Origin of the sequence: Pseudomonas sp. IT-P218 (assembly GCF_949767605.1) — a bacterium.
GTDB lineage: Bacteria > Pseudomonadota > Gammaproteobacteria > Pseudomonadales > Pseudomonadaceae > Aquipseudomonas > Aquipseudomonas putida_AE.
The window spans coordinates 1-55,942 of the sequence record NZ_CATKQQ010000008.1 but is presented as its reverse complement, the minus strand read 5'-3'; the positions used below and the strand labels follow the sequence as shown (position 1 = coordinate 55,942).

The following is a 55,942-nucleotide window of genomic DNA, read 5'->3' as shown; positions in this document are numbered from 1 at the left end:
TGCACCTACAACGAAAATCTTGCTCATTGAAAAACTCCATGAAAACTGCCGCCTATCCTAGGCGTGGAAATGTATCGACGCCAGATACACAGGAGATAAGACGCCTTTTTCAGGTAAAGCTCTCACCAACACAGGAAAAATTAACCCGGAGTAAGACACTCCGGCCCATTGAGCTTCGGGTCATTGACCATGTTGGCCAGCACCCGCTCGCGCAACGCCGCGGGCTCGCTGGCGAGCAGGGCTTGCAGGGCATGCAGCGGCGTCTCGGGGTCGAGCCACGCGGCCTGCCCCGCCTCATCGAGAATCAACGGCCGGCGCTGACTGGCCGCCGGTTGCGTGATCACCGCCGTGCTCAGCCACACCTGCTCCTGCACCGGGTACGCCTCCCAGATGGCGGCGAAAAACAGCGACGAACCCTCACCCGGCGTCAGCCAGTACGGACGCTTGCGCGTGGTGCCGCGCCATTCATAGAAACCGTTGGCCGGCAGCAGGCAGCGGCGCTGACGCAGGGCCTCGCGAAACATGGGTTGCTCGGCAACGGTTTCGGCCCGGGCATGGGCCGGGGTGCGGGACAGGTCGGTCAGCCATGGTGGTGTCAGGCCCCAGCGGGCACGGGCCAGCTCACGCTGGCCGTCCTGGCCTGCGCGCAGCATCAGCACCGAATCGTTGGGTGAAATGTTCCACTGGGCCTGTTGATCGGCCGGAAAACCTGGCAGGGTCGCGAAGTCGCGATTCCAGCGAAACAGGGCATAACGTCCACACATGGGGTAGCACGACTCTTGATCAAACGAACGCCAGCCTAACAGACCAGCGTGCCGGGAAAGCTCTCCGGTTCATCGCCGGACAGCGGCAGCGCAGCATTGTACGCGGTGATCAGCTCACGGGCGTATTCGGCCTGGTCATTCTCCACCGCCAGGCCCAGCAGGCCGAAGATCGGCAATTCCCCCGTGGCGCCCACCAGGTCGCGGCCCACCAGATGCGCCTCGACGCCCTCGCTGGCGAGCATGCCTTGCAACAACTCGCCTTCCATCAGGTTTTCCGGTTCGTAGATGCGCTGCATGGGTGCCCCTCACTCGTTTTCGCTGAAGACTTCCAGAAACCAGTCCTCTCCATGAACCTGCAACACGAACGTGATCGGCCGACAACAGACCTGGCAGTCCTCGATATAGGTCTGATCGCCAGCGGACAAGTCCACAGTCGTCTCGACTGTTTCACCACAATACGGGCATTCATACTGCGCAGTTTCCAGCATCGCGGTCTCCCAGGTGACTTGTGCGTATAATCGCCGGTCTATTTGCAGGGCTATTTTTGTCTGGACTACTTTTTCAGACCGTACCCTGCTGGTTTTCGATCAAAACCTTTACTTACCCTAGCCGTTTCTAACAAGAGAGCATGATGGGCGAATTCGATGCCATCCGACCTTACGACGATAGCGAAGTCCCAGCGGTGCTGGCGCGACTGCTCGGCGACAAGGCGTTTCTAGATATCCTCACCCACTTCCGCTTCCCGCGTTTCGCCGGCGCCTTGGGCTGGGCGCTCAAACCTCTTATAGCTCATCGGCTGCGCCGCGAGTTCGCTGGCATCACGTCGGTGGCCACCTTGCAGGACAAGGTCGAGTACTACGTCGACCACACCATCGAGCGAGCCACGGACGGTGTGACGTACACCGGCGTGGAGCAGTTCAAGTCCGGCAGCGCCTATCTGTTCATCGCCAACCACCGTGACATCGTGATGGACCCGGCCTTCGTCAATTACGCCGTGTACCACGCCGGCCTGCCGACCCCGCGCATCGCCATCGGCGACAATCTGCTGCAAAAGCCCTTTGTCAGCGACCTGATGCGCCTGAACAAGAGCTTTATCGTGCACCGCTCGATCACCGGTCGGCGCGAGAAGATGGCGGCGTACCAACTGCTGTCGGCGTACATCAACCATTCGATCCGCAACGATTGCGCCTCGATCTGGATCGCCCAGGCCGAAGGCCGGGCCAAGGATGGTGACGACCGCACCGAGTCGGCGATCCTCAAGATGTTCCACATGAGCCGCAAGGACGAGCCGTTCGGTGAAGTCATCCGCTCGCTGAACCTGACCCCCGTGTCGATCAGCTACGAGTACGATCCATGCGACCAGGCCAAGGCCCGCGAACTCTACATCCGCGCCACCACCGGCAGCTACACCAAGGCTCCGGGCGAGGATGACGTGAGCATCGCCAAGGGCATCACCGGCTACAAGGGTCGGGTGCACGTGAACTTTGCGGCGCCCATCACCGAGCTGTTCGAAGACACCAAGCAATTGGCGGTCGAGATGGACAAGCAGATCCTCGGCGGTTACCGCCTGTTCCCGGTGCACTACCTGGCCTACGCCCAATGGCAGGATGCCGACCCGCAACTGCAGGTGCCAAGGGCCAGCGAGATATTCCCGGCCGAGGAACTGGCCAAGGCCCAGGAACAATGGCAGCAACGTCTGGACGCCTGCCCCGAGGAACATCGCCCGTTCCTGGTGCTGCAATACGCGACGCCGGTGCGCAATCAGTATCGGGTCAAGGCTGGATTGCCGCTTTAACGGCGGATACGACAACGGCGCCTTCGGGCGCCGTTTTTTATTGCTTTGACCTGTAGGAGCTGCCGCAGGCTGCGATCTTTTGCTTCTAGACCTGGGTGCTGATCCACGACACCAGCAACGCCAGCCCCATGCAGGCAAAGCCGAAGCGGTAGAAAAACCTGTTCATGCGCAGGGTGGCCCAATCCAGCGTCGGCTCCTGGTTTGGACTGCTCTGGCGCTGCGACTGCAGACTGGCCATCGCGCGCTGTTCGCGGCGGCGGGTGGCGTGCAGCAACCAACTGCCCGGAAAGGCCAGCAGCAAGGCCAACAGATTGATCAATTTGGCGGGATGGGCGGTAAACAGCGTCATCAAATGCAGCGACATCACAAACCTCAAACGTAACCGGGGCGGCAGGCACCGGACAGGTGACCGCGGGCGAATTCTACCGAAAGCCTGGGCGCCTGCCCCTGCCTTTGCGACAAATAACGAATCAAATGACCAATGGCCATGAAAAAGCCCGGGACCATTGCTGGCGCCGGGCTTTCGGCATCAGGCGAACCTTTACTCGCCGAGCACCTGACCCACGGTCGGGTCCTTGAACAAGCGGGTCAAGGCATCGCTCAACACGTCGCTGACCAGCTTGGTGTTGGTTTCCTGGTTCGGCGCCATGCCGAAACGCTGGTCCAGGGAGGCGCCATAACGGCCGCTGTAGCGACGGTTGGCATTTTGCACATCGGAGCGGAAGGTCGCGCCAATGGTTGCCTCGGTCACGTACATGCCTTCTTTGGGCGACTGGTACTTCAACTCGGCCAGGGTCACGGTGATCTGTGGCGCGTTCGCCGCATTGGCGGTCGGGGTGAAGCCCAGCAAGCGCACGGCCGCTTCGGCCTGCGCCTGCAGTTTCGGCAGGATCTGCGCGCCCTGCACGGTAATCGCGCTGGTTTCCGGGTACAGGCCGCCACGGGTACCCAGGGTTGGCGACGGACGTCCGTCGACCACGCGCACCACCACCGGCTGGCCGTGGCCGACCGGCGCCAGTTGCGCCGTCAGCTTGGGTTCCGGGTTCAGTTGTTGCGGGCTGTGGGCGCAGCCGACCAACGTCAAGCTGGTCACAGTGATCAAACCGAACAACAGGCGTTGCAACATACTCTTCTCTCCAGAATCAGGCACTAACAGGCCCGCAGTATAGCGGTGCGCCGCTGCAGCGAACCAGCGCAACCATTGAGGAAAGTTCTGACAAATCTTTCAGAATCGGCTGCCTGTCACGCATCTGTCATCGCCCATACACTTGCGCGTCACGGCTCACTGCCATTCTCCACCGCAGTCACCCACAAGGTACTTCGCCATGCGCTTTCTCGTTTCGCTGTTCGCCCCACGCCCACGGCACCGCAGCTTTGCCCTGCTCGACAGCAACGGCCATTGCCAGGCATTCAAGCAGTGCAGCCTACAGCCCATGGGCGATGGTTGGGTCGAAATCGAGGAAATTCGCCTCAACTGGCTGCAGCAACCCCTGCCCGCCAGTGCCCGCGTCAGCCAGCATCCACCTCGCTCACGGGTGCAACAGTTGCTGGCGACCTGACCAGACGCCTAATAAAAGTCATTAAACACGACCAATTCCCTGCGTTTCTTCGCTACAATCTCCCCCCGATTATAAGGACGTCTCCTGATCGGGCCTCGCAGTATCGTCAATGCTTCGGTTTTGGCACCCCGCACCGCCCACAGAGAGCCGCCCACACAGATCGAGTGAAGCTGGCGCGCTTGCTGTTCCTCAAGCACAACCACCGCTTTTCGCGAATCTGCAGAGCTGTCATTACGCTCGGTCACTGAGCTGTTTGCCCGTATTGCCCGCCATGAATGTCCTGGCGGCAGACGTTCCGGGCACGGTGCCAGGCTGGGACAGCCCTTTTTTGAGGTTCACGTCTTCAAAAGAGCGTGAAAAAAACGGGTTTTCACAACTTCACAAGAGTGTGGCGAGCAAATGAATAGTTTTGCGTCTGAATATGCACCATTAGCGTCCAGTACAGCCCAACGACACAGGACCGAGTACACCTCGAATACCGGAGCCTGAAGCCTGTCCGCTACGGATTTGGTTGCACAAGCGGATGTATCGACCATAAGTCGAATTGCCAGTCGCCCGTTGAAATGAGTTCATAGGACTCTTAGTAGACCCGGCCGGTAGCATCCGTCGAAGTTGCGAAAAATTGCGAAGATTCGGACATGGCGATACTGCCATGAGTTTGAGGGGCATCACTGACTCGCCCCGGAACGCCTGGCAGCCATGCCGACAATTTGGTGCTGCAGATTTTGGAGACGCGTTAAATGGCGCATAACGAAGCAGTCGACGTAGTACTGGTTGGGGCCGGCATCATGAGTGCCACCCTTGCAGTACTGCTCAAAGAGCTCGACCCCGCGATCAAGCTGGAAGTCGTCGAGCTGATGGATTCCGGTGCCGCGGAGAGTTCCAACCCGTGGAACAACGCCGGTACCGGTCACGCCGGCCTGTGCGAGCTGAACTACACGCCGCAGGCTGCCGATGGCACCGTCGACATCAAGAAAGCCGTGCACATCAACACCCAGTTCGAGGTGTCGAAGCAGTTCTGGTCGTACCTGACCAAGAAAGGCACGTTCGGCTCGTGCAAATCGTTTATCAGCCCGGTGCCACACCTGAGTTTCGTGCAGGGCGAGAGCGGCGTGTCCTTCCTCAAGGAACGCTTCAACGTGCTGCATAAGCACCACGCCTTCGCTGACATGGAATACACCGAAGACAAGGCGACAATGGCAGAGTGGATGCCATTGATGATGCCTGGGCGCGACCCTGGCGAAACCCTCGCCGCCACCCGCGTGATCAACGGTACCGACGTCAACTTCGGCGCCCTGACCAACCAGTTGCTCAAGCACCTGACCAGCGCCCCCGATGCCCAGGTCAAGTACTGCAAGCGCGTGACCGGCCTCAAGCGCAACAACGGCGGCTGGACTGTCAGCATCAAGGACGTCAACAGCGGCAACAGCCGTGAAGTCGACGCCAAGTTCGTCTTCCTCGGCGCCGGTGGTGCGGCATTGCCGCTGCTGCAGGCTTCGGGCATCGAAGAGAGCAAAGGCTTCGGCGGTTTCCCGATCAGTGGCCAATGGCTGCGCTGCGACAACCCGGAAGTGGTCAAGCACCACCAGGCCAAGGTCTACAGCCAGGCGGCCGTAGGCTCGCCACCGATGTCCGTACCGCACCTGGACACCCGTGTCGTCGATGGCAAGAAATCCCTGCTGTTCGGACCTTACGCCGGCTTCACCACCAAGTTCCTCAAGCACGGCTCCTTCATGGACCTGCCGCTGTCGGTTCGCGCCGGCAACATCGGCCCGATGCTGGCGGTGGCGAAAAACAACATGGACCTGACCAAGTACCTGGTCAGCGAAGTGATGCAGTCGATGGAGCAGCGCCTGGAGTCCCTGCGTCGCTTCTACCCTGAAGCGAAAGCCGAAGACTGGCGCCTGGAAGTGGCCGGCCAACGGGTACAGATCATCAAGAAAGACCCGAAAAAAGGCGGCGTCCTGCAATTCGGTACCGAACTGGTCGCGGCCAAGGACGGCTCCCTTGCTGCCCTGCTCGGTGCCTCGCCAGGTGCTTCGGTGACGGTTTCGATCATGCTCGAGCTGATCGAAAAATGCTTCCCGGGCAAAGCCAAGGGTGAGTGGGCTGCCAAATTGGCAGAGATCTTCCCGGCCCGCGAGAAAGTCCTGGAAACCGACGCTGCGCTGTATCGCAAGATCAACTCGCAGAACAACGTTGCCCTGGAACTGGTTGAAGAAAGCAGCGAGACCCCAAGCTTCGCTTGATTCGGCCGCATAAAAAACGCCCCGTCAATCCATGATGGCGGGGCGTTTTTTTATGCCTTTTTGTAGGAGCTGGCTTGCCAGCGAAAGGAGACGCCGCGGTATGCCAGTGACACCGCCTTCGCCGGCAAGCCGGCTCCTACAAGGGGCCCGATGTTTTACAGACGGTCAGCCGCGAGCCTTGTTGATCAACTCGATGTATTCCGGCGCATTGCGCTGATCCTGGATCAAGGCAACGAAATCATTGCCGTGCTCATCCTTGCCGTTCACGTCATAACCTGCCTCGACGAAGAACGTCAGGAAACGCTCGAAGTCGTCGATCCGCAGGCCACGATAGGCCTTGATCAGCTTGTGCAGGGACGGAGAAGTCGCGTCGACCGGCTCGAAATCGAGGAACAACTTGATCTGCTCATCGCCGATCTCGTCACCAATCACTTGTTTCTTATCTTTACGCATTGCCGACTCCAGCTCGCAGACATTTCACGGGGCGGGCAGTTTACCCCTGCGCGGGCGCCGGGCTCAACGCGGACGAACAGCCCCGGTGTGCAGATCGGCCCAGATGTGGCCGTTGGCGTAGCTGAGAAACTGGCAATACACCGTGTCGTTGCGCAACAAATCGATGACCACCCGGTACTGGGCCAGCGGGTAATAAAGCGTCAGGGTCTTGCTCTTGTCGTCGTACAGCGGCTTCTTCAGGCTTTTGCTTTCGCCATCGAAATTGACCAGTACCTGATTGATGGTCGCGCCCTTGTTCAAGGGTTTGCCCTTGAGGCGAATCATCAGCGGCGAGGTGACAGGGATCGGCTGCTGGCTGGACTGGCGCTGACTGCCGACCACCACCGAATATTCGGTGACTTGCAGCAGTTGTTGCTGCTCGGGTTCGGCATCACGCAGGGTCAGGTCGTCCGGCGGTAAAAATTGACTGTGCATCGGTGCCGGGGCGGCGGCCAAGGGCAGGCTGAGGGACAGCAACAGGGCGGCACAGCAGCGGATCGAACGGCTCATGACAGGCTCCGGAATCGGGGCCGTGCACTCTAGCATGGGCGGATGAAAGTGAGTCTGTGAACACAACCCCCTGTGGGAGCGGGCTTGCTCGCGAAGACGGCGTGTCAGCTTACACACCGCTTTCGCGAGCAAGCTCGCTCCTACAGTTGGAGAATCAATCGAATTGCGCGCGCATCCAGGCCTGATACTCGGCAACACCGGGTTCGCCTTCACGCGGTGCCCAGTGCGCCAGCTCACCTTCGCCCACCGGACGATAGGGACCCGCCTTGCACTCGAACATCAGGCTGTCGGCTTCGAGCACCACCAGGCCATGGAACACACCGGTCGGCAAATCGACGCCGACGCACTCGCCGCCAGCCTGCAGGATCTGCTTTTTCACCACTGCGCCAGCCTCGTCGAAAATCAACAGCCCAAGCCGTCCCTTAAGGACCAGCAAGGTCTCGGCCTTGTTTTCACCCAGGTGGCGGTGCGGCGGAATATAGGTGCTCGGTTGCAGACCCACCGCCATCCGGTGGCAGGCGTCTTCCATCTGGTGGAAGTTGTGATGCTGGCGCCCACGGGGATTGGCCACGGCTTTCTCGGCCAATTCAGTGAACAGCGTTTGATCAAGAAAGCTCGGTGTGGCCATTACTTACATTCCTTTAACGGCAAAAATCCCGTTGGCGTTACGCCAGTAGCCTTTGTAGTCCATGCCGTAGCCAAAGATGTAACGGTCGATGCACGGCAGGCCGACGAAATCGGCCTTCAGGTCCGGACGAGCCTTGCGGTCGTGGTCCTTGTCGATCAGCACGGCGGTGTGCACTTTACGCGCGCCGGCGTGCTTGCAGAAGTCAATGATAGCGCCGAGGGTATGACCTTCGTCGAGGATGTCGTCGATGATCAGCACATCACGGTCGATGAACGAAATTTCCGGCTTGGCTTTCCAGAACAGCTCGCCGCCGCTGGTTTCGTTGCGATAGCGGGTGGCGTGCAGGTAGGACGCTTCCAGCGGAAATTGCAGGTGAGTGAGCAGTTTGCCGGCGAAAATCAGGCCGCCGTTCATCACGCAGAACACCACCGGGTTGCTGTCCGCCAGTTGATCGTTGATGTGTGCACCGACGCGGGCGATGGCTGCCTCGACTTCAGCTTCGGTGTACAGGCAGTCAGCCTCTCGCATGATTTGACGGATATGCTCGAGATCAGCGGACATGGCGTTCTCCTGGGGGGTGGTATCGGGGGGACTAAGTGCGGAAAAGCGGGCAAAGGTACGCATCCTGCGAGGCCAGATCAAGCGTTTGTGGACTAACGTACTTTATGTCTATAGGACATCACCCTCGGATAGATTAATCTAGGCCGGTTTTTTTGCCCGCCGCCGGAGCCTTTCCCATGCCCATCCTCGAGATCCGCCACCCGCTGATCCGCCACAAACTCGGCCTGATGCGCCGCGCAGACATCAGCACCAAGAATTTCCGCGAGCTCGCTCAGGAAGTCGGTGCCCTGCTGACCTATGAAGCCACCAAGGACCTGCCGCTGGAAACCTACGACATCGAAGGTTGGTGCGGCACTGTGTCGGTGGAGAAAATCGCCGGCAAGAAGATTACCGTCGTACCGATCCTGCGCGCCGGTATCGGCATGCTCGAAGGCGTGCTCAGCCTGATCCCGGGCGCCAAGGTCAGCGCCGTGGGCGTGGCCCGCAACGAGGAAACCCTCGAAGCCCACACCTACCTCGAGAAACTGGTGCCGGAAATCGACGAACGCCTGGCCATGATCATCGACCCGATGCTCGCCACCGGCGGCTCGATGGTTGCCACCATCGACCTGTTGAAAAAGGCCGGCTGCAAGGACATCCGCGCCATGGTGCTGGTCGCTGCACCCGAAGGTATCGCCGTGGTCGAGAAAGCTCACCCGGACGTGATCATCTACACCGCTTCGATCGACCAGAAACTCAACGAACACGGTTACATCATCCCGGGCCTGGGCGATGCTGGCGACAAGATCTTCGGCACCAAGCAGAAGGACGCGTAAGCATGCAGCAAGAGTTCAACGATCCGCTCTGGCGCACGGTGCTGTCTGGCGCCCAGATGCTGTTCGTGGCCTTCGGCGCCCTGGTGTTGATGCCGCTGATCACGGGGCTCGACCCCAATGTGGCACTGTTTACCGCAGGCCTGGGGACAATTCTGTTCCAGGTCGTCACCGGGCGCCAGGTGCCGGTATTCCTGGCGTCGAGCTTCGCCTTCATCACCCCGATCATTCTCGCCAAGGGCCAGTTCGGCCTCGCCGCGACCATGGGCGGCGTGATGGCAGCCGGTTTTGTCTATACCTTCCTCGGCCTGGCCGTGAAAATCAAAGGCACCGGCTTCATCGACCGCCTGCTGCCGCCGGTGGTGATTGGCCCGGTGATCATCTCCATTGGCCTGGCCATGGCGCCGATCGCCGCCAACATGGCGATGGGCAAGGCCGGTGACGGCAGTGAACTGATTCATTACCAGACGGCAATGCTGATCTCGATGCCAGCCTTGCTGACCACCCTGATCGTCGCGGTGTTCGGCAAAGGCATTTTCCGCCTGGTGCCGATCATCTCCGGCGTGCTGGTGGGCTTTGGCATGGCGTTCTACTTTGGCGTGGTCGACACCGCGAAGATTGCGGCGGCCCCCTGGTTCGCCATTCCGCACTTCACCGCTCCGGAATTCAACTGGCAGGCGATCCTGTTCATCGTTCCGGTGGCCCTGGCCCCGGCCATCGAGCACATCGGCGGCGTGATCGCCGTGGGTAGCGTGACCGGTCGCGATTACCTGAAAAAACCCGGCCTGCACCGCACCCTGCTGGGCGACGGCATTGCCACCACTGCCGCGGGCCTGTTCGGCGGTCCACCCAACACCACGTACGCCGAAGTCACCGGCGCGGTGATGCTGACCAAGAACTACAACCCGAAAATCATGACCTGGGCAGCGATCTTCGCCATCAGCCTGGCGTTCATCGGCAAATTCGGTGCGCTGCTGCAAAGCATTCCGGTGCCGGTGATGGGCGGGATTCTCTGCCTGTTGTTCGGCTCGATTGCGGCCGTGGGGATGAACACGCTGATTCGCCACAAGATCGACCTGGGCGAAGCGCGCAACCTGGTGATCGTCTCGGTGACCCTGGTGTTCGGTATTGGCGGCGTACTGGTCGGTACGGGCACAGGCCCGGACGACTTCGGCCTCAAAGGCATCGCGCTGTGCGCGGTGGTGGCGATTGCGCTGAACCTGATCCTGCCGGGCAATGACAGCTGGAAGCACAAGAAGGCGGATGAGCCGCTGATCTAAGGCAGCCTTGAGGACGCCATCGCGGGCAAGCCACGCTCCTACAAGAGCGTGGCTTGCCCGCGATGGATGCTTTTAAAGCACCAACGGTGCCCGCTCGCACAACGCACTCAACGCCTTCGCCCACTGCGGGTCATCGTTGAGGCACGGCACCAGCACCAACTCCTCTCCCCCCGCTTCGCGGAACTGCTCCAGCCCGCGATCGCCGATCTCTTCCAGGGTCTCGATGCAATCGGCCACGAAGGCCGGGCACATCACCAGCACTTTCTTCACGCCGCTTTTGCCGAGCTCGTCCAGGCGCGCTTCGGTGTAGGGCTCGATCCATTTGGCTCGCCCCAGGCGCGACTGGAACGACACCGACCATTTGCCATCCGGCAACCCCAGGCGCTTGGCGAACTCGGATGCCGTGCGCAGGCATTGGGCGCGGTAGCAGGTCATCAATACTGCTGGCGAAGCGTTCAGGCAGCAATTCTCGCCTCGCAAGCAATGGTGACCGGTAGGGTCGATCTTGGTCAGGTGCCGCTCCGGTAAACCGTGGAAACTCAACAGCAGGTGATCGTAATCCTGCAGCAAATACGGCTTGGCGCTGGCCACCAGCGCATCGAGGTATTCCGGTTGATCGTAGAACGGCTGGAGCACCGACAGTTGCACGTCGAGGTTTTTCTCACGCAGCACGCGCTTGGCTTCCTCGATCACCGTGGTGGTGGTGCTGTCGGCGAACTGTGGATAAAGCGGTGCCAGGGTGATCCGCTTATGCCCTTGGGCTGCCAGGCGCACCAGTGCCGACTCGATCGACGGCTCACCGTAACGCATCGCCAACTCCACCGGGCCATGGTGCCACTGCGCAGTCATTGCCTGTTGCAGGCGACGGCTGAGCACCACCAGCGGCGAACCCTCGTCCCACCAGATCGACGCGTAGGCATGCGCCGACTGCTCGGGACGCTTGATCAGGATCAGCGACACCAGCAAGCGCCGCAGCGGCCATGGCAGGTCGATGACGTACGGGTCCATCAGAAACTGATTGAGGTAGCGGCGCACGTCCGCCACCGAAGTGGAGGCCGGTGAGCCCAGGTTGACCAGAAGCAACGGGTGATCGGTCATGCAACGTCCTATTTCAAAGGCGGCTGGATAAATCGTCCAGGGCCGCGCGCAAATCAGTGAACTGGAAAGTGAAACCCGCTTCCAGCAAGCGAGCCGGTACGGCCTTCTGGCCGCCCAGCAAAAGCAATGACAACTCGCCCAGGCACACCTTCAACGCCAGGGTTGGCAAGGGCATGAACGACGGGCGATTCAGCACGCTGCCCAATGTCTTGGCAAACTCGCGATTGCGCACCGGGTTGGGCGCGCAGGCATTATAAGGACCACTGGCGCTTTGCCGATGCAGAAGAAAATCAATCAGGGCGATTTGGTCGTTGATATGAATCCACGGCATCCACTGCCGGCCGCTGCCGATAGGCCCGCCCAGCCCCAGTTTGAAGGGCAGCAACAGGCGCGACAAAAAGCCGCCGTCCGCCGACAACACCAGTCCGGTGCGAATGAAGATCACGCGAATGCCCAAACCCTCGGCACGCTGGGCGGTTTCCTCCCAGGCGATGCATAACTGGCTGGCGAAGTCATCGATGACCGGCGGCGAATCCTCGCTCAGTTCACGCTCACCCCCATCGCCGTACCAGCCGACCGCGGACCCCGAAATCAATACCTGCGGTTTCTGTTCACGGCTTTCGAGCCAGGCGAGCAGGGCTTCAGTCAGGGTGATGCGGCTACTCCACAGCAGGGCCTTGCGCTTGTGGGTCCACGGGCGATCGGCAATCGGCGCGCCGGCCAGATTGACGATGGCGTCCACCGGCTCTTGCCCGAGCTCTTCAAGCCGTGCGATACCACGCACCTGGGCACCGCAGATTTTCGCGACTTTTGCAGGGGTCCGACTCCAGACGGTAAGGCGGTGTCCCTGGCTCAACCAGTGTCGGCAGAGCTGACGTCCTATCAAACCAGTACCGCCGGTCAGCAATATGTGCATGACTTCTTCCTCGCGTGGCGTTTTACCCTGATCACTAGTCTATTTTTATAAGCAAGGGATCTTTTGGTATCGGGCAGGCTCTGTGTTTAACAATAGGCCAAGCTGTCAGAACGAGAACGCTGAAAGTTATACCAAAAAACAATATTGTACAGGTTTCAACCCCGGCGTAGTCTGTACAGACAGGTAAACGAGGCCCTTATGACTGTACCTATCGCAATCATCGGCACCGGCATTGCCGGACTCTCAGCCGCACAAGCCCTGACCGACCTGGGGCATGTCGTGCAACTTTTCGATAAAAGCCGCGGCAGTGGCGGACGCATGTCGAGCAAGCGCAGCGATGCGGGTGCCCTGGACATGGGCGCGCAATATTTCACCGCCCGCGACCGCCGTTTTGTCACCGAAGTCCAGCGCTGGCAAGCCAATGGCTGGGTCGCGGAATGGACGCCGCAGCTGTATACCTACCATGGCGGCCGGCTCGATCTGTCGCCGGACGAACAGACGCGCTGGGTCGGCACCCCGCGCATGAGCGCCATCACCCGTGCCCTGCTCGGCGACCTGGAAGTGCATTTCGCCTGCCGGATCACCGAGGTGTATCGCGGCGAAGAACACTGGCATCTGCAGGATGCCGAAGGTTTCACCCACGGCCCGTTCAGTCACGTGATCATCGCCACTCCGGCACCCCAGGCCACCGCGCTGCTGGCCTCCGCGCCGAAGCTCGCGGGCGCCGCCGCAGGTGTAAAAATGGACCCTACCTGGGCCGTTGCCCTGGCCTTCGAGACACCCCTGGAAACGCCCATCGAGGGCTGCTTCGTGCAAGACAGTCCGCTTGACTGGCTGGCTCGCAACCGCAGCAAACCGGGGCGCGACAACACCCTCGACACCTGGGTGCTGCACGCCACCAGTGCCTGGAGCCGCCAGCATATCGACCTGCCGAAAGAAGCGGTGATCGAGCAATTGCATGGCGCGTTCGCCGAGCTGTTGCACGACGCCATGCCCGCACCCAGCTTCAGCCTGGCCCACCGCTGGCTCTACGCCCGCCCCGCCAGCAGTCATGAATGGGCCACCCTGGCCGATGCCGACCTGGGCCTGTATGCGTGTGGCGACTGGTGCCTGTCCGGCCGCGTGGAAGGTGCATGGCTCAGCGGCCAGGAAGCCGCCCGCCGCCTGCATGCACACTTGCAATAACGCAACACCGCGACACTGGCTTGCCAGCGATGAACGATAACGTGGTGTGCTGAACACCGCCGTACCTGGATCGCTGGCAACGTCGCTGAGACAAGCCACGCAAAAACCTGTACAAGAAATTTGACTTGTACACCTTTGAATCTATGATGAACCTATGTTGTACAGCCTTTTAGCTCTGTACAGGTTTAGATTCCGAGGTACTCGATGCCCCTGCCCTCCGCCAAACCAAAAATTGCCATCAGCGCCTGCCTGATGGGTTTTGACGTGCGCTACAACGGCGGCCACAAGGCATCACCGCTGTGCCGCCAGGTCCTCGGCGAATACTTCGATTTTGTCCCCATCTGCCCGGAAGTCGCCATCGGCCTGGGCATTCCGCGCCAGCCCATCCGGCTGGTGGGCGATGCTCAGGCTCCCCAGGCCGTCGGCACGGTCGATCGCGACCTCGATGTCACCCAGCCGCTGGCGGACTATGGCCGCCATATGGCGGCGGAGCTAGGCGATATCTGCGGTTACATCTTCATGCAGCAATCCCCTTCCTGCGGCCTGGAGCGGGTCAAGGTCTACCACGCCAACGGCGCCCCGGTGACTGGTGGTGGCCGGGGCATCTACGCCCGGGCGTTCTGCGCCCTGCAAGCGGATCTGCCGGTGGAAGAGGACGGTCGGCTCAACGACCCGGTGCTGCGCGAAAACTTTCTCACCCGCGTATTCGCCTACAGCGCCTGGCAACAATTGTTACAGGAGGGCCTGAGCCGCCGCGGCCTGACAACATTTCACTCCCGCTACAAATACCTGCTGATGGCCCACAACCCGATGCAATACAAAACCCTCGGCAATCTGCTGGGCAACATGGGCCAGACCGACCCGCAGGAACTCGGGCCGCGCTACTTCAGCCAACTGATGGCCGCCCTGAAGAAATGTGCCACCCGCCGCACCCACACCAATGTGTTGCATCACCTGAGCGGTTACCTGAAAAAAACCCTCAGCGCCGAGGACAAGCAGGAAATGCAACACCTCATCGGTCAATACCGCCAAGGCATCGTGCCGCTGGTGGTGCCGCTGACGTTGCTCAAGCATCACTTTCGCCAACACCCGGACCCGTACATCGACCAGCAGGTGTACCTGCAACCCCATCCGGAAAATCTCAGCCTGCGAAACGCCATCTGATGAAACCCCTACTCGACAGCAGCGCCAGCGAAGACCTCGGTGCCGACTTCAAGAAGGCCCTGGACGAAGGCTGGCTGCCGATCCGCGAAGTCGCCCGGCAGACCGGGGTGAACGCCGTGACGCTGCGAGCCTGGGAACGTCGCTATGGCCTGATCGTGCCGCAACGCACACCCAAGGGGCACCGGCTGTTCTCGGCTGAACATGTACAGCGCATTTTGGCGATCCTCACCTGGATCAACCGCGGCGTGGCGGTCAGCCAGGTCAAGCAATTGCTCGACACCCCGCAGGCCTTCAGCGGGTTCGTTGAAAACGATTGGCAGGTGTTGCGCCATACCTTGCTGCACGCCGTCTCGCAGCTGAGCGAACGAACCCTGGACGACACCGTCAACCAGGCCATGGCGCTCTACCCGCCACGCACCCTGTGCGAGCAGTTGCTCCTGCCCCTGCTGGCGGAACTTGAACAGCGCTGGCAAGGGCAGTTCGGCACGCAGATGGAACGGGTATTTTTTTACTCCTGGCTGCGTAGCAAGTTTGGCGCGCGCATCTACCATGACAATCGTCAGTTACACAGCGCGCCACTGCTGTTGATCAACCACTCGGACCTGCCACTTGAACCTCACCTGTGGCTCACCGCGTGGTTGATCAGCAGCGCCGATTGCCCGGTGCAAGTGTTTGACTGGCCACTCCCGGCCAGCGAACTGGCAATGGCTGTCGATCTACTGCAACCACGGGCCGTCTTGCTGTATTCCAGCAAAGCGATAAACCTTTCACAGGTGGTGAAACTTTTAAATGGCGCCAGTTGCCCAAAAATGATCGCCGGACCCACGGTGTGCATTCACAACACCGAGTTGTCCGCAATAACGTCAGGGATCGCTGATCTGTACCTGGCCGACAATCCGTTGGCGGCGCACCAGGTACTGGTTCAATGCGGGCTCGTTTAATGGCATTCCAACGGTTCGAGCGGACACCCACATGCAATTGATCTGGCTGCGCAGCGACCTGCGCGTGCATGACAACACCGCCCTCGCGGCCGCGGCAACCCGTGGCCCGACTGTGGCGGTGTTTTTGCTGAGTCCGCAGCAATGGCGTGAACATGACGACGCCGCCTGCAAAGTGGACTTCTGGCTGCGCAACCTGCAGGCGTTGAGTCGTGTGTTGGGCCAGTTGAACATTCCCCTGCTGATCCGCAATGCTCCCCGCTGGGATGACGCTCCGACCGTGCTGCTCGAGCTGTGCCGGCAATTGCAGATCGACACGGTGCATCTCAACGAGGAATACGGCATCCATGAAACCCGTCGCGATGCCGCGGTGGCCCGGGCCCTGAAGACCGAAGGCATCGAGGTCCGCCGCTACCTCGATCAGTTGCTGTTCAAGCCCGGCAGTGTGCTGAGCAAAACCGGTACTTACTTTCAGGTCTTCAGTCAGTTCCGCAAGGTCTGTCATGAACGGCTGCGTCACTCGCTGCCGGGCCGGGTACCTGCACCGGTGGCGCAAGCGCCGCTGAATATAGCCAGCGACGCCATCGCGACGCAGGTCGAAGGCTTCGACGTGCCCCCTGACCGCCTGCGCGCCCTGTGGCCGGCCGGTGAAGACGAAGCCCGACGCCGTCTCGACAGCTTTGCCGAGGTGCAGATCGACTACTACCAGAGCGAGCGCGACTTCCCGGCAAAACCCGGCACCAGCCAACTCTCGGCCTATCTGGCCGCCGGGGTGATTTCGCCCCGCCAGTGCCTGCATGCCGCGCTGCAAAGCAATCAAGGCGAGCTCGAAAGCGGCAAGGTCGGCGCCGTCACCTGGATCAATGAACTGCTGTGGCGCGAGTTCTACAAACACATTCTGGTGGGCTACCCGCGGGTCTCCCGTCACCGTGCCTTTCGCCCGGAAACCGAAGCCTTGGCGTGGCGCAATGCTCCCGAGGAGCTCGCCGCCTGGCAGCAAGGCCGTACCGGCTTTCCGATCATCGACGCGGCCATGCGCCAATTGCTGGAAACCGGCTGGATGCACAATCGCCTGCGTATGGTGGTGGCGATGTTCCTGACCAAGAACCTGTTGATCGACTGGCGCGAGGGCGAACGTTTTTTCATGCGCCACCTGATCGATGGCGACCTGGCAGCGAACAACGGCGGCTGGCAGTGGAGTTCGTCCACCGGCACCGACTCGGCGCCTTACTTCCGGATTTTCAACCCGCTGAGCCAGTCGCTAAAATTCGACGCCGATGGCCGGTTCATCAAGCACTGGCTACCCCAGTTGTCGGAGCTCGATAACAAGGCTGTGCACAACCCGGCGCAACTTGGCGGACTGTTCGGTGTGACCGGTTATCCTGCTCCGATCGTCGACTTGAACACCTCCCGTGCTCGCGCCTTGGCCGCGTTCAAGAACCTGCCGTCGCGGCAAACTGCCGGGAGCCACCATGAATAGCCGAATGCTGCGCCAATACGAACATCTACCGGTATGGGGCCGGGCGATTGCCTGGCTGCAAAGGAGAACGGGATGAGCCTTACACCTCCACGTCGATACTGGTTGACCGGTGCGAGCAGCGGCATTGGCGCCGCGCTGGCCGAAGAAATACTCAAGACCGGCGCCCACCTGGCCGTCAGCTCCCGCTCGCTGGCGCCGCTGAGAGTCCTGTCCCTGCGCTATCCCGGGCAGGTATTGGTGGTGGCTGGCGACTTGACCAACAGCCAGACGGTACGTGAAATCGGCGAGCAGATTGCCCAGGACTGGGGATATCTGGACACCGTGATCCTCAACGCCGGCACCTGCGAATACGTGGATGCCAAGCAGTTCGACGCCTCGATCATCGAGCATGTGGTGCGCACCAACCTGCTCGCCAGCAGCTACTGCATCGAAGCGGCGCTGCCACTGCTGCGCGCTGGCACGGCGCCGCACCTGGTAGGCCTGGCCAGTTCGGTGACTTACCTGCCACTGCCCCGCGCAGAGGCCTATGGCGCCTCGAAAGCCGGGATGCGTCACCTGTTCGAATCCCTGCGCATTGACCTGGCACCGGAAGGGATCGAAGTCACGGTGGTCAGCCCCGGCTTCGTCGAGACCTCACTGACATCGAAAAACGCCTGGCCAACGGGGAAAGCTGCCCAGCACATTTTCCACGAAATGAAGAACCGGCCTGTGGATATCCCGTTGCCGGGAACGCTCATGGCAACCCTCTGGCCGCTGTCGAAAACGACCGACCGGACCCGGTTGGCGATTGGCAAACGCATGGTACGCAGCAGCCCGCCGATCATGGATCAGTTGTGATCAACAAACTTGCAGTGCACGCCAGCCACTGAGCGTCCGTCAGAGCTTTCACACGGCGCCGGCTGACTGCCTTACACTGCGCGCCATGAAAACCATCCCTCACACACAAATCGCCACGCCGACGGTGACCTGCTCGACCTGTGCAGCCTGCTGCTGCCAGCTCGAAGTCATGCTGATCACCGATACCGGCGTGCCCGAGCGATTCATCGACACCGATGATTGGGGTGGGGAAGTCATGCTGCGCCTGGATGACGGCTGGTGCGCCGCGCTGGATCGCAACACGATGATGTGCACCATCTACGAAAAACGCCCGCTGATCTGCCGGGAATTCGAGATGGGGGCACCGGAATGCATTGAGGAACGCCAAGGCATTTCGACGGCGTATCGCTGAAACTCATTGTGGGAGCCAGCCTGCTGGCGATGGCGGTGTTTCAGTCAACACTAATGTTGAACCTGAAATCGCAATCGCCAGCAGGCTGGCTCCCACAGGGTATGTTGCTCAGGCAGTGATCCTTACAACGGCATCGTGTAATGCAGCGCGTAACTTTCTACGCCTTGGTTGGGACTGGCGATCCCGGCATTGGAATAGTGCGTGGCGCGAACTCCGACTTCATGTCCGCCAGCAAAGCGCAGGCCGACACCTAAACGGTCTTCGAACTGAAACGCGCTGCCCAGGTCGTTGTTTTCCACTTCGGTAGTGGCGAACACCGCCACGCCAACCCCGAGTTCCACATAGGGTTTAACGCTCTCACCGGCGAACTCATAAACAAACACTGGGGAGAACGAAAGGCTGTGGTTGCTGGATTTCTCGTCGCCATCCCAATAGGTGTAGGCGCCGCTCCAGTAACCGGTCAAACGACCGACGTCGCTTTGCCACCAGCTCTTGTCCCAATCGAATTGCATGCCCAGCCGATAGGTCATGGTCGACTCGGGGGTCTGGCCGATCCCGAACTCCACGCCTGCCGCCTGTGCAGTGAAACTGTGCCCCATCAGTGCAGCCGCAATCGCGGCCAAGCAAAATAGTCGCTTCATAGAAACATCCTTTTCCGAACGATTACGTTTGGTGTTTTTTTTGCTCTACGTACCCAGCTATAGAAGTCGACGGTTATTCAGAAGTTCCACCCCAATTGTGCCCTGCCCCACAACTTGTTTACCCTTCGAAGCTTCGCACAACCCCAGCGTTATTCCACAAGATTGGCAATATATTTGTGAAATGAACAGGATCGGCACTGGTCCAGAACTGCGCAGCACGCGCAGGCCCGGCGGCGAGTAGTTCGCGCTCGGCCAGCAGGCGTTGAAGCTGGCGCGCGACCGCCGCGCCGGTGTCGATCAGGCTGATGTCATCGGGGATCATCTGCTTGAGCAGCGGCTTGAGAAACGGGTAATGGGTGCAGCCCAGGATGATGGTGTCGGCGCCTTCGGCAAGCAGCGGCTCGACGTAACCCTGCAGCAACTGACGCAGGGTGGGGCTGTGCAGATCGCCTTGTTCGATCAAATCGACCAACCCGGGGCAGGGCTGGGTGATCACTCGAACGTCGGTGGCGAATCGGTCGAGCAGCGCGGCGAACTTGGCGCTCTGCAGGGTGCCCGTGGTGGCCAGCACGCCGACCACGCCGCTGCGGGTCGCGGCGGCCGCCGGCTTGACGGCAGGTTCCATGCCGACGATGGGCCACTGCGGGTAATCGCGACGCAGGTCGGCGACCCCCGCGACCGTCGCGGTGTTACAGGCCAATACCAGGGCCTTGGCGCCCTGGCCTTGAAAAAACTCGGCCATGACGCTGCAACGCTGGCGGATGAATTCCGGGGTTTTCTCGCCGTAGGGAATGTTCCCACAGTCGCCGAAGTACAACAGGGATTCGTCAGGCAACAAACGCTGGATCTCGGCCAGCACCGAAAGCCCACCGACGCCGGAGTCGAACACGCCGATCGGCGCCTCACGCATGCTTGGGCCCACAGACGCTGCACCCCGGATCACGCTTGACCCGCAATTCGCGAAAGCGCGTACCCAAGGCGTCGATCAACAACAGGCGCCCCACCAGCGGCTCGCCAAAGCCGGCCAGCAACTTCAGCGCTTCGAGGGCTTGCAGGCTGCCGACCAGCCCCACCAGCGGACCGACCACCCCGGCCTCGCTGCAGGTCAATTCGGCTTCGCTGCCGTGCCCATATAAACAGTGGTAGCACGGGCTTTCTGCCCGACGCGGGTCGAACACCGACAATTGCCCTTCCAGGCGAATCGCCGCACCGCTGACCAGCGGCTTGCCGGCGCTCACGCAAGCGGCGTTGACCGCTTCACGGGTGGAAAAATTATCGGAGCAGTCGAGGACCAGATCCACCCCGGCCACGACCGCCGCCAGCGAGTCTTCATCCAGCGCCGCGCGGTGGGCGACCAGGGCGATCTGCGGGTTGATGGCCGTCAGGCGCTTGATCGCCGAGTCGACCTTGCTCATGCCGACGCTGTCGGTGTCGTGAATGATCTGGCGTTGCAGGTTGGTCAGGTCGACCGTATCGAAATCCGCCAGATGCAACTCACCCACGCCGGCCGCCGCCAGGTACAGCGCCACCGGCGCGCCAAGCCCGCCGAGGCCGACGATCAGCACGCGGCTTTCCTTGAGCCGCAACTGACCGTCGATATCAATGTGCTGCAACAGAATCTGCCGGCTGTAACGCAGCAATTCCTGATCATTCAGCATGGCAGGCGCCCCAGGCTTATGCGTTGATGACCGCCCAGGTCGGTGCGGCTGTGGACCTGTTCGAAACCATGGGTCAGCAGCAGAACGCGCACCGCCTCGGCCTGATCGTAACCGTGCTCGAGCATCAGCCAGCCGCCCGCGTCCAGATGGTCCGGCGCCTGGGCAATGATCAAGCGCAAATCGTCGAGCCCGTCGACACCGGCCACCAGGGCGCTGGCCGGTTCGAAACGCACGTCGCCTTCCACCAGGTGCGGATCGGCGGACGCGATATAGGGCGGATTGCTGATGATCAGTTGAAAACGTTGACCTTGCAGGGCGCTGAACCAATGACTGCTCAGCACCGTGGCATTGCTCAGGTGCAAGCGCTGGCGATTGCGCTCGGCCAGGGCCACGGCTTCCAGCACACGATCCACAGCGGTGACCTTCCATGCCGGACGTTCGCTGGCCAGGGCCAGGGCAATCGCGCCGCTGCCAGTGCCCAGGTCGAGAACTTTGGCGGGCGTGGCGGGCAACAGTTCTAGCGCGGCTTCCACCAGCAACTCGGTGTCCGGGCGCGGAATCAGGGTGTGCGGTGCGACTTCCAGGTCGAGTTTCCAGAAACCTTGCTGGCCAAGAATGTACGCCACCGGCTCACCGCTGCGGCGACGCTGCAAATAGTCGGCGAAGGTCAACGCCGCTTCGCTCGGCACGATGCGTTCCGGCCAGGTGTGCAGGAAGCTGCGAGACTTGCCCAATGCCGCCGCCAGCAACAACTCGGCATCCAGGCGCGCCGTGGGCGAGTCGGGCAGATCGGCCGCGCGCAACAGACTGGCAATGATCGTCATTTACTCACCTATGGCGGCCAGTTGATCGGCCTGGTACTCGGCCAGCAACGGCTCGATCACTGCATCGACGCCCCCGGCGAGGATTTCGTCGAGGGAATACAGGGTCAGGTTGACCCGGTGGTCGGTGACCCGGCCCTGGGCGAAGTTGTAGGTGCGGATGCGTTCCGAGCGATCCCCCGAGCCCACCAGCAATTTACGCTCGCTGGCGATGGCATTGGCGGCGGCACTGGTCTGCTGGTCGTTGAGCTTGGCCGACAGCCAGGACATCGCCCGGGCGCGGTTCTTGTGCTGCGAACGTTCTTCCTGGCACTCGACCACGATGCCGGACGGCAAGTGGGTGATGCGAATCGCCGAGTCGGTCTTGTTCACGTGCTGACCGCCCGCACCGGAGGAACGATAGGTATCGATGCGCAAGTCCGCCGGGTTGATCTCGATCGCTTCCTGTTCGTCCGGCTCGGGCAATACCGCCACGGTGCAGGCCGAGGTGTGGATACGCCCCTGGGACTCGGTCGCCGGTACGCGTTGCACGCGGTGGGCGCCGGACTCGAACTTCAGCTTGCCGTAGACGTTGTCGCCCTCGACCCGCGCGATGACTTCCTTGTAGCCGCCGTGTTCACCCTCGTTTTCCGAGAGGATCTCCACCCGCCAGCCGCGCCGCTCGGCGTAACGCGAATACATGCGGAACAGGTCGCCGGAGAAAATCGCCGCTTCGTCGCCGCCGGTGCCCGCACGGATTTCGAGGAACACGTTGCGCCCGTCGTTCGGGTCCTTGGGCAGCAACATGCGTTGCAGATTGGCTTCCAGCTCGACCAGGCGTTCCTTGGCCTCGCGGACTTCTTCCACGGCCATTTCGCGCATGTCCGGGTCGCTGTCCTTGAGCAAGGCCTGGGCGCCTTCGAGGTCGCCCTGCACTTTAAGCAGCTGTTTATAGGTTTCGACGATCGGCTCGACTTCCGCGTACTCCTTGGAATAGGCGCGGAACTTGTTCTGATCGGAAATGACCTCGCCATCGCCAAGCAAGGCGGTCAATTCCTCGAAACGGTCCTGGAGGATGTCCAGCTTATTGAGCAGTGACGCTTTCATTGCGGTTTCTTATCCGAAAAGCTATCCGATGAGCCCTCACCGAGGGCAAAGAGTTCCTGGGCCATCGCCAGCGCATCGAGGCGACCTTCGGCAGAGAGCTTTTTCAACTGCACGCTCGGTGCGTGCAAGAGTTTATTGGTCAAGCCGCGTGCCAATTGCACCAGCACCTCTTCGGCGCTGCTGCCGTTGGCCAGCAGGCGCTGGGCCTTTTGCAATTCTTCGTCGCGCAGGCGTTCGCTCTGTTGACGATAGGCCTTGAGCACGTCGACCGCCGCCAGTTCGCGCAGGCGTACCATGAAATCTTCGGCGCCGACCGAGACCATCTCTTCCGCGGCCTGGGCTGCTCCCTGGCGACTCTTGAGGTTCTCGGCGACCACTTCGTGGAGATCGTCGACGCTATACAGGTAGACGTCGTCCAATTCGCCGACTTCTGGCTCGATATCACGCGGTACGGCGATATCGACCATGAAGATCGGCTTGTGCTTGCGCAGCTTCAGGGCGCTTTCGACAGCGCCCTTGCCAAGGATCGGCAACTGGCTGGCGGTGGAACTGATGACGATGTCGCTGCGCACCAGCTCCGCCGGGATGTCCGACAGCAGCACCGCATGGGCGCCGAACTGCTCGGCCAGGATGCTCGCGCGCTCCAGTGTACGGTTGGCGACCACGATACGCTTTACGCCCAGGTCATGCAGGTGGCGGGCGACCAGGGTGATGGTCTCGCCGGCGCCGATCAGCAAGGCCTGGCTGCGTTGCAGGTCACTGAAAATCTGTTTGGCCAGGCTGACCGCGGCAAACGCCACGGACACCGGGTTCTCGCCAATGGCGGTGTCGGTGCGCACTTGCTTGGCCGCATTGAACGTGGCCTGGAACAGGCGCCCGAGCAACGGTCCGATGGTCCCGGCCTCCCGCGCGACGGCGTAGGCGGATTTCATCTGGCCGAGGATCTGCGGTTCGCCCAACACCAGCGAATCGAGCCCGGAGGCGACCCGCATCATGTGACGAACTGCCGCATCGTCTTCGTGCACATAAGCGCTCGCGCGCAGCTCATCCAGGCTCAAATGATGATATTCGGCCAGCCAGCGCAGCACGGTATCGGCCGACAGGTGATCCTGTTCTATATAGAGTTCACTGCGATTGCAGGTGGAGAGGATCGCAGCTTCGCGGCTGTCGGTGAGTCGGCAGAGCTGCTGCAAGGCCTCAACCAGCTGCTCAGGGGTAAAGGCCACGCGCTCGCGGACGTCTACTGAAGCAGTCTTGTGGTTAATACCGAGTGCAAGGAAGGCCATTCAAGGTCGCTGGTGGTGACGTGAAGCCGGCAATTGTCCTACTTCGACACATGGAGAACAACTACTCGATATCTATTGACCTGGTAGGTGATGCCGCGAATTGCGAGCGGTTCTCGTTTACACAGATTTTGATCCGCACACCGCTCGCTGCAGGCGCCGGCTTGCTGGCGATGGACTTGCAGGCGCCGCGTCCTTTCCAGAATAAATGCGTCATCGTTCACCACCATCGCCAGCAAGCCGGCTCCTACAGGGGAGCGCGCTCACTTGAAATCAGTTCGGCGGTTATGTTTGACGTAAGGCTTGTGTCATGATGATCCGACCGCAGGTTAGTCGTCCTCTTCCTATATGAATAGATCTTCCGCGTTGCTCCTTGCCCTTGTCTTTCTCAGCGGCTGCCAGGCCCTGGCCCCCGCGTCGACGGACGACCCGTCGCCGGTCGAAGACACCACGGTGGCCCCTGAAAAGCCCAAGGTCTACAGCTCGTTCAGCGAAGACACCGTCTTCAGTCTGTTGAGCGCGGAACTGGCTGGCCAGCGCAATCGTTTCGACATCGCCCTGGACAACTACGTGACCCAGGCCATCAACACCCAGGATCCGGGCATTTCCGAGCGGGCCTTCCGCATTGCCGAGTACCTGGGCGCCGACCAGGCCGCCCTGGATACGGCACTGATCTGGGCGAAAAACGCGCCGGACGACCTTGAGGCCCAGCGGGCCGCCGCCGTGCAACTGGCGCGCGCCGGGCGCTATGACGACTCCATGGTCTATATGGAGAAGGTGCTGCAGGGCAAGGGCGATACCCATTTCGACTTCCTCGCGCTGTCCGCGGCCGATACCGACCAGGACACGCGCAACGGCCTGATGAAAAGTTTCGACCGCTTGCTGCAGCGCCACCCGAACAACGGCCAGCTGATTTTCGGCAAGGCCTTGCTGCTGCAACAGGATGGCGACACAAAAGGCGCGCTGACCCTGCTGGAAGACAATCCACCGGACGACGGCGAAATCGCCCCGATCCTGCTGCGCGCGCGCCTGCTGCAATCCCTGGATCGCGGTGACGAAGCTTTGCCGCTGCTGCAAAAAAGCATCAGGAAATACCCGGACGACAAGCGCCTGCGCCTGACCTACGCGCGCATGCTGGTCGAACAGGACCGCATGGATGACGCCAAGGCCGAGTTCTCCAGCCTGGTGCAGCAATACCCGGATGACGACGACCTGCGTTATTCGCTGGCGCTGGTGTGCCTTGAGGCCAAGGCCTGGGACGAGGCCAAGGGCTACCTGGAAGACCTGATCGCCCGTGACAGCCACGTCGACTCGGCGCACCTGAACCTGGGGCGCATCGCCGAAGAACGCAACGATCCACAAGGTGCGCTGATCGAGTACGCCAAGGTCGGGCCGGGTAACGACTACCTGCCAGCGCAACTGCGCCAGGCCGATATCCTGATGGGCAACGGCAGGACCGCCGAAGCGCAAAAACGCCTCGCTGCCCAACGCGACGAGCAACCGGACTACGTGATCCAGTTGTATCTGATCGAAGCCGAAACCCTGTCGGCCAACAAACAGGGGGACAAGGCCTGGAAAGTCCTGGAACAGGCGCTGCAGCAATACCCGGATGACCTGAATCTGCTGTACACCCGGGCCATGCAGGCGGAAAAACGCAATGACCTGGCCCAGATGGAAAAAGACCTGCGCCTGATCATCAAGCGCGACCCGGACAACGCCATGGCATTGAACGCCCTCGGCTATACCCTGTCTGACCGCACGACGCGCTACGCCGAAGCCAAGGCGCTGATCGAGCAAGCGCACCAGATCAGTCCGGAAGACCCGGCGGTGCTCGACAGCCTCGGCTGGGTGAATTACCGCATGGGCAATCTCGACGAAGCCGAGCGCCTGCTGCGCCAGGCCCTGGAGCGTTTCCCCGACCAGGAAGTCGCCGCTCACCTGGGCGAAGTCCTGTGGGCCAATGGCAAGCAAACCGAAGCCCGGCAAATCTGGGGCAAATTCCTCAAGGAACAACCCGACAGCCCTACCCTGCGCAGTACCATCAAGCGCCTGACCGGATCAGAGACTCTTTAAGATTATGTTTTTGCGCCACTTCATCGTTTTCAGTTTCATTGCCCTGCTCGCCGGTTGTGCGGGCTTCGGTGCCCGCGAATCGGTCGAGGGCCACGGAGACCCCGCCCAATGGCGCCAGCACAAACAGCAGCTGGCGAGCCTTGATGGCTGGCAGATCGACGGCAAGATAGGCATCCGTGCGCCGAAAGATTCCGGCAGCGGCACGCTGTTCTGGCTGCAACGCCAGGATTACTACGACATTCGTCTCTCCGGCCCCCTGGGTCGCGGGGCGGCGCGCCTGACCGGACGCCCGGGCAAGGTTTCCCTGGAAGTCGCCAACCAGGGTCGCTACGAAGCGGCGTCCCCGGATGCCCTGCTCGAAGAGCAGCTTGGCTGGAAGCTGCCGGTTTCCAACCTGGCCTGGTGGGTCCGCGGACTGCCGGCGCCGGACAGCAAAAGCCGCTTGACCCTCGATGGCAATAGCCGCCTGGCCAGTCTCGAACAGGACGGCTGGCAGGTCGAATACACCGCCTACACCGAGCAAAACGGCTACTGGCTGCCTGAGCGGATCAAACTGCACGGCACCGACCTGGATGTCACGCTGGTGATCAAGACTTGGCAACCGCGCAAGTTGGGGCAATGAAATGCCAGCCAAGCAACTGACCCTGCCCTCCCCGGCCAAGCTCAATTTGATGCTGCACATTCTGGGTCGCCGTGAAGACGGTTACCACGAATTGCAGACGCTGTTTCAATTTCTCGACTACGGCGACGAAATCACCTTCGCCGTGCGCGACGACGGCGTCATTCGCCTGCACACCGAGTTCGAAGGCGTGCCCCACGACAGCAACCTGATCGTCAAGGCGGCGAAAAAACTCCAGGCACAATCCGGCTGCTCGCTCGGCATGGATATCTGGATCGACAAGGTCCTGCCCATGGGCGGCGGCATCGGCGGCGGCAGTTCGAATGCCGCCACCACCCTGCTCGGCCTCAATCATCTGTGGCAATTGGGCTGGGATGAAGATCGGCTGGCCGCGCTGGGCCTGACGCTGGGCGCTGACGTCCCGGTTTTCGTGCGCGGGCATGCGGCGTTCGCCGAGGGCGTGGGGGAAAAACTGACCCCTGTCGACCCGGAAGAACCCTGGTATCTCGTGCTCGTACCGCAAGTCTCTGTAAGTACGGCAGAAATTTTTTCAGATCCGTTGTTGACACGTAACACGCCGCCCATTAAAGTGCGCCCCGTTCCCAAGGGAAACAGTCGAAATGACTGCTTGCCGGTGGTAGCAAGGCGTTATCCAGAGGTACGTAACGCATTGAATTTGTTAGGTAAATTTACCGAAGCAAAACTCACCGGAACTGGAAGTTGTGTGTTTGGGGGCTTCCCAAGCAAAGCTGAAGCTGATAAAGTCTCGGCCCTTCTTACAGAGACCCTTACAGGGTTTGTAGCAAAAGGAAGCAACATTTCGATGTTGCACCGCAAGCTGCAAGGTCTGCTCTAAAAGAACCGATTACTGGGTAATCGTTGCAACAGATACAGGGGCGTCGCCAAGCGGTAAGGCAGCAGGTTTTGATCCTGCCATGCGTTGGTTCGAATCCAGCCGCCCCTGCCATTTTCAATACTCATCCAGGTTACCCTCAGCCTCTAGGTACTGCGCGTGTCCAAGATGATGGTCTTTACGGGGAATGCTAACCCCGATCTGGCTCGGCGTGTCGTACGTCAGCTGCATATCCCTCTCGGTGACATCTCTGTCGGTAAATTTTCCGACGGCGAAATTACAGCCGAGATCAATGAAAACGTCCGCGGTAAAGATGTCTTCATTATTCAGCCGACTTGCGCTCCGACCAACGATAACCTGATGGAACTGGTAGTGATGGCTGATGCCTTCCGCCGCTCCTCGGCTACTCGTATCACTGCTGTTATTCCTTACTTTGGTTATGCCCGTCAGGATCGCCGTCCGCGTTCCGCACGTGTGGCTATCAGCGCGAAAGTCGTTGCTGACATGCTTACCGTAGTCGGCATCGACCGTGTTCTCACGGTTGATCTGCATGCTGACCAAATCCAGGGTTTCTTCGATATTCCGGTAGATAACATCTACGGCTCCCCGGTTCTGGTGGATGACATTGAAGATCAGCGCTTCGAAAACCTGATGATCGTGTCCCCGGACATTGGTGGCGTCGTGCGTGCACGTGCCGTTGCCAAATCCCTGGGCGTGGATCTCGGGATCATCGACAAACGCCGTGAGAAAGCCAATCACTCTGAAGTGATGCATATCATCGGTGATGTCGAAGGGCGTACCTGTATTCTGGTCGATGACATGGTCGATACCGCCGGCACCCTGTGCCACGCGGCCAAGGCCTTGAAAGAGCATGGCGCTGCCAAGGTTTTCGCCTACTGCACGCACCCTGTGCTGTCGGGTCGGGCGATCGAAAACATTGAAAATTCCGTGCTGGACGAGCTGGTGGTGACCAACACCATCCCGCTGTCCGCTGCAGCACAAGCCTGTGCGCGTATCCGTCAACTGGATATCGCACCGGTTGTTGCCGAGGCGGTCCGCCGCATCAGCAATGAAGAATCGATCAGCGCGATGTTCCGCTAAGGGCCCTGCCCTTCTCGAAATGTCTCGTTGACGAAAAGCGCCCCGCCCCGGCATTCCTGTCGGGGCGGGGCTTTTTTGCCCATATCGCCTTTAGCGCTGGTCGCAAACGCTGGGGCGAGTGTGGTTATTTTGGAGATACAACATGAACGATTTTACTCTGAATGCTGAAGTGCGTTCCGACCTGGGGAAAGGTGCGAGCCGCCGCCTGCGTCGTCTCGCAAGCCTGGTTCCAGCTGTAGTTTACGGTGGCGAAAAAGCCCCTGAATCCATCAGCATGCTGGCCAAAGAAGTTGCCAAACTGCTCGAAAACGAAGCGGCTTACAGCCACATCATCGAGCTGAACGTTGGTGGCACCAAGCAAAACGTAATCATCAAGGCTCTGCAGCGTCACCCGGCCAAAGGCCACGTGATGCACGCCGACTTCGTACGCGTTGTAGCTGGCCAGAAACTGACCGCTATCGTGCCTGTACACTTCGTTGGCGAAGAAGCTCCGACCAAGAAAGGCGGCGAAATTTCGCACGTTGTTTCGGAAATCGAAGTGACCTGCCTGCCGAAAGACCTGCCTGAATTCATCGAAGTCGACCTGGCTAACGCCGAAATCGGTTCGATCATTCACCTGTCCGACCTCAAAGCTCCTAAAGGCGTTGAGTTCGTTGCTCTGGCACACGGTGATGACAAGGCTGTTGCCAACGTCCACGCTCCACGTGTTGCTCCAGAAGCTACCGAAGAAGGCGCTGCAGAGTAATTCACTCTGTGATGCCGGAGTGATCAAGTAACATCGCGGACTGGAACGTAGCGAGAAAGCGGGCGAGAACGCGGAGTTTACATCATGGTAAATGAGCAATTTTCGTCCACTTTCGCCGCTCTCCCGGATTGCGGCGATGTTATCCACCACTCCAAGGAAGGGCCCCTATCGTGACTGCCATCAAACTGATCGTTGGCCTGGGTAATCCAGGCGCTGAATACGAACAGACCCGGCATAACGCAGGGGCCCTTTTTGTTGAGCGCATCGCGAACGCACAAGGTGTGAACCTTGTGGCGGACCGCAAATATTTCGGCCTGACCGGGCGCTATTCGCACCAGGGTCAGGATGTTCGTCTGCTGATTCCCACCACGTACATGAACCGCAGCGGCCAGGCCGTGGCGGCCCTTGCCGGATTCTTCCGCATCAAGCCTGAAGAAATCCTCGTGGCGCACGACGAACTCGACCTGCCACCCGGCGTTGCCAAGCTCAAGCAGGGCGGCGGCCATGGCGGTCACAACGGGTTGCGCGACATCATCGCGCAACTGGGCAATCAGAATACCTTTCACCGCCTGCGGCTTGGCATTGGCCACCCGGGCGTTGCCAGTATGGTTTCAAACTTCGTCCTGGGTCGTGCGCCACGCGCCGAACAGGAAAAACTCGATGCCAGCATCGACTTTGCCCTCGGCGTGCTGCCGGATATCCTCGCCGGTGAATGGAACCGCGCGATGAAAAACCTGCACAGCCAGAAGGCCTGACTCTTATCCGAGGGGAAACACCATGGGATTCAATTGCGGCATCGTCGGCCTGCCTAACGTCGGCAAGTCCACCCTGTTCAACGCCCTGACCAAATCCGGTATCGCGGCCGAGAACTTCCCCTTTTGCACCATCGAACCGAACAGCGGTATCGTGCCGATGCCGGATCCACGCCTGCAAGCCCTGGCGGAAATCGTCAATCCAAAGCGCATCCTGCCGACCACCATGGAATTCGTCGACATCGCAGGCCTGGTGGCCGGCGCGTCGAAAGGTGAAGGCCTGGGCAACAAGTTTTTGGCCAATATCCGTGAAACCGATGCCATCGCCCACGTGGTCCGCTGCTTCGAAGACGAGAACGTGATTCACGTCTCCAACAGCGTCGACCCGAAACGCGACATCGAAATCATCGACCTGGAACTGATCTTCGCCGACCTCGACAGCTGCGAGAAGCAACTGCAGAAAGTCGCGCGTAACGCCAAGGGCGGCGACAAGGACGCCGTGGTCCAGAAAGGCCTGCTGGAGCAACTGATCGCTCACTTCACCGAAGGCAAGCCGGCGCGCAGCCTGATGAAGAACATGAGCACCGACGAAAAAGCGGTGATCAAGGGCTTCCACCTGCTGACCACCAAGCCTGTGATGTACATCGCCAACGTCGCTGAAGACGGTTTCGAGAACAACCCGCACCTGGACGTGGTCAGGGCCATCGCCGAAGAAGAAGGCGCCATGGTTGTTCCGGTCTGCAACAAGATCGAAGCGGAAATCGCCGAGCTCGACGACGGCGAAGAGAAAGACATGTTCCTCGAAGCCCTGGGCCTCGAAGAGCCTGGCCTGAACCGCGTGATCCGCGCCGGCTACGAAATGCTGCACCTGCAGACCTACTTCACCGCCGGTGTCGAAGAAGTCCGCGCCTGGACCGTACGCGTTGGTGCCACCGCACCACAAGCCGCTGGCGTGATCCACACCGACTTCGAAAAAGGCTTCATCCGCGCCGAAGTGATCGCCTATAACGACTTCATCCAGTACAAGGGCGAAGCCGGTACCAAGGAAGCCGGTAAATGGCGCCTGGAAGGCAAGGACTACATCGTCAAGGACGGCGACGTGATGCACTTCCGCTTCAACGTCTGACGTTTACAGCCTTCAACAAAAAAAGCACCCTCGGGTGCTTTTTTTGTGAGCGCTATGAAAGTGGATCAGTTCGCCACTTTCGCGCGGGCCGAGTGCAGTTTCTTGTAGCTGTCGATCAGGCGCAGGTGCCGGTCGAGACCCTCCAGCTTCATGCTGGTCGGCGTCAAGCCGAAGAAGCGCACGCTGCCGTTCACGGAGCCGATCGCGGCGTCCATGCGCTCGTTGCCGAACATACGGCGGAAGTTGCCCTCGTAATCGACCAGCTCCAGGTCCTCGTCCAGCTCCATTTCCAGCACCACGTTCACGGCCTGGTAGAACAAGCCGCGCTCGACCGTGTTGTCGTTGTACTGCAGGAACATTTCCACCGCCTCTTTCGCCTCTTCAAACTTCTGCAAGGCGAGATAGATCAGCAACTTCAACTCCAGGATCGTCAACTGACCCCAGGCGGTGTTGTCGTCGAACTCGATACCGATCAAGGTGGTGATGTCGGTGTAGTCGTCCAGCTCGCTGTCTTCCAGACGCTTGACCAGCGACTTCAGGCCGGCCTTGTCGAGGCTGTGCAGATTGAGGATGTCCTCGCGGAAGAACAGCGCCTTGTTGGTGTTGTCCCAGATCAGGTCGTCCACCGGATAAATTTCCGAGTAGTCCGGCACCAGGATTCGGCAGGCCGTTGCGCCGATGTGCTCATACACCGCCATGTACACTTCCTTGCCCATGCCTTCGAGAATGCCGAACAGGGTCGCGGCTTCCTCGGCATTGGAGTCTTCACCCTGGCCGGAAAAGTCCCACTCGACGAATTCGTAGTCCGACTGGGCACTGAAGAAGCGCCACGACACCACGCCGCTGGAATCGATGAAGTGCTCGACGAAGTTGTTCGGCTCGGTCACCGCATGGCCTTCAAAGGTCGGCAGTGGCAGGTCATTGAGGCCTTCGAAGCTGCGGCCCTGCAACAATTCCGTCAGGCTGCGCTCCAGCGCCACTTCCAGGCTCGGGTGCGCGCCGAACGAGGCGAACACACCGCCGGTGCGCGGGTTCATCAAGGTGACGCACATCACCGGGAACTCGCCGCCCAGGGACGCATCCTTGACCAACACAGGGAACCCCTGCTCTTCCAGCGCCTGGATACCCGCGAGAATCCCAGGGTACTTCGCCAGCACTTCGGCGGGCACATCCGGCAGGGCGAATTCGCCCTCGATGATTTCGCGCTTCACCGCGCGCTCGAAGATTTCCGACAGGCACTGTACCTGCGCTTCGGCCAGCGTATTGCCGGCGCTCATGCCGTTGCTCAGGTACAGGTTTTCGATCAGGTTGGAAGGGAAATACACCACCTCGCCGTCCGACTGGCGCACGTACGGCAGCGAACAGATGCCACGCTCTTCGTTGCCCGAGTTGGTGTCGAACAGATGCGAGCCACGCAACTCGCCATCGCGGTTGAAGATCCGCAGGCAGTACTCGTCGAGAATCTCCGCCGGCAGTTCGTCTTTAGGGCCAGGCTGGAACCAGCGCTCGTTCGGGTAATGCACAAACGCCGCGTTGGCGATGTCTTCTCCCCAGAACTGATCGTTATAGAAAAAGTTGCAGTTCAGCCGCTCGATGAACTCGCCCAAGGCCGACGCCAGCGCGCCTTCCTTGGTGGCGCCCTTGCCGTTGGTGAAACACATCGGCGAGTGCGCATCGCGGATATGCAGCGACCACACATTGGGCACGATATTGCGCCACGAGGCGATTTCGATCTTCATGCCCAAGCCGGCGAGAATGCCCGACATGTTGGCAATGGTCTGCTCCAGCGGCAGGTCCTTGCCGACAATGTAGGTGCCCGCATCCGAACCTGAAGTGGAAGCCGGCATCAGCAATGCCTGGGCGTCGGCATCGAGGTTTTCCACCTCTTCAATCACGAACTCCGGCCCGGCCTGCACCACTTTTTTCACGGTGCAACGGTCGATGGAACGCAGGATGCCCTGGCGGTCCTTGTCGGAGATATCAGCCGGCAACTCGACCTGGATCTTGAAGATCTGGTTGTAGCGGTTTTCCGGGTCGACAATATTGTTCTGCGACAGGCGGATGTTATCGGTGGGAATGTTGCGGGTGTCGCAGTACAACTTCACGAAGTAAGCCGCACACAACGCCGACGAAGCCAGGAAGTAGTCGAACGGACCGGGGGCCGAACCATCGCCCTTGTAGCGGATAGGTTGATCGGCCACCACGGTGAAGTCATCGAACTTGGCTTCAAGTCGAAGGTTGTCGAGAAAATTGACCTTGATTTCCATGCGGGGTACCAGAATAACGAGCAAACGAATGGCCGCCATTATCCGGCTTTTCAGCCGGAAGTCTCGCGCAAGCTCGAGCTTCCAGCTGCATGGTGGGTAATCAGGCCTTTTTGGTACGCGGCAGGAAAATCGCCAATACCCCCAGCAACGGCAGGAACGAACACAGGTAGTACACGTATTCGATGCCGTGGATGTCCGCCAGGTGCCCCAGCAGCGCCGCGCCAATCCCGCCGAAACCGAACATCAGGCCGAAGAACACCCCGGCAATCATCCCGACATTGCCCGGCACCAGCTCCTGGGCGTACACCACGATGGCCGAGAAGGCCGAGGCGAGGATGAAGCCGATGACCACACTGAGGACGGTGGTCCAGAACAGGTCCACATGGGGCAGCAGCAAGGTAAAGGGGGCAACGCCAAGGATCGAGAACCAGATCACCGCCTTGCGCCCGATCTTGTCGCCGATGGGGCCGCCAAAGAAGGTCCCCGCGGCCACCGCGCCGAGAAACAGGAACAGGTGCAGTTGCGAACTGGCCACAGACAGGTCGAACTTCTCGATCAGGTAGAACGTGAAGTAACTGGTGAGGCTGGACATGTAGAAATACTTGGAGAACACCAGCAACCCGAGCACCACCAGCGCGCTGGTCACCCGCCCCTTGGACAGGCCGTGAGTCGCGGCCTGGCCCTGCTTGAGCTTGAACAGGTTCAGGTGGTTGGCGTACCAGCGGCTGATCCGGTAAAGCACGAACAGGGCAAACACCGCGAACAGGCCAAACCAGGCCACATGCCCTTGCCCGTAAGGAATGATGATCGCCGCCGCCAGCAACGGACCGAACGCCGAGCCCGCGTTGCCGCCGACCTGGAAGGTTGATTGCGCCAGGCCGAATCGCCCTCCCGAGGCCAGTCGTGCCACGCGAGAAGCTTCCGGGTGGAAGGTCGAGGAGCCAATGCCGATCAAGCCCGCCGCCAGCAGGATCAGCGGGAAGCTGCCGACCACCGACATCATCACGATGCCGATCAAGGTGCAGACCGTACCGGCCGGCAACAGCCAGGGTTTGGGATGGCGGTCGGTGTGGTAGCCGACCCAGGGTTGCAGCAGTGATGCGGTCAGTTGAAACGTCAGGGTGATCAGGCCGACCTGGGTGAACGTCAGGCCATAGTTGGCCTTGAGCATCGGGTAGATTGACGGCAGCACCGATTGAATCAGGTCGTTGATCAGGTGCGCCAGCGCCACTGCGCCAATGATGCGCATGACCAACGGACTGCTTTGTGAAGACGCGGGCGCCGCCGCAGTGGCGGACTGAACGTTGCTGATAGCCATGAAATTTCCGAAAAACAGAGGGATGCACACCGGCAGGTGCATCAATGTGCCATTTTTCGCTGCGGCAGCGCCATCCCCTTAGCCTGCTAACGACCTCGCAATTTCGCAGATTTCGGCTTGATCGATGCCCTCCTCCGCTCCGGTTTTTCAGCTCGGGAAGATAAGCGGTTGAAAGTGTAGAGAAATATTTTAAATTTACGCTTGACGCATCTCCATTACCGGTGAATAATGCGCGCCATCTTGGCTACATAGCTCAGTTGGTTAGAGCATAGCATTCATAATGCTGGGGTCCGGGGTTCAAGTCCCTGTGTAGCCACCAAGTGCTAAAAACGGCTTACCGAAAGGTAGGCCGTTTTTTTTTGCCTCGCGAAAATGGCTGCACCCTTGTAGGAGCGAGCTTGCTCGCGATGGTCTCAAGGGCACCGCGCTTAATCAGTCAGCACGCGTCATCGTTGACGACCATCGCGAGCAAGCTCGCTCCTACAGGCCTCAGGCCCGAAGCGTCGGCAAGGCGGTCAATCCCCGCTCCCAGATCTGCCATGTGCGCAACCAGACCATGGCCTGCCAATCGCTGTCGGCGGGACAGAACTGTTCAAGCAGGTTCAACTTGATCTCGCGCCCTACCCCATCGTGGACATCACCGTGCAGATGCAACCAATGGTCATCGCGCAGATGCCGATGAACCTCCGGCCCCGGATAAGTCCCGCACTCGATGACGAAGGGCATCAACCGCACCTGCGGTAGCGCATCGATCAAGGCTTGCGAGGTGTAGCCGGTAGCCGTCGCCGCCACTCCGGTTTCGCTCAGGGTGTCGGCACCCGTGTGCAGGGTGTAGAGCCATGGGCCATAAATCGCCTGCGCATCGGCCAATGCCGGATACGGCGCCTGGGTGATCGTCAGCAACATCGGATGACCATACTCCCCGGCACCGGTGTGCAAGTCGAAACACAGGGCGACGTCCGCATGGGCCACGTGCATTTGCATGATCTGCTGCAACGTGCGGTTCGACCAGCTGGGGGCTACCCCACCGTAGAACAGACCATCCGCATGCGCATGCTGGCCACCTTCGACAATCGACATGACCGCAGGCCAGCCATGCAGACGGATCTGCTCGTCGAGCAAGGCATCCGCGCGGTCACGCTCGGGCCCGCGCAACTGGGTGCAGGCGTAAATCTCATGCAGGGCGTCATAGGCCAGGTTGTCCGGCAACGCACCGTTGAAATCCAGGTGATTGCGGTTCAGGTCGATGTTGTCTTCGTTGACCCTGCGCAGCCACGCCATGCCCCAGGGATTGATCGCATGAATCATCACCACCGCGACATCGGCCGGCAATGTGCGCTTGCCGAGCTCCTGCAGCCACTTGATCTGGCACCCCGAGCCATAGAACCCCTCGACCCCGTGCGTGCCGCTCAGCGCGATCAGCAGGCGCTTGGCGCCAGGATCGCCGAGTACCGCCACATCGGTGCCCAGCGCCTCGCCTGAAGGCCCCTTGAGGGGATGGGGATACTCAGTCAGCGTCGCGCCGGCCGCGGTTGCCGCCGCCAGGAATTGTTCGCGCTGGGAACGGTAGCTTGGCTGGGTGGGAAACTCGCTCTGCATGGCTGCCTCTTGTGGTTCTTCTGGCGTGATCGCTGGCAACGACCCTACCTAAAATCCGTCGATTGATGAAGGGCAACCGCGCCTTCTGGTTTGCGTCACTGCGAGGTCGCCGATACAGTCGCCGATACATTTATCCAACGGACGGAGTGCCCCATGTTCTCAGCCTCCCACTCGAGTCGCGTTCGCCTGTCAGCCCTCACGCTGATCATTACCGCGCTGACCCTTGGCGCCTGCCACAACGCGTCGGCCCCGACGCTGCCGGCTGCACCGGAAAGCGCGTCCGGTTATCGCACCGACCTGCAGACTCGACATGCCTCCCGGCACATGGCGGCCGCGGCCAACCCCTTGGCGGCCGAAGCCGGGCGGGAGATGCTGCGTCGGGGCGGCTCGGCCATCGATGCCGCCATTGCGATGCAAGCGGTACTGACACTGGTCGAGCCGCAGTCCTCAGGGATAGGCGGCGGCGCGTTGATCGTGCTCTGGGACGGCCAATCCGTGCGCACTTACGACGGGCGCGAAACCGCACCGGCCGGCGCCAGCGAAAAACTGTTCCTGCAGGCCGATGGCCAACCGATGACGTTCACCCAGGCGGTGATCGGAGGGCGCTCGGTGGGCACCCCGGGGGTGTTGCGAGCCTTGGAGCTGGCCCATCAAAAACACGGTCGCCTGCCATGGGCGCAGTTGTTCGAACCCGCCATCACGCTCGCGGAGCAAGGCTTTGTCATATCGCCCCGCCTGCACCGGCTGATCGCCGCGGATTCATCCCTGAGGCGCTCTGCGGAGATGTCAGCGTATTTCCTCAATGCCGATGGCAGCCCGAAAGCCGCCGGCACGCTGTTGAAAAATCCACCCTTGGCCGCCGTGTTGCAACGCATCGCCAAGGAAGGGCCGGATGCCTTGTACAAAGGGCCCGTTGCCCAGGAGATCGTGGCCAAGGTCCAGGGGCACGCCAACCCTGGCAGCCTGTCGCTGAGCGACCTGGCCAACTACAACGCCAAGGAGCGCGCGCCCCTTTGTACCGACTACAAACGCTGGCAGGTCTGTGGCATGCCGCCGCCGTCGTCGGGCGGGATTGCCATGGCGCAGATCCTCGGCACCCTGCAGGCCCTGGAAACGCGCGACAAGCGCTGGGCCTTGGCGCCCATGCAACCGGTGAAAACCAACACCACCGCCGGCTTTGAACCGCCCGCCGAGGCCGTGCACCTGATCAGCGAAGCCGAGCGCCTGGCCTATGCCGATCGCGCGCAGTACGTGGCCGACTCGGACTTCGTGCCGGTGCCCGTCAAGGGCCTGGTCGACCCGGCTTACCTGGCCAGCCGGGCTGCACTGATCGGCGAGCACAGCATGGGCACGGCCAAACCGGGCACGCCGCCGGGCATCCAGGTCGCTTTCGCGCCAGACCGCTCGCCCTTGCGCATCTCCACCTCGCAAGTGGTGGCGGTCGATGACGCAGGCGGCGCGGTGTCCATGACCACCACCATCGAATCCGCCTTCGGCTCGCACCTGATGGTCCAGGGTTTCCTGCTCAACAACGAGATGACCGACTTCTCGTTCATTCCCGAGGAGAACGGACAGAAAGTCGCCAACCGCGTCGAGCCCGGCAAGCGTCCGCGCTCCTCCATGGCCCCGACGCTGATCTTCGACCGCCACAGCGGTGAGTTCCTCGCCAGTCTTGGATCGCCCGGTGGTTCGCAGATCATCGAGTACGTGGCCAAGACCACCATCGGCCTGCTCGACTGGCAGCTCGATCCGCAAGCGGCGATCAACCTGCCCAACTTCGGCAGCCGAAATGGCCCGACCGAACTGGAGAACGGGCAGTTCAGCGCGAAGTTGATCCAGGTACTCAAGGACAAGGGCCACGCCGTCAATGAAATAGACATGACCAGCGGCACCCAGGCAATTGTCCGGGTCAAGGATGCGCAGGGTAAGGCTTCGCTGGCCGGCGGGGCCGATCCTCGGCGTGAGGGGGAAGCATTGGGGGATTGAGTCGCTAACGGCGTGAACGGGTCTGCCTGGGCGTTGGCAGGCCCGCGTCCCCTCAACGACTGATTTTCAACGCCTGCCGGGCCTGGTGTTTCGCCAGTGCCAGGTCGATCAAGCGCGTGACCAGTTCACTGTAGGTCATGCCGGCTGCCTGCCACAGTTTCGGGTACATGCTGATGCGGGTGAACCCCGGCAGCGAATTGATTTCGTTGATCAGCACTTCGCCGCTCTCGGTCAGGAAGACATCGACCCGCGCCAGGCCGGAGCAGCCCAGCACCTGGAACGCCTCGACGGCCATGGCGCGGATGCGCTCGCTGGCTTCGACGCTGATCTGGGCCGGAACCACCACCTGCGCGGCCTTTTCGTCGATGTATTTGCTGTCGTAAGAGTAAAACCCGCTGTGCACCACGATCTCGCCACAGCCGCTGGCGATGGCCTCCTCGTTGCCAAGGACCGCGCATTCGATCTCGCGCCCCTTGACCGCCGACTCGATCAGCACTTTTTCATCGAAGCTCAATGCCAGCTCGACCGCCGCCGCATATTCGGCTTCGTCAGTCACCTTGCTTACACCAACGGAAGACCCCTGGTTGGCCGGCTTGACGAACAGCGGCAGGCCGAGCTTGCCGCTGACCTCGGCGAAACCCGTGCGCGCGGCGCTGGCGCGGGTCAGGGTGACGAACGGCGCGACGGCAAGGCCAGCATCACGCAACAGGCGCTTGCTGATGTCCTTGTCCATGCAGACCGCCGACCCCAGCACATCGGAACCGACAAACGGCAAATCGGCCATGCGCAGCAAGCCCTGCAGGCAACCGTCTTCGCCCAGGGTGCCGTGGACGATCGGGAAGATCACGTCGACATGGCCCAGCAATTCGGGCCCCGCCGTTTCCACCAGTTGCTGACGGGCCTTACCCGGCACCACGGCCAATTCGCGATTGGATTGATTGAGCGCGATCAGGGCCGGGTTTTCCTGGTTCAGCAGGAAATTCGAGGGATCGTTGAGGTGCCAGTGGCCTTGCTTGTCGATGCCGATCAGCACCGGCTCGAAGCGCGAACGGTCCAGTGCATCGACAATGTTCTTCGCCGACTGCAACGACACCTCGTGCTCAGCCGACCGCCCGCCAAAAATAACGCCCACACGCAGTTTACTCATTGCCTGACCCCATGGTGGATGTGCTTGCAACCCGGATAGCCGTCACGTTACGGCTGCAAGGTCTTGGCGTCCAGCGGCTCGCCGATGGTCTGTAGGAGCGAGCTTGCTCGAAGGTTTTGAAAGCGCTGCGTTCATTCAGGAAGCAGGCGTAATCGTTAGCCTCCATCGCGAGCAAGCTCGCTCCTACAGTGAAGAGCGCTTGAAAATTGCCCTGCAAATATAAGGAAACCGCGCCAGTCACCCTTGCCCATCACGCCGCACCGGCAGCCGGACACCCGGCGATGCTCTGCATCCGTGTGCCGAAATACGCCGCGCTGAGCACGCCCACCGCGCCCATCACTGCGCAGAAGATCACGCAGATCCAGGGGCTCCACGGCATCAGGCCGATCAATAGCAAAGGTGTAATGCTCGCCCAGGCGGCGTAGGCAATGTTGTAGGTGAAGGAAATACCCGAGACGCGAATCCGCGCCGGGAACAGGCTGACCATCACCGACGGCACCGCGCCCACCACCCCGCAACTCAGGCCGGCCACCGCGTAAGCCAGGCCGACCCAGTTGCCACCGCTGATCAGGCAGCTATAGAGCACGCCGATGCCCAAGGGCAGCAGCAGGCTATAGAGCATCACGGTGCGCCAGGCGCCGATGCGATCGACCAGCAAACCGGCGAGCACGCAGCCGATGTTCAGGAAAACGATGCCCAGTGCGCTCAGGGCGAAGGTGTGGCTGGCGGTCATGCCGAAGGTTTTCTGCATCATGGTCGGGGTGATGACCACGAACACCACTACCGCGGAGGTCAGCACGCAGGTGAGGATCATCGCCGGCAGCAGGGCCAGGCGATGTTCGCGCAGGACCGCCCGCAGCGGCAACTCGACGGCCGCCTCACGCCGTGCCTGCATGGCCATGAACACCGGGGTTTCGCTGAGCCAGCGCCGCAGCCAGACGCCAATCACGCCAAACACCCCGCCCAACAGGAATGGGTAACGCCAGGCGTAGTCGAGGATTTCAGCCGGGGTGAAGGCCTGCGCCAGGAACGTCGCCGTCAGGGCGCCGAGCAAGTAACCGAAGGTCAGCCCCGCCTGCAGGAAGCCCAGGGCGTAGCCGCGATGGCCGGCCGGCGCGTGTTCGGCCACGAAGACCCAGGCGCTCGGCACTTCGCCCCCCACCGCCGCGCCCTGGAGCACGCGCAGGGCCAGCAGCAGCAGCGGCGCGAAATAGCCGATCTGCGCATAGGTCGGCATGATCCCGATCAGCAGGCACGGCAGCGCCATCATCAGGATGCTCAGGCTGAACACCTTCTTGCGCCCCAGGCTGTCGGCGAAATGCGCCATCAGGATTCCGCCCAGGGGCCGCGCCAGGTACCCGGTGACGAAGATGCCGAAGCTTTGCAGCAGGCGCAGCCACTCGGGCATTTCCGGCGGGAAAAACAACTGGCTCAAGGTCAGGGCGAAAAATACGAAGATGATGAAGTCGTAGATTTCCAGCGCGCCGCCGAGGGCCGCGAGCCCCAGGGTCTTGTAGTCCGAGCGGCTGAACGGCAGCGGACGTGGATCGGTATTGGCAGTCATGTAAAGAACTCTGGCACAGGCAAAAACCAAGGCGCCCATGGTCTACGCAAACGCGCCGGCGGACAACCCGTTAGACCAAAGTCCCATAGGCGCAAAAACAGCGCCGCAAAAAGCATGCGCTTGAATTAATGTTGGCGTCTGTCCAGTGGGGCCCCCTGCGGCCCCGAAGACCACAACAAACATAAAAATTCGAGGTAGTCCCGTGGCCGCTGATATCGAAGATACCCGCTCCGCCCGCTTTGCCCTGCGCTGTTCAAGTTTTGCCGAACGCTGGTTCCCCGACTCCTGGGTGTTTGCCGCCCTGGCGGTGATCATCGTCGCCGTGGCCACCATGGCCATGGGCGCCAAGCCGACTGACGCGGCCATGGCCTTTGGTGACGGCTTCTGGAGCCTGATCCCGTTCACCATGCAAATGGCGTTCGTGGTGATTGGCGGTTATGTGGTCGCCAGTTCGCCACCGGCGGTAAAGCTGATCGACCGCCTGGCGAAGTTGCCGAAAAACGGTCGCTCCGCCGTGGCCTGGGTGGCGCTGATCTCCATGGTCGCGTCGCTGCTCAACTGGGGTCTGTCGCTGGTGTTCGGCGGTCTGCTGGTGCGTGCGCTGGCGCGCCGTACGGACCTGAAGATGGACTACCGCGCCGCGGGTGCGGCGGCGTACCTGGGGTTGGGCGCGGTGTGGGCTCTGGGCTTGTCGTCGTCGGCTGCGCAGTTGCAGGCCAACCCGGCCAGCCTGCCACCGTCGATCCTGTCGATCACCGGGGTGATTCCTTTCACCCAAACGATCTTCCTCTGGCAATCGGGGGTCATGTTGCTGGCCTTGATCGTCATCTCGCTGATCATCGCCTACGCCACCGCCCCCGGCCCGAACACGGCGCGAGACGCCGAGGCCTGTGGCGTCGACCCGAGCTTCAACCTGCCACCGCTGCAACCGCGCACCCGTCCCGGCGAATGGCTGGAACACAGCCCGCTGCTGACCATCCTGCTGGTGCTGCTGGCGGCTGGATGGCTGTTCCATGAGTTTTCCACCAAACCTGCGATCAGTGCGATCTCCGGCCTGAACACCTACAACTTCCTGTTCATCATGCTCGGTGCCCTCCTGCACTGGCGCCCGCGCAGCTTCCTTGACGCGGTGTCCCGCGCAGTGCCAACCACCACCGGCGTGCTGATCCAGTTCCCGCTGTACGGTTCGATCGCCGCGCTGATGACCACGGTCAAAGGTGCCGATGCGCAGACCCTGGCCCACCACATCTCGACCTTCTTCGTCAGCATCGCCTCCCACGACACCTATGCCCTGCTGATGGGCGTGTACTCGGCGATCCTGGGGTTCTTCATTCCGTCCGGCGGCGGCAAGTGGATCATCGAAGCGCCGTATGTGATGCAAGTGGCCAACGACCTGAACTACCACCTGGGCTGGGCCGTGCAGATCTACAACGCCGCCGAGGCCCTGCCCAACCTGATCAACCCGTTCTACATGCTGCCACTGCTGGGCGTGCTGGGGTTGAAGGCGCGGGACTTGATCGGATTCTCGTTCGTTCAGTTGCTGGTGCACACGCCGTTGGTGCTGCTGTTGCTGTGGGCACTGGGGACGACGCTGGCGTATACGCCACCAGTGATGCCGTAAGGGCACGGCCACAGTTTTTCCTGGTTCTCCCGTATCAGCGGGTCGGACCAGGGAGAACAATGTGACGGCCTTTCAGAAAGCGATGGATGTCGCCATGCAGTTACTGCAGAGCGCCGTCATCGATGCCAAAAAAGCCAGACTGAGCGATACCGACGAAGCCATCGTCAAGGATGCGGTGACCGCACAGGTTGAATACTTGCGCGCCGGCAGCCAATTGGCGCTGCGGCTATTGTGATTGCCTGACCTCTCGCCAGCCCGCAAACACTGATCGCGGGCTGGATCGCAGGCTTGAAAAAAAAATGCGGGAGGCCTGTTTTTCTGCATCATTGTGTTGATCCAGTATGACGTGCGATCTTGTATCGCGACCCCGCTGAAAAGGATCTGAGCATGCTTAAACTCGCCGGACTCACCCTCGCGGCCCTCACCCTGAGTACCGCTGCCCACGCCGATGTCGCCCTGAAACTGGGCAGTACCGAACGCGTTTCCCGCCTCTTCGCCCACCCCAACAACTGCAATGTGATCTGCTATCGCAACTGGACGCTGGAGCAGACCGTCGAGCATTACCTGACTCAAAGCGTGCAGCGCGATGGCTATGGCGAAGCGAAGGTGCTGGTGAAAACCGATAACGGTCAGCTGCATGCCGAAATAACCGGTGTCCCCAACGGCTATGAAAAGCCCTTGGCAGCACTGCTGGACGCCGGCGACCTGGCCTACAACGGCGCCAGCAAACTGAACGCCGACGGCAAGTGGGGCTACAGCTGGTATTTTTTCCTGCCGCTGGGCATGGCGCTGGAGAACCGCAGAAGCGTCGAACTGTTGCACTTCCCGCCCGATTATTCGCTGACCCAGGCCCAGGATTACCTGAAATCGGCCACCTCGGATCGCTGGGCCACACTGCTGACCGTCAATGGCATTCCGGCCGAGCAGACGCCGGGCTACCAGACGATCATCGATATCGCCCCGATTGCTGCGCCGTCGAACGCCGGCAAGGACCTGGCAGGCGTCTACGACTACTTCAAGGACTACCAGACCACCATGGTCAAGCAGGTCACCCAGCACGCCAGCGGCATGGCATTGCCCATGGTGGCCTTCGGTGTACCGGTGCGTAACTGGGTCAAGCAGCAATACGGGCCAACCATGAACGTGTTGAGCCTGGTGACGATCAGCCCGGTCGACGGGGTCAAGGTACCGGTATTGGGCGCCAACCATCCGAGCTACATCTGGTACGCCGCCGATCCGGCCAGCTACACCGGCAAGGATGCCCAGGGCCAGGCCGATACCGCGGGCCTGAAAGTCATGGCCCAGGATTTGAGTGTCGCGTGCTGGCAGGCCGCCATGGGCCGTGAACCGGACAGCAATCCTGATGTGGAGCTAAAAAGCTGCACCCAGACCTGGCAAGTGGCCCAGGCCGACAAGACCTGTGCGCTGTTCTACACCTCGATCCGCAAGCTGACGACCGCACAGGCCGCGGGCAAATGTGCGACCGCCTCGATCAAGGCCCAGCTCAAACTGCTCAAGGCACCAGCGCCAGCCCCGGCGATCCCGGCTCCGGCGCTGTAACCCGATGAACGGCAGTCGCCGACGGCCAGGTGTTTTTGCAACACCGGCGTCGGCGCACGCTGTGCTGAAGGGCTTTACTGGGTCTCGACCGGACGCAATCGGTACTGCGGCGGCAACTGCTCGAAACCGCTGATGGTGGTGTTCAGGCTTTTCCAGCGACCGTCCTTGATGCCATAGATGCAACCATGGATCGACAGGCTCTGCCCGCGGTGCCAGGCGTTTTGCACAATGCTGGTATGGGCGACGTTGGCCACCTGCTGGATCACGTTGAGTTCGCAGAGGCGGTCGACCTGCTCCTCTTCGGTGGCCAGTTTGGCCAGCTCTTCGCGCTTCTCGTAGTAGAGATCGCGAATCGACCGCAGCCAGCCGTCGATCAGGCCGAACTGGCGATCCTGCATCGAGGCGCGCACGCCGCCACAACCATAGTGACCGGTCACGAGGATGTGTTTGACCTTGAGCACGTCCACCGCGTACTGGATCACCGACAGGCAATTGAGGTCCGTGTGCAACACCACGTTGGCCACGTTGCGGTGCACGAACAGGTCGCCCGGCAGCATGCCGACGATCTCGTTGGCCGGCACCCGCGCATCGGAACAGCCGATCCACAGGTACTCCGGGGTTTGTTGACGAGCCAGCTTGGCGAAGAAGTCAGGATCTTCTTTGGTGATCGCGTCGGCCCAGCGCTCGTTGTTATCGATCAGATCTTGTAATTCGTTCATGCAATGAAGCCTCGGTAATGGTGCGCAGGTTTGACAGACAACCGCCCGTCGGGGTCACGCGCGTTATGCAGTTGCCACGCTGATACCTGCCCATGGCACTCCATGCCGGTTGAATTCTCTGCAACCCAGTGGGTCCACCCTAGTAAGGCTAACAGTATGAGGAATTGCCATGACTGATTCACGACGTCCGTACGATGCGGTGCAACCGGAACCCATCGATGATAACGAAGACCGCATGGGCTCGGTACATGAGCTGGATTTTGACGCGGACGAACCCAGCGCAAAAATCGGCGATGAATTGCCGCAAAAGGAACGCGAAAACCTGATGCCCGAGGAGCGCGTGCGTGAAGCCGGCATGACGGGCGCATCGACCGATGACCATGAACCCACCGATGACGACATGAGTCCGGAAACGCTTATTCGTGAAGACGGTGCCCGGGATGCCCAGGAAGCGGGTGACGGTGACCAGGCCGATTGGGACTTGAGCATTGTCGATGAAGACGACATTGGTGGGGGCAATGGGTTGGATGAGGCGGAGATGGCGCAGCGCGATCCGCTGGACAGAAAACGCTGATCTGCGGATTAACCTGTAGGAGCTGCCGAAGGCTGCGATCTTTTGCTCTTAAAAAATCAAGATCAAAAGAACGCAGCCTGCGGCAGCTCCTACAAGGGCATCTACGGTGATCAATCGACGAGGGTGCAGGCCATCACCACCGCATCTTCACGCCCGCCGACCGCCGGGTAGTAATCCCGTCGCCGCCCAATCTCATTGAAGCCATAGCGCTCATACAACTTGAATGCCGCGGTATTGCTGTCGCGCACTTCCAGGAAGCATTCCCGGGCATCAGCCTTGTAGGCGATCGCCATCAAGTGCTCCAGCAACGTCAAACCCAGGCCGCGGCCCTGGTTTTCCGGCTTGACGGTGATGTTGAGCAGATGCGCCTCGTCCAGAATGATCTGCACCACCCCATGGCCCACCTGCTGCTGGCCTTCGAACATCAGCCAGATCTGGTACTTGCCCAGGCCATCGAGAAAGATCCCGCGGGTCCAGGGATGGCTATAGGCCGCGTACTCGATCTTCAGAACAGTTTCCAGGTCCGCCTCGGTCATCGGGCGGAACGATACAGCGTCACTCATTCGATTCATTCCAACGCGCCATCAGCCGACGCATGGCTTGCCACACGGCGGCCTTGCGCTGTGGCTCTTCCATTAACAATTCCAGGCCCGGTACTGCCCAGGCCGAGCCCAGACCTTCGATCTGCAGTTCGCGGTTGAATGCATCAGCGTCCGCCTCACCGGCAAACCGCACCGCGGGCAGGCCGATCAGCCAGAGGCAGGCACATGGCGCCTCTTCCATGCGCACCGAAAGGAAACCCTGGACAAAATCACGGGCCGCCTCCGGGCCCTGGTCCATCGTCCCGCGCACCAGCAGCGGCCAGCGTACCGGCTCGCCGACGATCTGCGGGCTGTCCGGCAGACCGGCGGCGCGCAGCATGTCCTTGAGCAGCAGATACGCGGGATCGCGGGCCTGGAACGCTTCGCCTGTGGGTAACTCCACCAGCAGCAGGCAGCGGCCGGCTCGCAGCAGTTGCAGGGCGAAGCGCGGTGGCGGCACGGGCGCGACCCTGGCGACTACCGGGGCTTCCTCGACCTCAGGTTTGGCGCCGGTGCGCGTGCTCGCCAACGATGGCCGCGGCACCTCGATCTTCACCCGTTCGGCCGGTTTTACCGCAGGCGCAGCGGGCGCTTCGACCACAGGTAAAGGTGCTACGGGCGCAGCGACCAGCGGCTCGGGCGGTTCCAGCAGCTCGGGCCGCGACGGGGCGGCAAAGGGCAATTCGGTGCGCGGCAGCCAGTTGACCACCTGCATGGCGTTCAAATAAGCGCGACGACGGGACTCGATAAGCAAAGGTCGGCCACTTGTGGATAACTAAAAGTGCGCCGATTCTACCGCCCTTCGCACAAGATCGCCCGCTGTTGATCGATAGACTTCTCATATAGAAAAAGCGACAGCCCGTCCCGAGAGTGAATCGATACGCCCTCGATGCAGTACAATCGCCGCTTTTAATCGCCAACCAGCCGGCCATTCCGATGATCGAACCCAAGCGCGTCTTGCGCGCCCTCGCTGAACACTGGGCACTTCTGGAGCCACTGTGTGAGCATTTCGACCAAGGCACCCTGAGCCTCAACGAATTGCGCATGCAACTGGCCGCCCAGCAACTCGACAGTTCTCCGCAGGACATCACCAGCCTGCTGGACGTGTGGATTCGCCTCGATATCCTGGTTCCCGTGGCGAAAAGCCCGAACCGTTTCGAGCTCAACGCGCAAATCCACGACTTTCTCGCCTACCTGCGCCGTGAACACCGTTTGGGCCTATGCCTGGAAATCGAAGCCTATCTGCGCCATCTCGAGCGTCTGGCCGGCTACATCCAGGACGCCTTCGACATCCGCGACGGCAACGACCTGGCCCGCCAGCTACGCCTGCTCGACATGCGGGTTCGCGATGTACTGAAAAAACTCGATAACGACGAACAGGCACTGGTGGCCGTCGCCGAAAGGGCGAAAACCAGCGACCGACAGATTCCGCTGCGCCAGCGTTACGCCGAGGTGCTGGCGACCTGGGACGAATACGTCGAGCCGATGATCGATCTGGTGAACGCCGACGGCGCCTTCGAACAAGGCGTGCGCAAGGTCGAAACCGTGCTGCTTAAGATGCTCTCCGAGCAGCAACGCCTCGGTCATCTGGTCGACGACGACATGCTGCTGCGCACCCACGCGCGCATCCTCGAAATGCAGACCAGTGCCCAGTTGACCCTGCGTCACGCGCGCGAACTGTTGCTGCCGCTGCGGGAAGAGGCGCGTCGTCACAACGCCGTCACCCGTGGCGCAGCACTGGCCCTGGCGGCCATTCGCCGCAAAGGCATCGATGCCGTGCCGCAGGCAGCCATGCCGTTGTTCACCCGGCCGCAAAGCACCTTCCTCGGCAGCGCCAGCCAGGTCGAGGCCTACGTGTACGCCCTGGCCCGATTCGAACCGAAACCGGCGCGCTTCCCCAAGGCCCACAAGACCCAGAAAGGCGAAGCCCCGCGTGCGCCACGCACGGTTCGTGAAATGCTCGAACGCTGCGAAGACGCCCTGCCGATGCCGGACCTGATGACCTGGCTGCTGGAGCAGGAACCGGACGGCGCCACCGACGAATTGCTGTACTGGTTCTCGCGCCTGTCCCGGGAAAAACGCTTCAAGCGCGAACGCCTGGAACGTCGCGAGTACCACACACACGAGCACCAGGTCAGCCTGCGCTCCTTCGCCCTGCTCTCGGTCGGCGACGACGCCATCGAGAATTCTGCGAGCACCCCCAATGCATCTTGATCTTTCCGAACTGTCCCAGCTGGCACCGATCTTTCGCGAGCTGTTCAAGGGTTACCACGTCAGCCGCCGCGATCCTGAGCTGTATGCGCAGCTGTCGAACTTCCAGGACCAGTACCGCACGCTGTTCAAGGCCCTGGGCTTTGAACTGGTCTGCGATACCCGTGGTTTCTACTACTTCGTGCCGGACGGGGCCGCCGCAACGGTAAACAAGACCGCCCAGCGCCTGGCGCTGTTCACTTTCATCCTCGTCGAGCACCTGGCCGACCAGGGCCGCGACCCGATCGCCGTACTCGACGGCGGCAGCCTCGGTCGCGATGAACTGCCCTCGCTGCTGGAAAAATACCGCGACCTGTTCATCCAGGCTGAAGTGCAGACCCAGGATGAGCTGGAAGAAAAGATTATGCGGCGCATGACCCAGCTTGGCTTCGCCGGCGAAGAAAACGGCGTGTACCGCTTCCTGCCGCCGATGCACCGCTTCCTCGATGTGTGCCTGTCGGTGCAGCAGGACCGTGACCTGGCGGCCAGCCTGCACAGCGTATTGCCACTGCCGGTACCCGTGCTGATCGACGAAGACAGTGACGAAAAACTGCTGCAGACCGACGACCCGCTCGACCTCGCCGAATTTTCCGATGAAAGCGAAGAAGACGCCCTGGCCCGCGCCATTGCCGAAGAACAGGAGCTCGACGCATGAGCAAGGAACGCTACGGCATCCGCCGCTTTGCCCTTTTGAACACCGCCGGCTACAGCCTCGGCCTGTTCCCGCTGGAAGAGCCACTGTCGGTCTACGGCGCGAACAACCTCGGTAAATCCGCTTCGATCAACGCCCTGCAGTTCCCGATCCTGGCGCGCATGTCGGACATGAGCTTCGGCAAGTACAGCCTGGAACAATCCCGGCGTTTCTACTTCGCCTCCGACACCAGCTACATCCTGGTGGAAGTGAACCTGCCACACGGTCCTCACGTGATCGGCGTGGTCGGACGTGGCCCGGGTGGCGGCTTCGGTCACCAGTTCTTCGCCTATGCCGGCCAGCTGGACCTGGCGCACTACCAGAAAAACGACACCTGCCTGCGCCAGAAAGAGCTGTTCAGCAACCTGGAGCGCGAAGGCCTGAAAGCCTACGAACTCAAGCCCGATGAACTGCGGCGCCTGCTGGTCGGTGGCCACACCTCGATCCCGCTGGACCTGACCCTGATCCCGCTGCGCTCCACCAGCGAACAGAGCCTGAAGACCTTCCGCGCCTTGTTCATCAACCTGCTGCACATGCGCGAAATCACCGCAGCCAAGCTCAAGCAACTGTTCCTCGATGCCTTCGAGCACAGCTTGCGCTCCGGTAGCGTCGACTACATCGCCGCGTGCGAAGAAGCCTTCCGTGATGTACGACGCATGGAACAGGACTACCACTCGCTGGTGGCCGCCGGCCCATTGGTCGAAGCCCTGGCCAACGGCGTGAAGCAGCGCGACATCCTGCGCGGCAAGCTGCACCGGATCTCGCCGCTGCTCGACTCCCTGCTCGGCACCTGGTCGGACTACGCCAGTGCCCGCAAGGAAGAGCTGACCCTCCAGGCCGAGCACTATCGCCACGAGCAGGACGCCCTGCAGAACGATCAACGTGGCGGCACCCAGGAGCTGATGCGCCTGGAGCGGGAAATCACCGGCATCCAGCGCTGGCTCGGCGAGCTGTCGGTGCTCAAGCATCGCTTCGCGCTGATCGATGACGTCAAGGTGCTCGAGCAACAATTGCTCGCAGCGAAAGATGCTCACGACGAGCTGGCAGGTGCCCTGGCGCAATCGCGTCAGTTCAGCGCCGAGGACCTGGAAGAACGCCTGCGCGACCTGGAAAAACGCCTGAAGTCGGTCAAGCAGCAACTCGACCACGCCGACAACAACAGCTACGCCCGCCTGCGCGAGGAATTCTCGCAGCAGGACGTCGAGCGCCTGATGCGCCTGTTCAACAGCGCACTGTTCAGCCTGCCCCTGGGTGAACACGGCATCAGCCTGGACGAGAATGGCGACTGGGTGAAATCCGTGGAACTGATCCTCGATGGTTTCAAGGGCGAGCGCTTCGAAGTGCCGGGCCTGTCCATCGACATCTCGCACATCGAGCCACCGGCTCTGCAAGCCCTGGCCGACCGCGCGGCGCTGCGCGATCAGAAGGAACGCCTGGAAAAAGAACTCAAGCAACTGAAAACCCAGCAGGCCGTGGCCGCCGACCGCGCCGCGAGCAAGACCCAGACCGAAGCGCTGTACCAGCAAGTGCTGGATGCACAGAAAGCCCTGGAAGACTTCCGCCGCGCGCAAACCCTGAGCGCCGAGGAGGGCGACAAGCTCGAACAGCTGGCGCAGATGGAAGCCGCCCAGGACGAATTGAAGCGTTCCAGCGATGCGTTCACCGAACGTGTCCAGCAACTGTCGGCCAAGCTGCAACTGGTCGGCCGCCAGATCGGCGACATGGAAGCCAAGCAGCGCACCCTCGACGACGCCCTGCGCCGCCGTCAGTTGTTGCCGGCGGACCTGCCGTTCGGCACGCCGTTCATGGACCCGGTCGACGACTCCATGGATAACCTGCTGCCACTGCTCAACGACTATCAGGACAGCTGGCAGGGCCTGCTGCGCGCCGACGGGCAGATCGAGGCGCTGTACGCCCAGGTGCGCCTCAAGGGCGTGGCCAAGTTCGACAGCGAAGACGATATGGAACGTCGCCTGTCACTGTTGATCAACGCGTACGCACACCGCACTGACGAAGCCCTGACCCTGGGCAAGGCCCGTCGAGCGGCCGTGACCGACATCGCCCGGACCCTGCGCAACATCCGCAGCGACTACGACAGCCTCGAGCACCAACTGGCGCTGTTCAACCGCGAGATCAACAAGCGCCAGGTGTCCAACCTGCAAAGCTTCCGCATCGTGCTGGCGCCGAACAAGGAAGCACTCAAGCACATCGACCAGATCATCCACAGCGCCGGCCAGTATGAAGAAGGCGAGACGCTGTCGGTCTTCGACCTCAGCCAGAGCGCCGAGCAGGACAACAAGAACGAAGAGGCCAAGGAATACCTGGCGCGGCTGGTGGCGGCAAACCACAACCAGCTCGGCCTCAAGGACTTGTTCGAGCTGGCGTTCGAGATCACCAAGGTCAACGGATCGCCGGTGATCCACACCGACATCGACGGCGCCGCGTCCAACGGCACCACCATGACCATCAAGGCGCTGACCAACATGTATTTGTTGCTGCACTTGATGGACCGCGACCTGGCCGGGCGTGTGCGCTTGCCGTACTACCTCGACGAGGCCGCGGACATCGACGAGAAGAACCAGGCGGCCTTGCTGGAAACCAGCCTGCAACTGGGCTTCGTGCCGATCCTGGCGAGTGTGAAGCCGCAGGTTTGCGCCAGTGTCGCCATCGACCTGGAAGGCGGCAGCGGCCCGGCGGGCATCTACATCGATGAGGAGGACTGGAAGTACATCCGTCGTCACGAACCGGTGAAGGCGTCAGTGAATGTCGAAGCGGATGAGCCGGAGCTGGATGCGGTTTGAGTTGAACCGCTAGATGCGAAAAGGCCGCTATCCAATGGATCGCGGCCTTTTTTTGTGGTTCTTTCAGTGCTCTTCAGGGCCTCTTCGCGAGCAAGCCCGCTCCCACAGTGGACCGGTGTACATAAGTCCATTGTGGGAGCCAGCCTGCTGGCGATGGCGTCATCACTGACGCCACATACTCCCTGTTACTTGCCGAGCGGAATCTTCGGCGCCCAGGTCAGCCATTCCTCTTCGAACTTGTCGAACAGCGCAAACGTCTGCTCCGGCCGCGCCGGGTTGCCCATGCGCTCGCCGTCTGGCGTAGCGAAGGCAACACCGCCCTGGATCATGGTCTCCAGCGACTCGGTGCGCACCGTTGCCCCTCTGAACAGGCCAACATCGAAATCAAACCCGCTGGTGTTCCAGAAGCGTGTGCCGCTGCGTACCAATGGCGCGTACTTCGGCTCGATCAGGATGCGGATCAACACTCGATCAGCCGTCTGCCCCAGCTCGTAACCCGTGACCTTGCCCACGGTGATTTCGCGATAAGTCACCGGTACCCCGGGTTTCAGCGAACCACGGCGAGGAGCGCTCAACACCAGGCTCAAGCCGGCTTCCTGCCTGGCGGTTTCCGGTGGACTGGCCAGCGCCACGAAGTTTTTCTGCGGCCCCAGGTTCTTCGCAGCCGGTTGCACCTCGATGTACTGCCCAGTGACCAATGTTTCCAGGTTGGACGTCTTGATCAACCCCAGCTCGGGCTTGACCACCCAGAACTGACTGCCGACGCGCGCGATGCGCTCCGGCACTTCATCGATCCGCGCCGTCAGCAGCACCGACTGCAGGTCGTCACTCAGATCGACGTCTTCGATCTTGCCGACATCCAGCCCCTTGAAGCGGATCGGTGTGCCGGTATGCAGGCCATCGGCACGGTCGACCTTGAGGGTGATCACCGTGCCTTTCTGGTTGGCTAGCTCATGGCTGGCGAACAGGCGGAAACGCGGGATGCGCTTCTGCAAGGGCGCCTTGGCCTCCGGTGTTTCAAAGGCGATGCCGCCCGCCATCAGGCTTTGCAACGATTCGCTCTTGACCTGGATCCCGCCGGTCAGCCCCCCGGTCAACGTGATGCCACTGGCATTCCAGAATCGAGTGGAGGCGTTGACCAGGTCTTCGTATTCCTTCTCGATATGGACGCCAATCACCAGCTGTTTCTTCTTGCGCGAAAACTGATAACTCTGGACCGAGCCCACCTTGACCTGCTTGTAGAGTACCGGGCTACCCACTTCCAGCGAGCCGAGGTTATCGGTGAACAACACCAGGTGCAGACCCGGGGCACGCAAATCCAGCGGCGGCGCCTTGGGCCGTGCGACAAACTCGCGTTGCGGCGCGGCGCCTTTGTCCCCTGGACGCACGGCGATGTAGTTACCCTTGACCAGTGCTTCAAGGCCAGTGATGCCCGCCAGGGAGATCGACGGCTTGACCACCCAGAACTGGGTGCCATCGACCAGGTAATCCTCGGCCAGTGGGTCCAGCGTCAACTCGGCGCTGGCGCCGGACAAATCGGGATCGACCTTGAGCGCCTTGAGGGTGCCGACCTGGATGCCTTTGTACATCACCGGCGTACGGCCAGCCTGCAAGCCTTCGAAGTCAGTCAGCTTGACCTTGACCTTGATACCGGCAGCGGCCGCGTCGAAGTCCTCATACAGACGGAACGGCAGGCTCGGATCGGTCGGCGGGCTGTCCTTGCGGTTTTCAGGCGTGGCAAACGCAATACCGCCAGCCACAATACTGGCCAGGGACTCACTGCGTACTTTTACCCCGGACAGGTTGGCGTCGATGCTGATGCCGCTGGCGTTCCAGAAGCGCGTGTGTTTGCGCACCAGCTTGGCGTAGGTCGGCTCGATGAAGACCTTGAGTTCAACCGTACTCTGGTCTTCTGATAGCACGTAGCTTTTGATCTGCCCGACCTTGATCTGCTTGTAGAACACCGGGCTGCCACGGTTCAGCGAACCCAGGCGATCGGCCTTGATCGTCAGGTGCAGGCCTGGCTGGGCGTCGGACAGCGGCGGCTCCTCGGCCAGGGCCTTGAACTTGCGGGTAGGCTCGCCCTCACCCGGACTGACTGCGACATAGTTACCCGAAACAAGCGTCTCCAGGCCGGTGATACCGGCCAGCGTCACGCTCGGCTTGACCAGCCAGAAGCGCGTGCTGGTGCGCAGGTATGGCTCCACGTCCTTGTTCATTTCGACGGTCGCGATCACACCTTTGGAGCTGCCTTCGTCATCAAGCTTGAGGGTTTTCACCTTGCCGACCGACATGCCCTTATAAACGACTTCGGTCTTGTTGGCCTGGATACCTTCACCGCTTTCGAAACGTACCTGAATCTCGATACCGGTTTCGTTGTAGGCACGCCAGCCAAGCCAGCCGCCGATGATCAAGGCGATCAGGGGCAGAATCCAGATGGCAGACCAGTTCGAGGCCGGTCGGGTTTTCGCTACGGGCAAATCAGTCATGGTCGTCGTCCGACTCCGTGTTATCCCAAATCAGTCGGGGATCGAAAGTTACTGCGGCAAGCATCGTCAGAATCACTACGCTGGCGAACGCGATGGCGCCAAGATTGGCTTCGATGCTGGCAAGCCGTCCAAAATTCACGAGCGCCACCAGGATGGCGATCACAAAGATATCGAGCATCGACCAGCGGCCGATGAACTCGATAAAGCGGTACATCCATATTCGCTGGCGGGCCGAGAGTGGCTGGTGGCGCTGCACGGAAAACAGCAACAGTGCGATACCCACCAGCTTGAACGTGGGCACCATGATGCTGGCGATAAACACCACCGCGGCGATGGGAATCATGCCGTGCTGAACCAGTTCGATCACTCCGGACATGATGGTGCTCGGATCACCCTTGCCCAGGGAGCTCACGGTCATGATCGGCAGCAGATTGGCCGGTATGTAAAGAATGGCGGCGGTGATCAGCAACGCCCAGGTCCGTGTCAAACTGTTCGGGCGGCGGGCATGCACCAGCGCGCCGCAGCGAGTGCAGACCTGTTCGTCGGTATCAGCTTCCTGCTTGTTCAATTCATGGCATTCCGCGCAAATCAGAATGCCTGCATCAATCGCCCGCATGGGCATCCTCTCCTGATAAAGCCTGCCAGATCTGGTGAGGAGACATCACGACCTCCAGCCAGACCTGAACCAACAACAATCCAATGAAGCATGCCAGGCCCAGGCCGATGGTCATTGCTGCCATATCTGCCAGCTTGACGATCGCCACCAGTACGCCCATGAGGTAAACCTCGAGCATCCCCCAGTCCCGCAAATGGTGGTAAATCCGGTAGAGCAGCAAGCCGTAGCTACGCCCGACGTCAAAACGGATGCTCAGCAACACCACCAGTTGGCAGAGCAGCTTGAGCAACGGAATCGCCATGCTGCACAGGAACACAATGACTGAAACGCTTTGCATGCCTGTATCGAACAGCGCGACAACCCCGCTCCAGACCGTGTCTTGCGATGATTGCCCGAGCAGGTTGAGTTGCATGATGGGTAAAAAGTTCGCCGGGATATACAACAGCAGTGCCGCAATCACCAGGGCGAGACTACGCTGCACGACGTTGTATCGATGGGCATAGAGTTCGTAACCACATCGCGGGCACAGGGCTTTCTCGCCATGGGCGAGCTCGGGCTTGCGCAACAGCAAGTCGCACTCATGGCATGCCACCAAATCGCTTAGCGGTAATTCTGACAGCTTTGAGGTGTCAACCGGCTCTGGCATATGACGCTCTGACTCCGAAAAAGTTGGGCCTATTCTAGTGCCATGAATCAAAAATAACTGTGCCAATTTGTGCACGAGTCTTTCTCGCGGACAAAG

Annotated in this window: 54 protein-coding genes, 2 tRNA genes and 1 pseudogene (1 of these 57 cut by a window edge); 28 read left to right on the top strand and 29 right to left on the bottom strand. The window is 61.0% G+C overall.

From position 1 onward, the window contains the following. From ACM6I6_RS05885 to ACM6I6_RS05870, 4 genes are all read right to left on the bottom strand, one after another. Positions 1-27, bottom strand: partial view of a M48 family metallopeptidase gene (locus ACM6I6_RS05885; RefSeq protein WP_274074186.1) — the 5' end (the start) only. 792 nt of this gene lie to the left of the window's left edge; the window shows 27 of its 819 coding nt (coding positions 1-27); it begins with the start codon at positions 25-27; the stop codon falls past the left edge of the window. 113 nt (positions 28-140) lie between these two features. Further along, positions 141-764 (bottom strand): SOS response-associated peptidase, encoded by a 624-nt coding sequence (locus ACM6I6_RS05880; protein ID WP_046818982.1) that lies wholly within the window; start codon positions 762-764, stop codon positions 141-143. A gap of 35 nt (positions 765-799) precedes the next feature. Continuing rightward, complete coding sequence (locus ACM6I6_RS05875) at positions 800-1,060, bottom strand: putative signal transducing protein (protein ID WP_274074185.1); 261 nt, start codon at positions 1,058-1,060, stop codon at positions 800-802. Positions 1,061-1,069: 9 nt separating this feature from the next. Then, complete coding sequence (locus tag ACM6I6_RS05870) at positions 1,070-1,252, bottom strand: CPXCG motif-containing cysteine-rich protein (protein ID WP_274074184.1); 183 nt, start codon at positions 1,250-1,252, stop codon at positions 1,070-1,072. Between the two features lie 140 nt (positions 1,253-1,392). Between ACM6I6_RS05870 and ACM6I6_RS05865 the strand changes: the two genes are divergently transcribed. Continuing rightward, positions 1,393-2,559, top strand: coding sequence for a 1-acyl-sn-glycerol-3-phosphate acyltransferase (locus ACM6I6_RS05865; RefSeq protein WP_408598824.1), 1,167 nt, complete (start codon positions 1,393-1,395; stop codon positions 2,557-2,559). Positions 2,560-2,644: 85 nt separating this feature from the next. On the opposite strand, the gene ACM6I6_RS05860 is transcribed toward ACM6I6_RS05865, so the two are convergent. Both ACM6I6_RS05860 and ACM6I6_RS05855 read right to left on the bottom strand, forming a co-directional pair. Continuing rightward, positions 2,645-2,923 (bottom strand): hypothetical protein, encoded by a 279-nt coding sequence (locus tag ACM6I6_RS05860; RefSeq protein WP_323606981.1) that lies wholly within the window; start codon positions 2,921-2,923, stop codon positions 2,645-2,647. Positions 2,924-3,100: 177 nt separating this feature from the next. After that, positions 3,101-3,685, bottom strand: a complete 585-nt coding sequence (locus ACM6I6_RS05855; protein WP_056726255.1) for a YajG family lipoprotein — start codon at positions 3,683-3,685, stop codon at positions 3,101-3,103. A 199-nt stretch (positions 3,686-3,884) separates the two neighbouring features. On the opposite strand from ACM6I6_RS05855, the gene ACM6I6_RS05850 reads away from it, so the two are divergent. Together ACM6I6_RS05850 and mqo are read left to right on the top strand one after the other, a co-directional pair. Further along, positions 3,885-4,118: a hypothetical protein gene (locus tag ACM6I6_RS05850; protein ID WP_274074181.1), complete on the top strand. Its 234-nt coding sequence runs from the start codon at positions 3,885-3,887 to the stop codon at positions 4,116-4,118. A 740-nt stretch (positions 4,119-4,858) separates the two neighbouring features. After that, positions 4,859-6,367 (top strand): malate dehydrogenase (quinone), encoded by a 1,509-nt coding sequence (mqo, locus tag ACM6I6_RS05845; protein ID WP_323606983.1) that lies wholly within the window; start codon positions 4,859-4,861, stop codon positions 6,365-6,367. Positions 6,368-6,532: 165 nt separating this feature from the next. Here mqo and ACM6I6_RS05840 read toward each other — a convergent pair whose 3' ends face one another. From ACM6I6_RS05840 to ACM6I6_RS05825, 4 genes are all read right to left on the bottom strand, one after another. Further along, positions 6,533-6,820 carry a PA4642 family protein gene (locus ACM6I6_RS05840; protein ID WP_274074179.1) on the bottom strand — a complete coding sequence of 96 codons (288 nt, stop codon included), beginning with the start codon at positions 6,818-6,820 and terminating at the stop codon, positions 6,533-6,535. A gap of 63 nt (positions 6,821-6,883) precedes the next feature. Further along, positions 6,884-7,369, bottom strand: a complete 486-nt coding sequence (locus tag ACM6I6_RS05835) for a hypothetical protein (RefSeq protein ID WP_274074178.1) — start codon at positions 7,367-7,369, stop codon at positions 6,884-6,886. 154 nt (positions 7,370-7,523) lie between these two features. Next, entirely contained in the window at positions 7,524-7,997 is a 474-nt protein-coding gene (locus ACM6I6_RS05830; protein WP_274074177.1) for a WbuC family cupin fold metalloprotein, read from the bottom strand. Positions 7,998-8,000: 3 nt separating this feature from the next. Beyond that, positions 8,001-8,558 (bottom strand): hypoxanthine-guanine phosphoribosyltransferase, encoded by a 558-nt coding sequence (locus ACM6I6_RS05825; protein ID WP_274074176.1) that lies wholly within the window; start codon positions 8,556-8,558, stop codon positions 8,001-8,003. Positions 8,559-8,734: 176 nt separating this feature from the next. Between ACM6I6_RS05825 and upp the strand changes: the two genes are divergently transcribed. Then, on the top strand, positions 8,735-9,373 hold the full coding sequence (upp, locus tag ACM6I6_RS05820; protein WP_008060213.1) for a uracil phosphoribosyltransferase: 639 nt from the start codon (positions 8,735-8,737) through the stop codon (positions 9,371-9,373). Positions 9,374-9,375: 2 nt separating this feature from the next. Beyond that, the gene (locus ACM6I6_RS05815) at positions 9,376-10,650 is read left to right on the top strand and encodes a uracil-xanthine permease family protein (RefSeq protein WP_274074175.1); all 1,275 of its coding nucleotides are present in this window, start codon (positions 9,376-9,378) and stop codon (positions 10,648-10,650) included. Between the two features lie 72 nt (positions 10,651-10,722). Here ACM6I6_RS05815 and hemH read toward each other — a convergent pair whose 3' ends face one another. After that, a complete protein-coding gene (gene hemH / locus ACM6I6_RS05810) occupies positions 10,723-11,748 on the bottom strand; it encodes a ferrochelatase (RefSeq protein ID WP_323627072.1) in 1,026 nt (341 codons plus the stop codon). 13 nt (positions 11,749-11,761) lie between these two features. After that, entirely contained in the window at positions 11,762-12,664 is a 903-nt protein-coding gene (locus tag ACM6I6_RS05805; RefSeq protein WP_323606990.1) for a TIGR01777 family oxidoreductase, read from the bottom strand. A gap of 198 nt (positions 12,665-12,862) precedes the next feature. Here ACM6I6_RS05805 and ACM6I6_RS05800 point away from each other — a divergent pair, with 198 nt between their 5' ends. From ACM6I6_RS05800 to ACM6I6_RS05775, 6 genes are all read left to right on the top strand, one after another. Beyond that, the gene (locus ACM6I6_RS05800; protein WP_274074172.1) at positions 12,863-13,849 is read left to right on the top strand and encodes an NAD(P)/FAD-dependent oxidoreductase; all 987 of its coding nucleotides are present in this window, start codon (positions 12,863-12,865) and stop codon (positions 13,847-13,849) included. A gap of 204 nt (positions 13,850-14,053) precedes the next feature. Further along, on the top strand, positions 14,054-15,013 hold the full coding sequence (locus ACM6I6_RS05795) for a YbgA family protein (RefSeq protein WP_414919573.1): 960 nt from the start codon (positions 14,054-14,056) through the stop codon (positions 15,011-15,013). Then, positions 15,013-15,954: a MerR family transcriptional regulator gene (locus ACM6I6_RS05790; protein WP_414919572.1), complete on the top strand. Its 942-nt coding sequence runs from the start codon at positions 15,013-15,015 to the stop codon at positions 15,952-15,954. Before ACM6I6_RS05795 ends, ACM6I6_RS05790 begins: the two co-directional genes overlap by 1 nt. A 31-nt stretch (positions 15,955-15,985) precedes the next feature. After that, on the top strand, positions 15,986-17,431 hold the full coding sequence (phrB, locus tag ACM6I6_RS05785) for a deoxyribodipyrimidine photo-lyase (protein ID WP_274074169.1): 1,446 nt from the start codon (positions 15,986-15,988) through the stop codon (positions 17,429-17,431). Between the two features lie 72 nt (positions 17,432-17,503). Further along, positions 17,504-18,268, top strand: a complete 765-nt coding sequence (locus tag ACM6I6_RS05780; protein ID WP_274074168.1) for an SDR family NAD(P)-dependent oxidoreductase — start codon at positions 17,504-17,506, stop codon at positions 18,266-18,268. A gap of 85 nt (positions 18,269-18,353) precedes the next feature. Continuing rightward, positions 18,354-18,659, top strand: a complete 306-nt coding sequence (locus ACM6I6_RS05775; protein WP_274074167.1) for a YkgJ family cysteine cluster protein — start codon at positions 18,354-18,356, stop codon at positions 18,657-18,659. A 122-nt stretch (positions 18,660-18,781) separates the two neighbouring features. Here ACM6I6_RS05775 and ACM6I6_RS05770 read toward each other — a convergent pair whose 3' ends face one another. From ACM6I6_RS05770 to hemA, 6 genes are all read right to left on the bottom strand, one after another. After that, positions 18,782-19,300, bottom strand: a complete 519-nt coding sequence (locus ACM6I6_RS05770) for an acyloxyacyl hydrolase (protein WP_274074166.1) — start codon at positions 19,298-19,300, stop codon at positions 18,782-18,784. A 118-nt stretch (positions 19,301-19,418) separates the two neighbouring features. Beyond that, positions 19,419-20,210 (bottom strand): glutamate racemase, encoded by a 792-nt coding sequence (gene murI / locus ACM6I6_RS05765; RefSeq protein WP_323606996.1) that lies wholly within the window; start codon positions 20,208-20,210, stop codon positions 19,419-19,421. Continuing rightward, on the bottom strand, positions 20,203-20,958 hold the full coding sequence (locus tag ACM6I6_RS05760; protein ID WP_274074164.1) for a molybdopterin-synthase adenylyltransferase MoeB: 756 nt from the start codon (positions 20,956-20,958) through the stop codon (positions 20,203-20,205). Before ACM6I6_RS05760 ends, murI begins: the two co-directional genes overlap by 8 nt. Beyond that, positions 20,952-21,782, bottom strand: coding sequence for a peptide chain release factor N(5)-glutamine methyltransferase (gene prmC, locus ACM6I6_RS05755; RefSeq protein WP_274074163.1), 831 nt, complete (start codon positions 21,780-21,782; stop codon positions 20,952-20,954). Before prmC ends, ACM6I6_RS05760 begins: the two co-directional genes overlap by 7 nt. After that, positions 21,783-22,865 (bottom strand): peptide chain release factor 1, encoded by a 1,083-nt coding sequence (prfA, locus tag ACM6I6_RS05750; protein ID WP_020799741.1) that lies wholly within the window; start codon positions 22,863-22,865, stop codon positions 21,783-21,785. After that, positions 22,862-24,151 carry a glutamyl-tRNA reductase gene (gene hemA, locus ACM6I6_RS05745; RefSeq protein ID WP_274074162.1) on the bottom strand — a complete coding sequence of 430 codons (1,290 nt, stop codon included), beginning with the start codon at positions 24,149-24,151 and terminating at the stop codon, positions 22,862-22,864. Before hemA ends, prfA begins: the two co-directional genes overlap by 4 nt. A 345-nt stretch (positions 24,152-24,496) precedes the next feature. On the opposite strand from hemA, the gene ACM6I6_RS05740 reads away from it, so the two are divergent. From ACM6I6_RS05740 to ychF, 8 genes are all read left to right on the top strand, one after another. Beyond that, positions 24,497-26,221: a tetratricopeptide repeat protein gene (locus ACM6I6_RS05740; RefSeq protein WP_274074161.1), complete on the top strand. Its 1,725-nt coding sequence runs from the start codon at positions 24,497-24,499 to the stop codon at positions 26,219-26,221. A gap of 4 nt (positions 26,222-26,225) precedes the next feature. Next, a complete protein-coding gene (lolB, locus tag ACM6I6_RS05735; protein WP_274074160.1) occupies positions 26,226-26,843 on the top strand; it encodes a lipoprotein insertase outer membrane protein LolB in 618 nt (205 codons plus the stop codon). Between the two features lies 1 nt (position 26,844). Further along, complete coding sequence (gene ispE, locus ACM6I6_RS05730; RefSeq protein WP_414919571.1) at positions 26,845-27,696, top strand: 4-(cytidine 5'-diphospho)-2-C-methyl-D-erythritol kinase; 852 nt, start codon at positions 26,845-26,847, stop codon at positions 27,694-27,696. A gap of 36 nt (positions 27,697-27,732) precedes the next feature. Then, a tRNA-Gln gene (locus ACM6I6_RS05725) sits at positions 27,733-27,807 on the top strand. A 45-nt stretch (positions 27,808-27,852) separates the two neighbouring features. Continuing rightward, positions 27,853-28,794 carry a ribose-phosphate pyrophosphokinase gene (locus ACM6I6_RS05720; protein WP_003171603.1) on the top strand — a complete coding sequence of 314 codons (942 nt, stop codon included), beginning with the start codon at positions 27,853-27,855 and terminating at the stop codon, positions 28,792-28,794. Positions 28,795-28,936: 142 nt separating this feature from the next. Then, positions 28,937-29,539 carry a 50S ribosomal protein L25/general stress protein Ctc gene (locus ACM6I6_RS05715; protein ID WP_274074158.1) on the top strand — a complete coding sequence of 201 codons (603 nt, stop codon included), beginning with the start codon at positions 28,937-28,939 and terminating at the stop codon, positions 29,537-29,539. A gap of 170 nt (positions 29,540-29,709) precedes the next feature. Further along, positions 29,710-30,294, top strand: a complete 585-nt coding sequence (pth, locus tag ACM6I6_RS05710; RefSeq protein WP_046030136.1) for an aminoacyl-tRNA hydrolase — start codon at positions 29,710-29,712, stop codon at positions 30,292-30,294. A gap of 22 nt (positions 30,295-30,316) precedes the next feature. Further along, complete coding sequence (gene ychF / locus ACM6I6_RS05705; RefSeq protein ID WP_274074157.1) at positions 30,317-31,417, top strand: redox-regulated ATPase YchF; 1,101 nt, start codon at positions 30,317-30,319, stop codon at positions 31,415-31,417. A gap of 65 nt (positions 31,418-31,482) precedes the next feature. Here ychF and ACM6I6_RS05700 read toward each other — a convergent pair whose 3' ends face one another. Then, positions 31,483-33,684, bottom strand: coding sequence for an OsmC domain/YcaO domain-containing protein (locus tag ACM6I6_RS05700; protein ID WP_323609304.1), 2,202 nt, complete (start codon positions 33,682-33,684; stop codon positions 31,483-31,485). A 100-nt stretch (positions 33,685-33,784) separates the two neighbouring features. Continuing rightward, positions 33,785-35,002, bottom strand: a complete 1,218-nt coding sequence (locus ACM6I6_RS05695; protein WP_274074155.1) for an MFS transporter — start codon at positions 35,000-35,002, stop codon at positions 33,785-33,787. Positions 35,003-35,244: 242 nt separating this feature from the next. Between ACM6I6_RS05695 and ACM6I6_RS05690 the strand changes: the two genes are divergently transcribed. Next, positions 35,245-35,321, top strand: a tRNA-Met gene (locus ACM6I6_RS05690). Between the two features lie 170 nt (positions 35,322-35,491). On the opposite strand, the gene ACM6I6_RS05685 is transcribed toward ACM6I6_RS05690, so the two are convergent. After that, complete coding sequence (locus ACM6I6_RS05685) at positions 35,492-36,601, bottom strand: DUF2817 domain-containing protein (protein ID WP_414919570.1); 1,110 nt, start codon at positions 36,599-36,601, stop codon at positions 35,492-35,494. Positions 36,602-36,754: 153 nt separating this feature from the next. On the opposite strand from ACM6I6_RS05685, the gene ggt reads away from it, so the two are divergent. Further along, the gene (gene ggt / locus ACM6I6_RS05680; protein ID WP_414919569.1) at positions 36,755-38,587 is read left to right on the top strand and encodes a gamma-glutamyltransferase; all 1,833 of its coding nucleotides are present in this window, start codon (positions 36,755-36,757) and stop codon (positions 38,585-38,587) included. A 52-nt stretch (positions 38,588-38,639) separates the two neighbouring features. Here ggt and ddlA read toward each other — a convergent pair whose 3' ends face one another. Continuing rightward, entirely contained in the window at positions 38,640-39,734 is a 1,095-nt protein-coding gene (gene ddlA, locus ACM6I6_RS05675; RefSeq protein ID WP_274074152.1) for a D-alanine--D-alanine ligase, read from the bottom strand. Positions 39,735-39,984: 250 nt separating this feature from the next. After that, positions 39,985-41,298 (bottom strand): MFS transporter, encoded by a 1,314-nt coding sequence (locus tag ACM6I6_RS05670; protein ID WP_274074151.1) that lies wholly within the window; start codon positions 41,296-41,298, stop codon positions 39,985-39,987. Positions 41,299-41,500: 202 nt separating this feature from the next. Between ACM6I6_RS05670 and ACM6I6_RS05665 the strand changes: the two genes are divergently transcribed. The 3 genes and pseudogenes from ACM6I6_RS05665 (at position 41,501) to ACM6I6_RS05655 (ending at position 44,479) form a co-directional block, all read left to right on the top strand. Next, positions 41,501-42,919, top strand: coding sequence for a short-chain fatty acid transporter (locus tag ACM6I6_RS05665; RefSeq protein ID WP_056853286.1), 1,419 nt, complete (start codon positions 41,501-41,503; stop codon positions 42,917-42,919). Positions 42,920-42,974: 55 nt separating this feature from the next. Continuing rightward, positions 42,975-43,154 (top strand): annotated as a pseudogene (locus ACM6I6_RS05660) (hypothetical protein); the annotation flags it as partial. 152 nt (positions 43,155-43,306) lie between these two features. Then, positions 43,307-44,479, top strand: coding sequence for a hypothetical protein (locus ACM6I6_RS05655; protein WP_414919568.1), 1,173 nt, complete (start codon positions 43,307-43,309; stop codon positions 44,477-44,479). Positions 44,480-44,553: 74 nt separating this feature from the next. Here ACM6I6_RS05655 and can read toward each other — a convergent pair whose 3' ends face one another. After that, entirely contained in the window at positions 44,554-45,198 is a 645-nt protein-coding gene (gene can, locus ACM6I6_RS05650; protein ID WP_274074149.1) for a carbonate dehydratase, read from the bottom strand. 169 nt (positions 45,199-45,367) lie between these two features. On the opposite strand from can, the gene ACM6I6_RS05645 reads away from it, so the two are divergent. Continuing rightward, a complete protein-coding gene (locus ACM6I6_RS05645; protein WP_323627083.1) occupies positions 45,368-45,772 on the top strand; it encodes a serine kinase/phosphatase in 405 nt (134 codons plus the stop codon). A gap of 110 nt (positions 45,773-45,882) precedes the next feature. Here the strand turns inward: ACM6I6_RS05645 and rimI are convergent, their stop codons facing one another. Both rimI and ACM6I6_RS05635 read right to left on the bottom strand, forming a co-directional pair. Beyond that, entirely contained in the window at positions 45,883-46,335 is a 453-nt protein-coding gene (gene rimI, locus ACM6I6_RS05640) for a ribosomal protein S18-alanine N-acetyltransferase (RefSeq protein ID WP_274074147.1), read from the bottom strand. Further along, entirely contained in the window at positions 46,328-47,068 is a 741-nt protein-coding gene (locus tag ACM6I6_RS05635; RefSeq protein ID WP_274074374.1) for an energy transducer TonB, read from the bottom strand. The genes rimI and ACM6I6_RS05635 overlap by 8 nt, the downstream gene beginning before the upstream one ends. A gap of 221 nt (positions 47,069-47,289) precedes the next feature. Between ACM6I6_RS05635 and mksB the strand changes: the two genes are divergently transcribed. The 3 genes from mksB to mksF are packed head-to-tail and all read left to right on the top strand — an operon-like array spanning position 47,290 to position 52,095. Next, positions 47,290-48,567 carry an Mks condensin complex protein MksB gene (gene mksB, locus ACM6I6_RS05630; protein WP_274074146.1) on the top strand — a complete coding sequence of 426 codons (1,278 nt, stop codon included), beginning with the start codon at positions 47,290-47,292 and terminating at the stop codon, positions 48,565-48,567. After that, positions 48,557-49,258 carry an Mks condensin complex protein MksE gene (mksE, locus tag ACM6I6_RS05625; RefSeq protein ID WP_274074145.1) on the top strand — a complete coding sequence of 234 codons (702 nt, stop codon included), beginning with the start codon at positions 48,557-48,559 and terminating at the stop codon, positions 49,256-49,258. The genes mksB and mksE overlap by 11 nt, the downstream gene beginning before the upstream one ends. After that, a complete protein-coding gene (gene mksF / locus ACM6I6_RS05620) occupies positions 49,255-52,095 on the top strand; it encodes an Mks condensin complex protein MksF (protein WP_274074144.1) in 2,841 nt (946 codons plus the stop codon). The genes mksE and mksF overlap by 4 nt, the downstream gene beginning before the upstream one ends. A 185-nt stretch (positions 52,096-52,280) precedes the next feature. Here the strand turns inward: mksF and ACM6I6_RS05615 are convergent, their stop codons facing one another. The 3 genes from ACM6I6_RS05615 to ACM6I6_RS05605 are packed head-to-tail and all read right to left on the bottom strand — an operon-like array spanning position 52,281 to position 55,846. Continuing rightward, the gene (locus tag ACM6I6_RS05615; RefSeq protein ID WP_274074143.1) at positions 52,281-54,584 is read right to left on the bottom strand and encodes a PqiB family protein; all 2,304 of its coding nucleotides are present in this window, start codon (positions 54,582-54,584) and stop codon (positions 52,281-52,283) included. Continuing rightward, positions 54,577-55,200, bottom strand: a complete 624-nt coding sequence (locus ACM6I6_RS05610) for a paraquat-inducible protein A (RefSeq protein ID WP_274074142.1) — start codon at positions 55,198-55,200, stop codon at positions 54,577-54,579. Before ACM6I6_RS05610 ends, ACM6I6_RS05615 begins: the two co-directional genes overlap by 8 nt. Then, the gene (locus ACM6I6_RS05605; RefSeq protein ID WP_323609303.1) at positions 55,187-55,846 is read right to left on the bottom strand and encodes a paraquat-inducible protein A; all 660 of its coding nucleotides are present in this window, start codon (positions 55,844-55,846) and stop codon (positions 55,187-55,189) included. Before ACM6I6_RS05605 ends, ACM6I6_RS05610 begins: the two co-directional genes overlap by 14 nt. Positions 55,847-55,942 lie beyond the last annotated feature (96 nt).

Excerpts from the sequence above, each read along its gene's own strand:
- ACM6I6_RS05880 (WP_046818982.1), bottom strand. The coding sequence starts at position 764 with ATGTGTGGACGTTATGCCCTGTTTCGCTGGAATCGCGACTTCGCGACC.
- ACM6I6_RS05875 (WP_274074185.1), bottom strand. The coding sequence starts at position 1,060 with ATGCAGCGCATCTACGAACCGGAAAACCTGATGGAAGGCGAGTTGTTG.
- ACM6I6_RS05870 (WP_274074184.1), bottom strand. The coding sequence starts at position 1,252 with ATGCTGGAAACTGCGCAGTATGAATGCCCGTATTGTGGTGAAACAGTC.
- ACM6I6_RS05865 (WP_408598824.1), top strand. The coding sequence starts at position 1,393 with ATGATGGGCGAATTCGATGCCATCCGACCTTACGACGATAGCGAAGTC.
- ACM6I6_RS05860 (WP_323606981.1), bottom strand. The coding sequence starts at position 2,923 with ATGTCGCTGCATTTGATGACGCTGTTTACCGCCCATCCCGCCAAATTG.
- ACM6I6_RS05855 (WP_056726255.1), bottom strand. The coding sequence starts at position 3,685 with ATGTTGCAACGCCTGTTGTTCGGTTTGATCACTGTGACCAGCTTGACG.
- ACM6I6_RS05850 (WP_274074181.1), top strand. The coding sequence starts at position 3,885 with ATGCGCTTTCTCGTTTCGCTGTTCGCCCCACGCCCACGGCACCGCAGC.
- mqo (WP_323606983.1), top strand. The coding sequence starts at position 4,859 with ATGGCGCATAACGAAGCAGTCGACGTAGTACTGGTTGGGGCCGGCATC.
- ACM6I6_RS05840 (WP_274074179.1), bottom strand. The coding sequence starts at position 6,820 with ATGCGTAAAGATAAGAAACAAGTGATTGGTGACGAGATCGGCGATGAG.
- ACM6I6_RS05835 (WP_274074178.1), bottom strand. The coding sequence starts at position 7,369 with ATGAGCCGTTCGATCCGCTGCTGTGCCGCCCTGTTGCTGTCCCTCAGC.
- ACM6I6_RS05830 (WP_274074177.1), bottom strand. The coding sequence starts at position 7,997 with ATGGCCACACCGAGCTTTCTTGATCAAACGCTGTTCACTGAATTGGCC.
- ACM6I6_RS05825 (WP_274074176.1), bottom strand. The coding sequence starts at position 8,558 with ATGTCCGCTGATCTCGAGCATATCCGTCAAATCATGCGAGAGGCTGAC.
- upp (WP_008060213.1), top strand. The coding sequence starts at position 8,735 with ATGCCCATCCTCGAGATCCGCCACCCGCTGATCCGCCACAAACTCGGC.
- ACM6I6_RS05815 (WP_274074175.1), top strand. The coding sequence starts at position 9,376 with ATGCAGCAAGAGTTCAACGATCCGCTCTGGCGCACGGTGCTGTCTGGC.
- hemH (WP_323627072.1), bottom strand. The coding sequence starts at position 11,748 with ATGACCGATCACCCGTTGCTTCTGGTCAACCTGGGCTCACCGGCCTCC.
- ACM6I6_RS05805 (WP_323606990.1), bottom strand. The coding sequence starts at position 12,664 with ATGCACATATTGCTGACCGGCGGTACTGGTTTGATAGGACGTCAGCTC.
- ACM6I6_RS05800 (WP_274074172.1), top strand. The coding sequence starts at position 12,863 with ATGACTGTACCTATCGCAATCATCGGCACCGGCATTGCCGGACTCTCA.
- ACM6I6_RS05795 (WP_414919573.1), top strand. The coding sequence starts at position 14,054 with ATGCCCCTGCCCTCCGCCAAACCAAAAATTGCCATCAGCGCCTGCCTG.
- ACM6I6_RS05790 (WP_414919572.1), top strand. The coding sequence starts at position 15,013 with ATGAAACCCCTACTCGACAGCAGCGCCAGCGAAGACCTCGGTGCCGAC.
- phrB (WP_274074169.1), top strand. The coding sequence starts at position 15,986 with ATGCAATTGATCTGGCTGCGCAGCGACCTGCGCGTGCATGACAACACC.
- ACM6I6_RS05780 (WP_274074168.1), top strand. The coding sequence starts at position 17,504 with ATGAGCCTTACACCTCCACGTCGATACTGGTTGACCGGTGCGAGCAGC.
- ACM6I6_RS05775 (WP_274074167.1), top strand. The coding sequence starts at position 18,354 with ATGAAAACCATCCCTCACACACAAATCGCCACGCCGACGGTGACCTGC.
- ACM6I6_RS05770 (WP_274074166.1), bottom strand. The coding sequence starts at position 19,300 with ATGAAGCGACTATTTTGCTTGGCCGCGATTGCGGCTGCACTGATGGGG.
- murI (WP_323606996.1), bottom strand. The coding sequence starts at position 20,210 with ATGCGTGAGGCGCCGATCGGCGTGTTCGACTCCGGCGTCGGTGGGCTT.
- ACM6I6_RS05760 (WP_274074164.1), bottom strand. The coding sequence starts at position 20,958 with ATGCTGAATGATCAGGAATTGCTGCGTTACAGCCGGCAGATTCTGTTG.
- prmC (WP_274074163.1), bottom strand. The coding sequence starts at position 21,782 with ATGACGATCATTGCCAGTCTGTTGCGCGCGGCCGATCTGCCCGACTCG.
- prfA (WP_020799741.1), bottom strand. The coding sequence starts at position 22,865 with ATGAAAGCGTCACTGCTCAATAAGCTGGACATCCTCCAGGACCGTTTC.
- hemA (WP_274074162.1), bottom strand. The coding sequence starts at position 24,151 with ATGGCCTTCCTTGCACTCGGTATTAACCACAAGACTGCTTCAGTAGAC.
- ACM6I6_RS05740 (WP_274074161.1), top strand. The coding sequence starts at position 24,497 with ATGAATAGATCTTCCGCGTTGCTCCTTGCCCTTGTCTTTCTCAGCGGC.
- lolB (WP_274074160.1), top strand. The coding sequence starts at position 26,226 with ATGTTTTTGCGCCACTTCATCGTTTTCAGTTTCATTGCCCTGCTCGCC.
- ispE (WP_414919571.1), top strand. The coding sequence starts at position 26,845 with ATGCCAGCCAAGCAACTGACCCTGCCCTCCCCGGCCAAGCTCAATTTG.
- ACM6I6_RS05715 (WP_274074158.1), top strand. The coding sequence starts at position 28,937 with ATGAACGATTTTACTCTGAATGCTGAAGTGCGTTCCGACCTGGGGAAA.
- ychF (WP_274074157.1), top strand. The coding sequence starts at position 30,317 with ATGGGATTCAATTGCGGCATCGTCGGCCTGCCTAACGTCGGCAAGTCC.
- ACM6I6_RS05700 (WP_323609304.1), bottom strand. The coding sequence starts at position 33,684 with ATGGAAATCAAGGTCAATTTTCTCGACAACCTTCGACTTGAAGCCAAG.
- ACM6I6_RS05695 (WP_274074155.1), bottom strand. The coding sequence starts at position 35,002 with ATGGCTATCAGCAACGTTCAGTCCGCCACTGCGGCGGCGCCCGCGTCT.
- ACM6I6_RS05685 (WP_414919570.1), bottom strand. The coding sequence starts at position 36,601 with ATGCAGAGCGAGTTTCCCACCCAGCCAAGCTACCGTTCCCAGCGCGAA.
- ggt (WP_414919569.1), top strand. The coding sequence starts at position 36,755 with ATGTTCTCAGCCTCCCACTCGAGTCGCGTTCGCCTGTCAGCCCTCACG.
- ddlA (WP_274074152.1), bottom strand. The coding sequence starts at position 39,734 with ATGAGTAAACTGCGTGTGGGCGTTATTTTTGGCGGGCGGTCGGCTGAG.
- ACM6I6_RS05670 (WP_274074151.1), bottom strand. The coding sequence starts at position 41,298 with ATGACTGCCAATACCGATCCACGTCCGCTGCCGTTCAGCCGCTCGGAC.
- ACM6I6_RS05655 (WP_414919568.1), top strand. The coding sequence starts at position 43,307 with ATGCTTAAACTCGCCGGACTCACCCTCGCGGCCCTCACCCTGAGTACC.
- can (WP_274074149.1), bottom strand. The coding sequence starts at position 45,198 with ATGAACGAATTACAAGATCTGATCGATAACAACGAGCGCTGGGCCGAC.
- ACM6I6_RS05645 (WP_323627083.1), top strand. The coding sequence starts at position 45,368 with ATGACTGATTCACGACGTCCGTACGATGCGGTGCAACCGGAACCCATC.
- rimI (WP_274074147.1), bottom strand. The coding sequence starts at position 46,335 with ATGAGTGACGCTGTATCGTTCCGCCCGATGACCGAGGCGGACCTGGAA.
- ACM6I6_RS05635 (WP_274074374.1), bottom strand. The coding sequence starts at position 47,068 with ATGCAGGTGGTCAACTGGCTGCCGCGCACCGAATTGCCCTTTGCCGCC.
- mksB (WP_274074146.1), top strand. The coding sequence starts at position 47,290 with ATGATCGAACCCAAGCGCGTCTTGCGCGCCCTCGCTGAACACTGGGCA.
- mksE (WP_274074145.1), top strand. The coding sequence starts at position 48,557 with ATGCATCTTGATCTTTCCGAACTGTCCCAGCTGGCACCGATCTTTCGC.
- mksF (WP_274074144.1), top strand. The coding sequence starts at position 49,255 with ATGAGCAAGGAACGCTACGGCATCCGCCGCTTTGCCCTTTTGAACACC.
- ACM6I6_RS05615 (WP_274074143.1), bottom strand. The coding sequence starts at position 54,584 with ATGACTGATTTGCCCGTAGCGAAAACCCGACCGGCCTCGAACTGGTCT.
- ACM6I6_RS05610 (WP_274074142.1), bottom strand. The coding sequence starts at position 55,200 with ATGCGGGCGATTGATGCAGGCATTCTGATTTGCGCGGAATGCCATGAA.
- ACM6I6_RS05605 (WP_323609303.1), bottom strand. The coding sequence starts at position 55,846 with ATGCCAGAGCCGGTTGACACCTCAAAGCTGTCAGAATTACCGCTAAGC.